The following is a 57547-nucleotide window of genomic DNA, read 5'->3' as shown; positions in this document are numbered from 1 at the left end:
CGTCTGTGGCTGCTCTTCGTGGGGAACGGGCGGTACGTCCCGGACGGTTTCGCCCCCGTCCTGCGGCCGCGGCTGGACGACGGGCTGCTGGACCTGCGGCTGATCGAGGGCGAGCACCGGCTCGCCCGCACCCGGGTCGTCGTCTCCGCGCTCGCCGGAGCCCTCGACCGCTCCCGGGTCTACAGCGCCGAACGCGTCACCCGTGTACGGATCGAGGGCCTCACCGGCACGGACACGCTCGCGTACGACGGTGAAGTGGGCCCGACGCCAGGCGAGTTGAGGCTCGGGAAGGAGCGCGGGGGACTGGTCGTGTACCGGCCCGCCGTACGGAGGGACGAGCCTGCCCACCACACGAACACGGGACCGACGGCAAAGGGTGAGGGTGACGGCAAAGGGTGAGGGGCCGCCGTCTCCCTGCAGACGGCGGCCCCTCGGTCAGGGGTGATCGTGCGGTCGAGGCGCGATCACATGTGGACGACCGGTGCGGCGTCCAGGTCCTGCTCCGGCTTCCCGCCCCGGTAGAGGAAGAAGGCGATCACGGCGCCGGCGGCGAAGAAGCCCGCCGACCACCAGAAGGCGGTGGTGTAGCTCTCGATCGTGGACTGCGCCCGCACCAGCTTGTCGGTCGGGTCCTTGCCGACCAGGTAGCTCGTCGCGGCGCTGGCGGCCAGCGTGTTCAGCAGGGCCGTACCGATCGAACCGCCCACCTGCTGCATGGTGTTGACCGTGGCGGAGGCGACTCCCGCGTCCTCGGCGGCGATCCCGCTGGTGGCCAGCTGCATGGCGGGCGGCATCACGATGCCGAGGCCCGCGCCCATCACGATCAGCTGGGGGAGCACCCCGGTCGAGAAGGACGAGCCCATGTCGATGCCGCTCAGCCAGGCCATGGCGAGCGCGGCGATGGCGAACCCCGCGGGAATGATGGTCTTCGGGCCGAACCGCGGCACCAGGATGGTGGTCGAGATCTGGGCCATGACCATCAGGGCGGCCATCATCGGCAGGAAGGCCAGGCCGGTCTTTGTCGGGCTGAAGCCCAGGTTCAGCTGGAGGTAGTAGGTGAGGAAGAGGAAGACACCGAACATGCCCGCGCCGGTGACCAGGACCGCGATGAACGACGCGGCGCGGTTGCGGTCGAGGAGGACGCGCATCGGCAGCAGCGGGTGCTTGGCCCGGGTCTGCCACCAGACGAACGCCGTCAGCAGCAGTGCGCCCGCGAGCAGGAAGCCCCAGGTGGCGGGCGAACCCCAGTCGTGCGTCTCGGCGTTGGAGAATCCGTAGACCACGGAGAAGAGGCCGGCGGAGACCAGCAGGGTGCCCGGCAGGTCGAGCTTGGAGTTCGCGGCGTCGCGGTGGTTGCCCAGCAGCATCCAGCCGCCGGCGAAGGCGACGATCGCGAAGACCAGGTTGACGTACAGCGTCCAGCGCCAGTCGAGGGCGTCGGTGAGCACACCGCCGAGCAGCAGCCCGACCGCGCCACCCGCTCCGGCGATCATGCCGTACACGCTGAAGGCCTTGGCGCGTTCCTTCGCCTCGGTGAACGTCGTGTTCAGCAGCGAGAGCGCGGCCGGTGCGAGCAGTGCGCCGAAGACACCCTGGAGGGCGCGGGCGGTGACCAGCATGCCGAAGCTGTTCGAGGCGCCGCCCAGCACGGAGGCGAGGGCGAAACCGCCGACTCCGACGAGGAAGGCGGGCTTGCGCCCGAAGAGGTCGGCGATGCGACCGCCGAGCAGGAGCAGGGAGGCGAACGCCAGCGAGTAGGCGGTGACGATCCACTGCCGGTTGCCGTCGGAGAAGCCGAGGTCCGCCTGGGCGGAGGGCAGGGCGATGTTCACGATGGTGGCGTCGAGGACCACCATCAGCTGCGCGATCCCGATGATCGCGAGGATCCACCACCGCTTCGACGATTCCGCCGAGGGGGCGTCCACGGCGCCCGCGCGGGCGCCTTCGGTCACGGTTTGAGGCATGAGGGAACCACTCCAGGGAAGTCGCTCGACGTTTCGTGTTGGTAAACGAAACTGTTTCGTACACGTCGAGGCTAGACCCCTTCTATCGAAACTGCAACGTTTCGATGAGTGACGCGGATCTCGTCGGCATACCGACGGCCGCCCTGTCCTGCCAGGGCGTTCCGTTCCGGGGTGTGAAGGCCGTCCGGTGGACGGCTAGCGCATCTGCCGGCGCACCAGTTCGTGCAGGCGCCCGCCCGTGTCGGCGAGGAGCTGTGCGGGCGGTCCCTGCTGGGCGACCCTGCCGTCCTCCATCACGATGACCCGGTCCGCGTCCATCACCGTGGACAGCCGGTGCGCGATCACCACGCGGCTGGCGTTGAGCGCCCTGGTGCTCTCGATGACCGTGCGCTGCGTCTCGTTGTCCAGGGCGCTGGTCGCCTCGTCGAAGAACAGGATGCGGGGGCGGCGGATCAGCGCCTGGGCGATCATCAGACGCTGGCGCTGGCCGCCGGAGACCGCGCCGCTGCCGGAGACGATGGTGTGCAGGCCCATCGGCATGCGCTTGATGTCCTCGGCGAGGCCCGCCATCTCGGCCGCCGCCATCGCCTCCTCGGCGGTGTACGGCTCGGTGCCGCAGATGCAGTCCAGGATCGAGCCGGTGAACGGCTGCGCGTGCTGGAGCACGACACCGCACTGACGGCGTACGGCGGACTGGTCCAGCGCCGCCAGGTCCTGGCCGTCGTACAGCACACTGCCCGACACGGGCTTGTCGAAGCCGATGAGGAGCCGCAGCAGGGTGGACTTGCCGCAGCCGCTGGGGCCGACGATCGCCACGAACTCGCCCGGCGCGACGGCGAAGGACACGTCGTCCAGGACGAGCGGCCCGTCGTCGCTGTACCGGAAGGACAGCCCGCGGGCCTCGATGGCACCCGACAGGACTCCAGGACGGGTGCTCGCCACCCGCACCTCGGGTGTCGCGTCGAACACGGGCTTGATCTCCTCGAACATCGGCAGCGCGGCGGCGGCCGAGACGAAGGCGCCGGTGATCGAGGTGACCGCGGTCAGCAGCATCGTCGTCGAGGTGTTGAAGGTGAGGAACTCCGCCGCCGAGAGTGAGCCGCGCGCCGGGCCCGCGAGCAGCATGAACATCAGCAGGGAGCAGAGCGGCAGGTACACCGCGCCCATCACCGTGGTGAGGTTCTTGATCCGGCCGACCTTCTGCTGGAGCTCACGGCTGCGCGCGAACTCACCGGCCCAGGCGGCGTAGGCGTAGTTCTCGGCCGCCGCGACCCGCAGTTTGGGCAGGCCGCGCAGGGTCTGGAAGGCCTGGTTGTTCAGTTTGTTGCTGAGCACCACCAGGCGGCGCTGCCAGCGGACCTGCCACAGGCCGAGCCCCAGGAAGGCGGCGGCGATGACGACGAGCATGCCGAGCGCGGCCAGTGCCATGGGGACGCTGTACCAGAGGAGCAGGCCCAGGTTCATCGCGCCGATCGTGCCCGCCTGGGCGAGGGTCGGACCGACGCCCGCGAGGAGACGGCGGATGGCGCTGATGCCCATGGCCGCGCTCGCCAGTTCACCGGTGGAGCGGGAGGTGAAGAACTTCGTGGGCAGGCGCAACAGCCGGTCCCACACGGCCGGTTGCAGCGTCGCCTCGATCCGGCCCTCCAGGCGCAGGATGGTGAGGTTCTGGAGCAGCGTGAAGGTCGCCGCCACGACGCTGGTAACCATGATGGCGAGGCAGACCTGCGCGATGAGGCCGTGCTGTGCCTTCGGCACGTACTCGCCGAGCACCTTGCCGGTGGCGATCGGCACGACCGCGCCGATCGCGACGGTCACCAGGCCGCTGATCGCGAGGTTGCGCATGTCGCCGCCGGTGCCCCGGAGGCAGAACCTCATCAGCCGCAGCGGGCTCAACCTCCGCTCGGGCAGCGGACGGTAGAACATCACCGCCTGTGGTTCGTACTCTCCCGCGTTGGCCTTCTCGATCGGCGTCTCACGACCGGACGACGGCTGTACGGCGACGTATCCGCCGCGCCGCCACAGCAGCGCGACCGGGCTGCCCGACACGGCACGGTGGCCCACCAGCGGGCCGATGTTGTCGTGCCACCAGCGCCCGTCCAGCCGTACGGCCCGGGTGCGGACGCGCGAGGCGACGGCGATCCGCTCGACCGGGTCGAGCCGGTCGCTCTCCGTGCCGCCCCGGACGGCTTCGGCCAGGGTGATGCCGGCCGCGCGGGCGACGAGTGCGCAGGCCGCGTGGGTGGCGTCCGCGTCGGCGGCCGTCGGGCGCTTCGCCGACTGCTTGCCGATCGAGGCCAGCAGTGTCCGGTCGGCCTGGGCGCGGACGGCCTCGCCCGCCTTGATGCCCGCCGCCGTGCGGTCCTCGTGGTTCGACTCCAGCCGCTCGATCCACCGGTCGAGGGTGGCGAGAAGCCGGTACTGCTGGTCGACCATGCCCTGCCAGACACCGGAGTCCATCAGCAGATCGGCCGCGGCCTCCGCGCCGTACAGGGAGCCGTACTGCACACTGCCGGGCGGCACCTGCATCCAGAACACGTCGTCGTCGGTGAGCGCGGCGGCGTTCTCGTGGGCCATCGGCGCCTGGAAGAGGATGGAGAGGCTGCGGCCCGCGCCGAGGGCGAGGGCGTACTCCAGCGGGCTCGAAGTCGGCGGCACGTACTGCGCGTTGCCGTACTCGTCGTAGGACCAGCTCTGGGTGTCGGCCCGCTGGTAGAGCTCGCGCAGCCCGATCCGGCGGACCACGCAGTCCCGCAACGGCCTCCCGACCAGGGTGTGTTGCGGTCCCGTGACCGGCCCGAGCAGCAGGGAGCCCGCTTCGAGTCGGCCGAGGTGGTGCCAGTGGCCCTGCTGGGCGGCGTCGACCGCGAACAGGTCCATGGCGCCGGCCGCGACGAGCCACAGGACCTGCGGACCCTCCAGGTCCAGGCGGTTGAGGGCGGAGCAGTCGACGGGCGTGCCCATCCCGCCGAGCGCGCCGAGGACGACATCGCCCTCGTCGATCGTCGTCATTCCACCGCTCCTGGTTCCCCGACCCTCGTCATCTCAACGCTCCCCGACCGGCGACGCTCGTCGTCTCGACGCTCGTTGTCTCGACACTCCCGGATGGGCCACGCCCGTCATCTCAACGCTCCCTGACCAGCTCGGCGTACGGGCCGCCGGCCGCCACCAGGGCCTCGTGCCGCCCGCGTTCCACGATCGTGCCGTGCTGGAGTACGACGATCTCGTCGCTGTCCCGCACGGTGCTGAGCCGGTGCGCGATCACCACACAGGCGCAGCCGCGCTTGCGGAGGTTGTCGATGACGGTCTGCTCCGTCTCCGCGTCCAGCGCGCTGGTCACCTCGTCGAGGACCAGGATGCTGGGCCTGCGCACCAACGCCCGTGCGATCTCCAGGCGTTGACGCTGACCGCCGGAGAAGTTCCGGCCGTCCTGCTCGACCCGGCTCTGGATGCCGCCGGGGCGCCGCGCCACCACGTCGTACAGTGCCGCGTCCTCTAGCGCCGCGACGACCGCCTCGTCCGGGATCGAGGGGTCCCACAGCGCCACGTTGTCGCGGACCGTCCCCTCGAAGAGGAAGACGTCCTGGTCGACGAAGGAGACGGAGGAGGCGAGGGCGCCGCGCGGGATGTCCTCCAGGCGCCGGCCGTCGATGCGGATGGTGCCCTCCCAGGGGGCGTACAGACCCGAGATCAGCCGGGACACCGTCGACTTGCCGCTGCCCGAGCCGCCGACCAGCGCGACCTGCTGGCCGGGGCCGACGGTCAGGGAGAAGCCGGTCAGCAGCGGTTTGTCGAGCGGGCTGTAGCCGAAGGTGATGTTCTCCAGCTCGACGTGACCGTGCAGGCGGCGGGTGGAGTCGCCGCTGTCCGCACGGGCGTACAGCGGGTCCGCCTGAAAGTTCTCGACGTCCTTGAGGCGGGCGACGTCGGCCGCGAAGTCCTGGATGCGGCCCGCGACACCGTTGAGACGGGTGATGGGCGCGGTGAAGCGGGTCACCAGGGCCTGGAAGGCGACGAGCAGACCGACCGAGATGCCTCCCTCGATGGCCCGCATACCGCCGATCCACAGGATCAGCGCGCTGTTGAGCGTCGCGAGCATCGGCGCGACCACGCCGAGCCAGGCGCTCGGTACGCCGAGGCGCTGCTCCTCCTCCAGCGTGGTCGCGTGCTGCCCGGCCCACTTGCGGAAGTAGCCGTCCTCGGCGCCGGTCGCCTTCATCGTCTCGATCAACTGGAGCCCGCTGTATGCCGTGTTGGTCAGCCGGGCGCTGTCCGCGCGGAGTTTCGCGGTGCGGGTCGAGCGCAGCCGGATCACCACCCGCATCGCGACCACGTTGAGCAGGGCGACGCCGATGCCCACGGCCGTGAGCTGCGGATCGTAGGTGTAGAGGAGCACCGCGTAGAGGACGACCACGACCGCGTCCACCCCGGCCGCCGCCAGGTCGCGTGACAGGGTCTCGGCCACCGCGTCGTTCGACTGGAGCCGCTGCACCAGGTCGGCCGGGCTGCGCTGGGAGAAGAAGGTGACGGGGAGCCGCAGCAGATGCCGCAGGAAGCGGGCGCTGGACAGCGTCGAGGAGATGATCCGGCCGCGCAGCAGGTTCGCCTGTTGCAGCCAGGTCAGTACGACGGTCAGCGCCACCGAGGCGCCCATCGCCGCGAACAGCACGCCGAGCAGCGAGGACTGACCGCCTATCAGGTAGCTGTCGATGTACGTCCGGCTGAGCGCGGGCACCGCAGCGCCGACCACGACGAGGAGCAGGCTGGCGAGTACGGCGGCGGGCATGGTGCCCGAGGTTCCGCGCAGCCGGGCCGGCATCGCGCCGAGCACGCCGGGTCTGCGGCCGCCCCGGTGGAAGTCGGGGCCCGGCTCCATGACCAGGACCACACCGGTGAAGCTGGTGTCGAAGTCCTCCATCGGCACGAAACGACGTCCCTTGCCGGGGTCGTTGATGTGCACGCCACGCCGTCCGAAGCGGCGCCCGACACCGTCGTACACGACGTAGTGGTTGAACTCCCAGAACAGGATCGCGGGCGCCGTCACCTCGGCGAGTGCGGCCGTGTCCATCTGCATGCCGTTGGCCGTCAGGCCGTAACTGCGCGCCGCCTTCAGCAGGTTGCTGGCGCGCGAGCCGTCCCGGGACACACCGCAGGCGATGCGCAGCTCTTCGAGGGGGATGTGCCGTCCGTAGTGGCCGAGCACCATGGCCAGGGAGGCGGCGCCGCACTCCACGGCCTCCATCTGGAGCACGGTGGGGGTGCGGACGGTTCTGCCCTTCCCCTTGGCGGCCGGGCGTCGGGGCGGTGCGGCGCGGCGTCTGCCGCGGGTGTCCTGTGCGGTGTTCACGGCAGGAGCCAATCGACGGGGCGCTGATCGGCCAGCCGGATCGAACCCGAGGCCGGGGTCATGGAGGTCAGCTCGAACGGCGGCCCGTCCGCCGAGGACCACTTGAGGCCGCTCTTCGTGCCGGACCGGGTGTCGAGCCTGACCAGGACGGCCACCGGCCTGCCGTTCTCGGTGAACTGCTCGCCGAGTTGGCTGTCGCCGAGGAAGGCGGTGATCTGCTGCCGGCTCTGCGCCGCGCGGTCGACCGACTTCACATGGCCGCGCAGTACCCCGTACCGCTGGGTCGGCACCGACTGGACGGTGAGGTCGACCGACGCGTTCTCGGGGATCGTCGCGGCGTTCTCGGCGGGGACGTACACCGTCGCGTACAGCGGGTCCCCGGCGTGCGCGACCTTCTCGACGGCGGCGACGTTCGCACCGGTCGAGATGATCGCGCCGATGGTGGCGGCGAGAGCGGTGACCCGTCCGGCGGCGACGGTGCGCACGACGGCTGTATCGCCCTCCGCGGTACGGACCTGGAGTACGGGCGCGTCGGCGGCGAGCCGCTGCCCCTCCTTCGCGAGAACCGCGGTGACCTGCCCGGCGACGGGGCTCTGGAGCACGTAACTGCCCTGCCCGTGGGTGAGGATGGCGGGCGCGTCGACTGTGGAGGCCACGGTGCCCGTCACGGCCCAGACCGAGGCCGCCGCCATGACGAGGACCGTCACTGACAGGGCGAGCCAGCCCTGGGGACGCGCGAAGCGCACCGGCAGGTCGAGTTCCTCCGGTGACTGGAGCTTGGCGAGGGCCTGTTGGCGGAACTGCACGGGACTTCCCTCACCTGTTCCAAGGATTCACGGCACCCGAGAGTCCCGGAACCATGGAGCGGTTCCGGGACTCGGCGGTTCTGAAGGGGATCAGAGACCGGCGACCAGACCGGTGACCGCACCGGTGTTCAGGCCGGTGACACCCTCGACGGTGCCGACGACCGAACCGACCAGCGGGGTGACGCCGGGGGCGACCGAGTCCACGAGGCCCGTGACGGTGCCGACGGCCTGAAGGGCCAGACCGCCGGAGACGGCGTCGAGGTCGGCGTCGGAGATCTCGGTGGTGGCAACCTGGGGGGTGGAGTTCATGATGGAACTTCCCTTCGTGTGCGTATTCGTAAGGGGGAGAGCGGCCCCCCTCTGGGGACAGATGGTCGGCCGCGACCGCGGGAGTCGGCGCACCCGTTTCCGGGAGGCCCTGGAGGGGACCAGTGACCCCCGCGGTGCAATGGATCAAAGCACGGTGCCGTGGCACGCATCCAATCAACCGAGGCCCCCACCAGGGCAATTGATCTCCAGATGCGTTCATCCGTGCACGAGCGCGCACCGTTCGGCGGCGACTTCTTCACAGCCTGCGCGTCATCGTCGCGTGCGTGCCCTGGGCACCCGGTTACCGAACTGGACACTCCCGCCCCAATGGCCCCTGGGAGCTCGGTGCGCTGTGGAGATCCGTCGTGAGCGGTGACCTCGTTGCGCATTCGATGTGCAGATTCGCTGAAGCGGGGATTCCGGCCGCTGTCGTCGACGCCGGGTGACCGGATGGTCGCGGAGCGTTCCAGGTGGCTCGTCCCGATGGCCTGGGGGCCGGCATGTGCAGACGGAAAGGTCCGATTGCCTCGCAATCCGCGCCTTTGGGCTGCCCAACTCGCGCCATCTGTAAAGGCGGTTGAACACCCCATGTGACGCGTGCGTATCAACAGGCATCCAGGCGCCCCCCAGTTCAGCCGCAAGACGGTGGCAACGGACCCCGTCCCCAGGAGGTCGGAAGTTGAGTCACAAACGCATACCCAAGCGCAAGGCCGCGATAGCGGCAGGCAGCGTGGCGGCGCTCGGAGCGGCGGCCCTCCTGCTGCCGAACGCCATGGCGTCCCAGTCGGACTCGGACGACACCGACGCGACCGCCAGGACGTTCAAGGCGGCCGACGTGTCGGACCTGGCCGCGCAGCTCGCCTCCCAGTTGGGTGACGCCTTCGCCGGGTCGTACTACGACGCGGCCAAGCAGCAGATCATCATCAACGTCGTCGGTAACAACAGCAATGTGATCAACGAGATCAGGGCGGCGGGCGCGGTCCCGAACCAGGTGCGCAACAGCACCGGCACGCTGGAGAACGCGGCGGCGACGCTCAAGTCCGACGCGACGATCCCCGGCACGGCGTGGTCCGTCGACCCGAAGACCAACGAGATCCGCGTCACCGCCGACTCGACCGTCACGGGCGCCAAGTGGGACACCCTGGAGTCGACGGTCGAGGGCCTCGGCTCCGGCGTGGCGACCATCACCAAGTCCGCGGGCACCTTCAAGACCTTCGTCGACGGCGGCGACGCCATCTTCGGCGGCGGCGCCCGCTGCTCCCTCGGCTTCAACGTCACCGCGGGCGACGGCGCCCCCGCCTTCCTGACCGCCGGCCACTGCGGTGTCGCCGTCGCCGAGTGGTCGGACGCGCAGGGCGGCGCCCCGGTCGCCACCGTCGACCAGGCCACCTTCCCCGGCGACGGCGACTTCGCCCTGGTGAAGTACGACGACCCGGCCACCGTGACCGCCAGCGTGGTCGACATCGGGGACGGCCAGACCGTCGAGATCGCCCAGGCCGCCGAGGCCGCCGTGGGCCAGCAGGTGTTCCGGATGGGCAGCACCACCGGCCTCTTCGACGGCAACGTCGTGGGCCTGGACGCGACCGTCAACTACCCCGAAGGCACCGTCACCGGCCTCATCCAGACCGACGTCTGCGCCGAGCCCGGCGACAGCGGCGGCTCCCTGTTCACCCAGGACGGCAACGCGATCGGCCTGACCTCCGGCGGCAGCGGCGACTGCACCGTCGGTGGCGAGACCTTCTTCCAGCCGGTCACCACCGCGCTGGAAGCGGTCGGCGCGACGCTCGGCGCGGGTGACGCGGCCGGCGACGAGGGCGCCGGCGTGGAGGACCCCGGCGCGGTCGACCCCGGAGCTGTGGACCCCAGCGCGGGCGCCAGTGACCCGGCGGCCGGCGAGGAGCAGGCCGGCGCGGGCGAGGAAGAGCTCGGCGGAGCCCACGACCAGGCCGGTGACGCGGGTGAGGACACCGGCACCGGCATGGACGACGGCTCGGGCCTCGTGACGATCACCCCCTGACCGGGTGACCCAGAACCACCGCCGGCCCGGGCCCTGCGGCCCGGGGCGGCGGTGGAAAGGTCCGGCCCTCCGGCGGGAGGGCCGGGCCGCCTCGCGCGTCCCCGGGCAAGGGGCACCCGAGCGACCCACCTCAGCCTGTGAACCGGGATCCCCGGACCCCACCGTCAGCCGCGCACCCGCAGCAACAGGAGTGCGACGTCGTCGGGACGCTCCTGGGTCGCCGTTCCGTCGGGCCGCACGAGGCTGTCGGCCAGTACGTCGAGGGGCTGGCCGCCCTTCTCGGCGAGTTGTCGCCCCAGCGCCGCCAGGGCGTCCTCGATGTCGACACCGGGGGACTCGATCAGGCCGTCGGTGTAGAGGGCGAGGGTGGAACCGGGGACGAGCGGCACCTCGGTCGTCGGGTACGTCGCCGACGCGTCGATCCCGAGCAGTGGCCCCCCGGCCAGGTCGAGCACGCGGACCTTCCCGTCGGGCCGCAGCAGCAGCGGCGGCGGATGCCCCGCGCGTGCCATGACGGCCACCTGGCGTGCGGGGTCGAGCCGCAGATACAGACAACTGGCGAACAGCTCACTGCCCAGGTCGATCAGCAGCCGGTTGGTGCTGCGCATGACCTCCTCGGGCGGCTGGCCGACGGTCGTGTACGCCCGTACAGCCGTACGGATCTGTCCCATCAGGCCCGCCGCCGTCACGTTGTGCCCCTGCACGTCACCGATCACCGCGGCGGCCCGGCCCTGCGAGAGCACCAGGTCGTAGAAGTCACCGCCGATGTCCATGCCCTGAGTGGCCGGGAGATAGCGCGCCGCCGCCTCGATCGAGGGCACCGACGGCAGGGAGTGCGGCAGCAGCGCGGCCTGCAGACCATGTGCCAGCCGGAGCTTGGCGTCGTAGAGGAGGGCCCGGCCCAGGGCCTGCGCGATCAGACCGCCCAGGCTCGTCAGGACCGCGCGCTCGTCCGCCGGGAAGGAGCGCTCCTGCGGGTACGCCAGGACGCAGACCCCCACCGGACGCCCGGAGGCGATGAGCGGCAGATACGCCCAGGCCGCCATGCCGTCCGGCGTCGCGTGCCGGGACGGATAGAGCCGCTCCAACTGCGCCCGGGACTCGAAGAAGGCGGGAACACCGCTCCCAAGTGCCTGGGCCGTCGGAGTCTCCGCGCTGAGCGGCAGCCCGTCGAAGCGCTCCACCGTGTGGGCGTCCGGATACCCCCGGTGTCCGAGCACGTGCAGGCGTCCGGCCCGGGTGCCCAGCACCGCCAGCGCCTTGCTGCCGACGGCGGGAGCGATCTCGTCGGCGACCAGCTGCACCACGTCCCGCACGCTCGCGGCCTCCGTCAGCGCGCCGGCCAGACTCAGCACATGGGAGATGGTCACCAGCCCGGGGCCGTGACCGCCGACGTGATCCGGTTTCGTCCGCCTCATCTCGGCCACCGCCCGCGCCCGGGAGATCCGCACGCTCAGCCCGTTCGTACTGGGATAGAGGCGGAACGACAGCCATTCGCCGGGCGGCCGCAGCGCCACGAAGGACGTCGTGTGCTGACTGATCAGCGCGGCGCGGTAGCGGTCCTCATAGACCGGGTCGTTGAGCCAGGGCACGGACGCCCACAGCTGGGTGCCCAGCAGGACGTCGGCCGGTACGCCGAGCAACTCCGAGGCCGCCGTGTTGGCGAAGCCCACCCGCCCGTGCAGATCCAGCGCGCACAGCCCGTACGGCAGCCGCGCCACCATCCGCGCCGCCTCCATCGTGCCGAGCACGCTGGGCCTCGTCAGCGTCGTCGCCGACGCCGGCAGATCCGCCTCGGCGTGTACGGGAAGGTGCGCCGCCGCGGCCCGCTCCAGGCGCAGCGCGAGCCGGTCGCAGGCCGCGGTCAGCCGGGCACGCTCCTGGTCGGCCAGTTCCGGCGGATGCGAGCCGGGAAAGGTCACGAATACGGCGCCGTACACGGTCCGCTCGGTCGCCACCGGGAGCGCGGCCAGGGCGAAGGGGTAGGGGAGCACCACGGCCACCCGGGGGTAGTGGCCGGCCATCTGCTCCTCGCCGCCCACCCACACCAGCTGTCGCTCCCGTGCCGCGTCGGCGACCGGGATCGGCGAGCTGAGCCCCACCCGCTCCCACGGCGCGGCGAAGGCCCTGGGCAGCCCCGCCATCACCGCCATCTCCAGGACCGGTTCGCCCGGAGCCAGCAGGTACACGGCACCGGAGTGGGCGTGGACCTCGTCCATCATCGCGGCCAGCGCCAGGGAGAGCATCGGCCGTCCGAGCGGCAGCGGCCCGGTGGCCGGCGCCTGTACCGGCCCCTGCGAGTCGGGCACCCCGACCACCTCCTCGTAGGGCCGCGTGATCAGGTTCCAGAGGTTCCCATGGGTCCGGAGGGCCCAGAGGACAAGGCTCTCTCCTGGCGGCTCCGCGCGCACGGCGAGCGGGGGACACCGGAGGCGCGGCGGATCGCGACGACGGGCTCCGGCACAGGTCTGACGTGGCCGGAACGGTCACAGGGGCTGCGCGAATGGCCCGAAAGCGCTGTAATGACGGACGTGGTCAGTGAGGGCGGTTCGGGACGCGGATCGAGAACTCCGCGCGCCGAACTTGCCCTGAAGTCGCTCACCGCCGGCCTGGAACCCCGCGAGCGGCTGCGTCGCGTCCTCGAACAGGCCCTCGTCTTCACCGGCGCGACCGTCGTCGCGGTGTACTCACCGACCCGCACCGGCGAGGACCTGCGCCTCGCCGAGTCGGTGGGGGTGCCGAGATCGCTCTACGGGCTGCGCGACGGCTACCCCGTCAGCGGCGGATCCCCGGCCGCGGACGTGCACCGTTCCGGCCTGCCGCTGTGGCTCGGCCCGCGGGAGGCCGGCCGCCGCTCCGACGCCGGGCGACTGCCCTCCCAGGACTTCTCGCTGGCCGTCCTGCCGCTGCGCGACGACGGCTGTCTGCTCGCCGTCAGCGAGCACCCGGCCGGCTTCGACACCGAGGACCGGCAGTGCCTGGCCCTGATCGTGGAGGCCGTCGTCTGTCCGCCGCCCGCCCCGGAGACGGACGCCGACGAGCTGCCCGCCAGCTCGTTCAGCCTCGCCATGGACACCGGACGTGTCGAGGTCGACCGGGAGATGCTGGAACTCTTCGGGCTGAGCCCCGCCGACTTCGACGGCAAGGTGGAGACGCTGCTGTCGCTGACCGTTCCCGAGGACCTGCCCGCGCTGATGTCCGTGGTGGAGTCGGAGCACATGTCGGTCGGCGACCGCGAACTGGAGTTCCGGATCCTCCAGCCCTCCGGCGAACAGAAGTGGCTGCGGCTGCGCGGACACCTGCTGCCCGGCGGAGAGGGCCGCCCGGGACGGCTCGTGGGCACGGTCTCCGACGCCTCCAAACTCCGCTCCGGAGGCAACGAGGTGGCCCGCGTCCAGCGGCTCGCCGCCGCGCTGGCCACCGCGGGCACCGTGCGCGACGTGGGCGAGGCGGTCGTCACGGCCCTGCGCCGGCCCCTCCAGGCCGACCGGATCGCCGTCGCGGAACTCGACGGGGACCGTCTGATCGTCACCGTCCTCGACCCGCCCGAGCCGGAGGCCTGGCCCGAGCTGTGGCGCACCGAATGGCGCTCGGAGTGGCCCGACGCGCCCGTACGCGCCATGCCGACGCTCGCGGCCGCCCTGAGCGAGGGACGAGTCGCGATCTGGCCCGCGGGGACGGACCTGGAACCCGCCCTCGCCGACGTCGGACCCGGCGGTCTCGCCGTGCTGCCGCTGCCCGCCGCGGGCCGCATCGCCGGGGCCTGCCTCATCGGCTGGGACACCCCGCACGACTTCGGCCCCGACGAGCGCGCCCTGCTCACCGTCTCCGCGGGCCTCACCGGGCAGGCCCTGGTGCGCGCCCACGCCTTCGACGCCGAGCACGAACTGATCAGCATGCTCCAGCGCAGCCTGCTCCCACGCCGCCTGCCCAAGCTGCCCGGCGCGGTCGCCGTCGCCCGCTACCTGCCCACCACGTCGGGCCTGGAGGTCGGCGGGGACTGGTACGACGTGATCCCGCTGCCCGACAACCACGTCGCCCTCGTCATCGGCGACGTACAGGGACACAACGCCTCGGCCGCGACCCTCATGGGCCAGATGCGCACCGCCCTGCGCGCGTACGCCGTCGAGGGACACCCCCCGGACGTCGTCGTCTCGCACGCCAACCGGCTCCTCGTCGACCTGGAGACCGACCTCTTCGCGACCTGCTGCTACGTCGACGTGGACATGGAGGAGGGTTCCGCGTGGTGCGTACGCGCGGGGCACCTCCCGCCGGTGCTGCGTCACCCGGACGGCCGTACGGAGATCGCCTGGTCCGAGGCGGGCCCGCCGCTCGGCGTCCTCGCCCAGGCCGACTTCCCCCTGAGCCCGCTGCGCCTGCCGCCCGGCACCATCGTCGCGCTGACCACGGACGGTCTCGTCGAGTCCGCCGAGGTGGACATCGAGGACGGCCTGAACCGGCTCGCCGGAGAGCTGGCCGGCGCCGACCCCGCCGACCTCGGGCTGGTGGCCGACCGGCTGCTCGCGGGCGCCGACCGCGACGACGACGTCGCTCTGCTGCTCATGCGCTACGACGGCATGGCCCTGCGCCCGCTCCGCGAGAGCTGGACCGTCTGGCGCGTCCCGGAGGCGGTCAGACACGCCCGCCGCTTCACCCGGCGCACCCTGCGCGGCTGGGGAGTGCGCGGCGAGGCGGACGCCGCGCTCCTCGTCGTCTCCGAACTCGTCACCAACGCGCTCGTCCACACCGACGGGCAGGTCAGGCTCTACCTCACCCTCATCAACAACCGCTTCAGGATCGCGGTCGCCGACAACTCACCGCGTACGCCGATCAAGCCCACCAGCATCGGCTGGGAGGCCACCGGCGGACGCGGCATCCTCCTCGTCGAGGCGATGTCGGCGGCCTGGGGGACGGTGCCGGTCAGCGGCGGCAAGCAGGTCTGGAGCGAGATCAACCTCGACTAGCGCCGTTCGCGAAGCCGGTCTCCGGAAGCAGGCCTCCGCCGACGGAGTGGCACCCTGAAGGCGTGCGCCTCCTGCTGATGTCCGACACCCACCTGCCCAAGCGCGCCAAGGAGCTCCCCGCCCAGCTCCTGGCCGAACTCCCGCGCGCCGACCTCGTGATCCACGCCGGTGACTGGGTGGACACCGCCACGCTCGACCTGCTGGAGAGCCTGTCGGGCGGACTGGTCGGGGTCCACGGCAACAACGACGGCCCCGACCTGCGCGCCCGCCTCCCTGAGGTCGCCCGCCTCGACCTGGACGGCCTGCGCCTGGGCGTCGTCCACGAGACCGGCGCGGCCCAGGGACGTGAACGCCGCTGCGCCGAGCGCTTCCCCGACCTCGACGTCCTGGTCTTCGGCCACAGCCACATCCCCTGGGACACGACCACGGACACCGGGCTGCGCCTCCTCAACCCCGGCTCGCCCACGGACCGCCGCCGCCAGCCGTACCGCACCTACATGACGGCGGCGGTGACCGACGGCCGGCTGACGGACGTACGGCTGCACCGGCTGCCCCCGCGCGGCTGACCCGGGACGCCGACGGCGCCGTACGCGCGGGACCGGCACTGCCGGCGCGGCGCCCGACGTCGTACCCGCGAAGGCGCCGACCCCGCGAGCGGCTCAGCGCGGCGGATTGAGGGGCCTGGGGTGGATCGCCCCGCCCGTCGCCGTGAGCGGCGCCCCGCTGCCACCCCACCGCAGCGCCACGATCTCCGCGGCGACGGAGACTGCCACCTCCTCGGGCGTACGGGCCCCGAGGTCGAGGCCGACCGGTGAGCGCAGCCGGGACAGCTCGCTCTCGCCGAACCCCTCCTCCATCAGCCGCTTCATCCGGTCGTCGTGGGTCCGGCGGCTGCCCATGGCGCCGATGTACGCGGCCGGGCGGCGCAGCGCCTCCGTCAGCAGCGGCACGTCGAACTTCGGGTCGTGGGTGAGGACGCAGATCACCGTGCGCGAGTCCGTCGTCGTACCGCTGAGGTAGCGGTGCGGCCAGTCGACGACGACCTCGACGCCGGCCGGGAACCGTTTCGGCGTGGCGAAGACCGGGCGGGCGTCGCACACGGTGACGCGGTAGCCGAGGAAGTCGCCGATACGGGCCACGGCGGCGGCGTAGTCGATCGCGCCGAACACCAGCATGCGGGGCGGCGGAGCGAAGGAGTGCAGGAAGACGGTGACCGTGTCCTCGCGGCGCTCACCGTCCGGGCCGTAGTGCCGCTGCCCGGTCGCCCCCTGCGCCAGCTCGCCCCGGGCGTCGGCCGTGACCGCCACGTCGAGGCCGGTCGATCCGAGCGAGCCGGCCACCTCGTCGGGCCAGACGGCGAGCGTGGCCCCACGCGCCGCCGGGCCGTCGATGACGGTCGCGACGGTCACGGGGCGGCCCGCGGACACGGACTCGGCCACCGCACCGAAGGTGGGATCGTCCTCGCGGGTCACCCGGCGTACCAGCAGCGTGATCTCCCCGCCGCAGGTCAGCCCCACGGCGAACGCGTCCTCGTCGCTGTACCCGAATGTCTCCAGGCGGGCCTCGCCCGTCTCCACGACCTGCTGGGCCAGCTCGAAGACCGCGCCCTCGACGCAGCCGCCGGACACACTGCCCACGACTTCGTCGCCGGGGCCCACGGCCATGGCCGCGCCGGGGTCGCGCGGCGTGCTGCGGCTGACACCGACGACCGTGGCGAGCCCGAAGGGGGACCCCGCGGCGTACCACCGGTCGAGCGCCGGGAGGATCTCACGCATCGCCCGCTCCTCTTGCTCGGATTTCCCCTGGACGAGCGGTGTCACTGTAGGACGGCCGACGGGCCGGGGCGAGTGCAACGGCAGGCATTTGTTGAGCGTTAATCCATTGCGGCCGTGGCCGGCGGGCTGCTGCACTGCTCGGGACGAGTTCACCGGGATCAAGGAGCGGCAATGCGCACTTCGTTCATGTCCACCCAGGAAGGAATCACTCCCACTTCGAAGGACATGACACCCGGTGCCCATGCTCAACCTGGGAATTCTGGCGCACGTAGACGCCGGTAAGACAAGCCTGACCGAGCGGCTGCTGCACGCCGCCGGAGTCATCGACGAGATCGGCAGCGTCGATGAGGGAAGCACCCGGACCGACACCCTCGCGCTGGAACGGCGACGGGGTATCACGATCAAGTCCGCCGTGGTCTCCTTCACGGTCGACGACGTCACCGTCAACCTGATCGACACCCCCGGACACCCGGACTTCATCGCCGAGGTGGAGCGGGTACTGAGCGTCCTCGACGGCGCCGTACTCGTCGTCTCGGCCGTGGAGGGCGTACAGGCGCAGACCCGTGTGCTGATGAGGACGCTTCAGCGGCTGCGGATCCCCACGATCGTCCTCGTGAACAAGATCGACCGCGGTGGAGCGCGGTACGAGCACGTCCTGGAGCAGATCTCCGCGCGGCTCACTCCCGCGATCGTCCCGATGGGCGAAGCCCGTGAACAGGGCACGCGGGACGCCCGGTTCACCCCCTTCACCGAGAACCGGCTCAGGACACCGCTGCTAGACCTGCTCGCCCGACACGACGACGACCTGCTGGCCGCGTACGTCGAGGGCGGGGTGGCCGACGAGCGGCTGCGCGCCGCTCTCGCCCGCCAGACCGGGCAGGCGCTGGTGCACCCGGTCTACCTCGGCTCGGCCATGACGGGCGCCGGAATCCCCGAACTGGTCGCCGGGATCGCGGAGTTGCTGCCCGTCGGTGCGGGCGACGCGGACGGCCCGGTGTCGGGCACCGTCTTCAAGGTCGAGCGCGGACCCGCGGGGGAGAAGATCGCGTACGTCCGGATGTTCTCCGGCACCCTGCGCACCCGCGACCGGCTGCCCCTTCGCGACGGTGAGGAGGGCAAGGTCACGGCGATCAGCGTCTTCGATCAAGGCTCGGCGGTCCGGGAGGCGTCCGTGTCCGCGGGGCGGATCGGCACGCTCCGGGGCCTGGAGGGCATCAGGATCGGCGACTCCGTCGGCGTACCGCGGAAGCCGTCGGCGCACGAACACCACTTCTCACCACCCACGTTGGAGACGGTGGTCACCCCCTGCCACCCGCGCGACAGGGGAGCCCTGCATCTCGCCCTGACCCGGCTCGCCGAGCAGGACCCGCTGATCGGTCTGCGCCAGGACGAGGTCCGGAAGGAGACGTCCGTGTCGCTCTACGGTGAGGTGCAGAAAGAGGTCATCCAGGCGACGCTGGCCGACGAGTTCGGCATCGACGTCGTCTTCCGCGGGACGACCCCCCTGTGCGTGGAACGGCCGGTCGGCACCGGTGCGGCGGCCGAGTTCAACGGGAAGGCCCCCAATCCCTTCCTCGCGACCGTCGGACTGCGGGTCGATCCGGCACCCGTCGGCTCCGGGGTGGACTTCCGTCTCGAGGTCGAACTCGGCGCCATGCCCTACGCGTTCTTCAAGGCGGTCGAGGACACCGTGCGGGAGACCCTGGGCCAGGGGATCCACGGATGGCAGGTCACCGACTGCACGGTCACCATGACGCGTTCCGGCTACTCACCGAAGCAGAGCCATGCCCATCAGGGCTTCGACAAGAGCATGTCCAGCACGGGTGCCGACTTCCGGGGGGTGACACCGCTCGTGCTGATGAGCGCGCTGCGGGAGGCTGGTACCCAGGTGTACGAGCCGGTGCACCGGTTCCGGCTGGAGGCCCCGGCGGACACCCTGGGCGCCGTGCTGCCGGTGCTCGCGAAGCAGCGGGCGGTCGTTCGGACCACGAGGACGGACGGTCCGACGAGTGTCCTGGAGGGCTGGGTCCCGGTCGCCAGGGTCCACGAACTGGAGCAGTGGCTACCGGGGTTGACGCATGGCGAGGGCGAACTGGAGTGCGCCTTCGACCACTACGCGCCGGTCGTCGGCGGCACGGTACCGGACCGGCCCCGGACCGATCTCAACCCGCTCGACCGCAAGGAGTACCTGCTCAACGTGGCGCGCCGGGTGTGAACCCGGGGCGCGGCGGCCGGTGAGAGGGGTGACACCCCGAGGCGCGGCGAAACAAGAAACTTACTCAGGAGTCAGGGGTGTTGACGGTCCGCCGCGCGCCCGCGACTGTAATGGACATGTCGAAGTTACGTGCGCGTCTGCTCGGCGTCCTCGTGCTCCTCACCGGCTTCGTCACGGCGGCGGGCGTCCAGCCCGCCGCCGCGGCCCCTCTCCCCGCCTCCCTCTGGTTCGACGCGTCGGCGGCCGCCGCCCTCACCGTCGAGGACGGCCGCTTCACCGACGGGCTCGGCCGCGAGGTCGTGCTGCGCGGCTACAACGTCTCCGGCGAGACGAAACTGGACGAGAACGGCGGACTGCCCTTCGCCTCGGTCGCCGACGCCAGGAAGTCCGCGACGGCGCTGCGTGCGCTCGGCGGCGGCAACTCCGTCCGCTTCCTGCTCTCCTGGGCCCGGGCCGAACCCGTACGCGGCCAGGTCGACACCGCCTACCTGGCGGCGGCCACCGCCCAGCTCGGCGCCTTTCTCGACGCCGGAATCCGCGTCTACCCCGACTTCCACCAGGACCTCTACTCCCGCCACCTCTTCAACACGGGCAGCTGGTACACCGGTGACGGCGCCCCCAAGTGGGCCGTGGACGCCGGTGACTACCCTCAGGAGTCCTGCGGGATCTGCCTCTTCTGGGGGCAGAACATCACCCAGAACGAGGCCGTCAAGCAGGCGTCCCACGACTTCTGGCACAACGCCCACGGACTCCAGGACGCCTTCCTCGCCACCGCGCAGGCGACCATGACCTACATCAGACAGCACCTCACCACCGAGCAGTTCGCGGGAGTCGCCGGCTTCGACCCGTACAACGAACCGCACGCCGGCAGCTACGACTCCGGTCAGACCAGCCGCACCTGGGAACGCGACGTGCTCTGGCCCTTCCACGTGCAATTCCGGGCCCGCATGGACGCGGCCGGCTGGCAGGCCAAGCCCGCCTTCGTCGAGCCGAACCTCTTCTGGAACGCCAACATCGACTTCCAGAAGCAGGAGGGCGGACTCCTGGACGTGGGCACGCTGGGCTCGCGCTATGTCTTCAACACCCACTTCTACGACCAGAAGGCGATCTCGGGCGTGTTCATGTGGGGCAAGGCGGCGGACGGCCAGTACGTCACCGACTTCGGGAAGGTCCGCGACCGCGCCTCGGCCACCGGGACGACGGCAGTCGTCAGCGAGTTCGGCCATCCCCTGACCGGCTCGGTCTCCGACAAGGCGCCGACCGTCCTGAAGGCGATGTACCAGGCCCTCGACTCCCGGCTGGCGGGCTCCACCTGGTGGTCGAACCCGGCCGCCTCCGGCCCGGTGCTCTCCGGCAGCCAGTGGCAGTGGGACATCTACAACGGCCGCCACCACGAGCTCATGAACGGCAACCCGGACAAGCTACGGACGACCGGCGACGCCTGGAACGACGAGGACCTCTCCGCCGTACGCCTCGACGACTCGGGCACCGCCGTACTGCGCCAGGACGCCCGCCTCCTGGACCGGGTCTACCCGGGCGCCACCGCGGGCACGGCGGTCGCCTTCACCTACGAGGACCGCTCCCGCGACGGCTCCACGACCCTGACCTGGAACCCGGTCCCGAGCACTCTGCCGAGCGTTTCCCAGCTCGTCGGGTCGGGCCAGTACAGCCTGCTGGTCTGGCGTTCCGACGGCACGAGCACCCCCACGGAACTCCATCTCCCGGCGTCCTTCCCCACCTCGTCCACCACCGTCGTCTCCGACCTCGGCACGACGGCCGCCCCGCCCTCGTACACCCGGACGACGCCGATCGCCGTCGCCCCCGAACCGGGCGGCACCGGAAGCCGCCGCCTCCTGCTCACCGCCGCCCCCGGCACGGCCGCCCCGCACTACGCACTGGTCACCAACGGCGCGACCGCCCCGTCCACCGCCCTCCTCGCCGCGGCCCGAACCGAACTGGCGTCCTGGGCAGCGGCGAAGTTCGCCTAGCCGACGGATCCGGCCGGTTCACCTTCCCTGACCGGGGTGAACCGGCCGGGAGGCCACATGGCCCGCCCGCCACCGACCGGGCACGGAACGCGTACACCCGCGCGATGCCGTGGCGGCGACCACCGGTCACGGACAGGCTCGGCCCGCGCGCACAGACCTCGCCAAGGTCCGGCACAGGAAACCCCCAGTGAGCTCCGGCAGGGTCGGGGCATGCCTGGCACATTCGACAGCCGCGGCGGCCCGATCCGCGTGCTGATCGTCGACGACGAGCCCGGCCTCGTCGAGACGTTGACCGTCGCCGTCACCGAAGCCGGCTGGCGGCCCTACCCGGCGGCGGACGGGGAGAGCGCGCTGCGGGCCGCGCGCGGCTGCGCCCCGCACGTCGTCGTCCTGGACGGGATGCTGCCCGGCCTCGACGGGGTGCAGGTGCTCAAGCGGCTGCGGTACGAGAATCCGCGGCTGCCCGTTCTCATGCTGACCGCGCGGGACGCACTGGAACACCGCATCGAGGGACTCTCGGCGGGCGCCGACGACTACGTCACCAAGCCCTTCTCGCTGGAGGAGGTCGTGCTGCGCCTGCGCGCCCTGCTGCGGCGCGCAGGCGTCGAGGACGCGAGGGCCGACGAGTCCGTCCTGACTCTCGGAGACCTCGTCCTGGCGGAGAAGACCCGTCAGGCGCACCGCGACGGAACCCCCATCGAGCTCACCGCCAAGGAGTTCGACCTGCTGTGGCTGCTGATGACCCACCCGCGCCAGGTGCTCAGCAAGACCCAGATCCTGGACCACGTCTGGAGCAGCTCCTTCGACGCGAGCGGAAACCTCGTGGAGGCCTACATCTCCAACCTCCGCAAGAAGATCGACAAGGGACGGACCCCGATGATCCGCACGCTGCGCCGGATGGGATACACCATCAGACCGGCGGAGGACTCCCGATGACGATCCGGTTGCGGAGCCGCTCTCTGCGCACCCGGCTGCTCATCTTCTTCAGCCTCACCCTCGTCGCCGTGAGCGCCGCGATGGTCCTCACCACCATCTACGCCCAACGCGCCTATCTGCTGGGAAACCTGGACCAGCGCGTCAGCGACGCCGCCGAGCGCAGTCAGGGCGGACTCCAGCGCCGCACGGGATCGGCCACGGACCTGGGCTTCCTCAACGAGCGCGGGCAGCCCGCGGGCACGATCGCCGCCCGGCTGGACACCGAGGGGAACATCGTCGCCGCCGAGGTCGTCGCCCGGAACGCCGTACCGCAGCCACTCACGGCAGCCCAGCTCGCCGCCCTCGACGGCATCGCGGCCGACAGTTCCCCGCACACTCGGACCGTCCCGGGCCTGGGCACCTATCGGATCACCTCCGTCAGAGGTGACGGAACCCCCGTCCTGGTGGGTCTGCCCATGGACGACGTACAGAACATGATCAGCGACCTGGTCGCGGTCGAGGCCGCGGTGGCGGCGCTCGGGCTCACCGTCGCCGGATGCGTCTGCGCCGTCGTCATCCGCCGCCAACTCCGGCCGCTGGCAAGGGTGGCGGCCACCGCCGTCGACGTCTCCCACGCCCCGCTGAGCCATGGCGAGGTCACGGGGCTGACGCGAGTGCCCCAGGGGGACACCGACCCCGGGACGGAAGCCGGACAGGTGGGCGCGGCGCTCAACCGCATGATCGACCACGTCGAGTCCTCGCTCGCCGAACGCCAGCGCACCGAGGAACGCATGCGCCGCTTCCTCTCCGACGCCAGCCACGAGTTGCGCACCCCACTCGCCTCCATCGTCAGCTACGCCGAACTGATGGACCGTGGCACCGACAGGATCGAACCTCGGCTCGCCTGGCGCAGGGTCTCCGCGGAGTCCGTCCGCATGACCGGTCTGGTGGAGGATCTGCTGCTGCTCGCCCGGCTCGACGAGAGGCGCCCGTTGAAGCGTGCCGAGGTGGACCTCACGGCCTTGGTCGCGGAAGCGGTGTGGGACGCGCGGGCCGCCGGGCCCGAACACCACTGGCGGCTCGCCCTGTTGCTCGACGCCTCGGCGGAGGTGACCGGCGACGCGGCCCGGCTGCACCAGGTCGTGGCCAACCTGCTGGCCAACGCCCGTGCCCACACACCGCCCGGCACCACGGTCACCACCACCGTCGAGGCGACGCAGCAGGCCTGCTTCATCAGAGTGGCCGACGACGGCCCCGGCATCGCACCCGAGCTGCTCCCCGCCGTCTTCGAGCGCTTCACCCGCGCCGACAACTCCCGCTCCCGTACCGAGGAGGACGGCGGAACCGGCCTGGGACTGGCCATCACCACCGCGATCACAGCGGCGCACGGCGGCCGTGTCGGCGTCGAGAGCCGCCCCGGCCGTACGGTCTTCACGGTCGAACTGCCTCCGGCGCACACCGCCGAACTCCCGTCGCCGTAGGGAAACTGACGCCCCGGACGACATCGGGGCGGAGTCACTCGCAGGGCCGGCGAGCTCCCGGCTGATTCCTGTACGCCCAGGTCGTTCCCGGCTTCCAGGGCGGCCGGGCCGGCGCTTTCCCCGTCCCGGGAGCCTCGGTTCAGTTTCGCATCAGGTTGCTCCGCCAGAGTCGTCCGTGCCAGGCCGTCCGACGTGGACGCGCCGACGACGAAGGGAGCCAGCGACGATGACCGAGCTCGAAACCGGCGATCAGACAGCCCGGGAGCCGCAGTCCGAGGCCGCCCACCGTGCTCACGCGAGCCGCCGTAACTTCATGCGGAAGGTCTTCTTCGCCGGCGGTGCGACGGCGGTGGCGACCATGGGCGGCGTCGGCGCCTGGTCCGCGCTCGCCGACGAGAGCACCGGCACCGCCGACGCGACCGCTTCGGCGGTGCCGAGCGGGGCGCCCAGCGGCGGTCCAGGCGGCGGCACCGGAGGTCCCGGAAACCAGACGATCACCGAGGACTTCTTCGGCCTGACGACCGACGGCAACCGGATCGACGACCTCTACACGATCCACTCCACCGGCGTCGCGACCGCGCCCGTGATCGCCGCCGCGAAGGCCTTCCTCGCCGGGCTGACCGACACCCAGAGGACCGCGACCCAGTTCACCGTCCACTCCACCGAGTGGCGGCTGTGGAGCAACGTCGACGCCTACGAGCGGCAGGGCGTCACACTCGCCGACATGACGGACACTCAGAAGGCGCTGGGTACTGCCCTGTTGAAGTCGGCGCTCAGCGCGGACGGTCTGGAGACCACCGAGAAGATCCGCAGGATCAACCAGGCGGCCGGGGAGGCGATCGACAACACCGCCTCGTTCAACGAGGACGCCTACTACTGGACCCTGATGGGCACGCCGTCCGCCACCGAGCCCTGGGGCTTTCAGTTCGACGGCCACCACCTGGTCGTCAACTACTTCGTCCTCGGTGACCAGGTCGTGATGAGCCCCTGTTTCTGGGGCTCCGAGCCGACCTCCATGGAGATCGACGGCGAGACCGTGACCGTCTGCCACGAGGAGGTCGTGGCGGGCCTCGCCTTCATCAACTCCCTCACCGCCGCCCAGCGGAGCGTCGCGATCGAGTCCACGACGAAGTCGAACGAGTCGATGAAGGCGGGTGCCTTCTCCGACAACTCGGTCCAGGCGTACACGGGCCTGCGCGGGAACAGGCTCACCGCCCTCCAGAAGAAGAAGCTGCTCGGCATCGTCGAGGCCTTCGTGAGCCGAGCGAAGGCCGACGTCGCGCAGGTGCGGATGGCGGAGGTGCGCAAGCACCTCGACGACACCTATGTGACCTGGGCGGGCGGCATCGCCGACGACTCCGCCTTCTACGTCCGCGTGCACAGCCCGGTGGTGTGGGTCGAGGTCGACTGTCAGGCGCCCGGCCCGCTCGCGGGCGCGTACGGCGCGACGCAGGGCAGTGGCGCGACGCAGAAGCACGTCCACTCCATCATCCGTACGCCCAACGGGAACGACTACGGAAGGGAGCTCCTCCGGCAGCACTACCTGACGTCACCGCACCATCAGTGACGCCGGAACTCCAGGCTGTCGCTGGTCTGCACGATGAGCTGCTGTGCGGTGCCCTAGCGTCACCAGGCGGGCCACAGAACGAACTTACCAGTGAGTAGTAGGGCGGTGATCTCCTCTTTGGTGCCCGTAACACGACAAAATCGTCGGAGTGTGAACGGTCACCGACGACAGAGGAGCGACGTGTGGCGGGCAGGCTCAAACAGTCGACCGGCCGGTACAGGGGCAGGACGGCCGAGGAGCGGCAGGCCGAGCGGCGACGCCGGTTCCTGGACGCCGCGCTCCGGCTGTTCGGCGAGAGCCCGGGTTTCCGGTCCACGACCGTCGCCGCGCTGAGTGAGGCGGCGGGCCTGTCCACCCGCCAGTTCTACGAGGAGTTCCGCACCCTTGAGGACGTCCTGGCCGTCCTGCACCTCCAGGTCAACGACTGGGCCGAGGAGGCCGCTCTCGCCGCCCTCGCCGCCGCCCGGGACCTGCCGCTCCCGGAGCGGGCCGCCGCGATCTTCCACGCCTACTGCGCGAACGTGGCGAGCGATCCGCGGCGGATACGCATCACGTTCGTCGAGGTCATCGGCGTGAGCCCGCGGCTGGAGGAACAACGGCTCGCCCGCCGCGCCCGCTGGGTGTGCCTCCTCTGTGCCGAGGCGGAGGCGGCGGCGGCCCGCGGGGAGGCGGCGAAGCGCGACTACCACATCGCCGCCGTCGGGTTCATCGGCAGCGTGAACGGACTGCTCCACGACTGGAACGCCGGCTGGGTGGAGGCGACTCTCGACGAGGTGGTCGAGGAACTCGTCCGGCAGCTGCTGGGGATCATGCGGCCGGAGGGCTGGCGGGCGGCGGAGGACGACGCGTAGTCCACGACCAGGATCCCGCCCTCGCCCGCCTGAGGGCGTGGGCCACCCTTAAGCGTCACTGACACGGTCGCCCGGTCGCCCGGTCGCCTGGCTCCGCGGCACATACCCGTTCGTCGGCGCGCCCCCGGTGCCGTTCCACCTCGGCGTCGGTCACGCCGTACGACCGGAGCAGCCGGCGAGGGCCTCGGCGCTTCCCGGGGTTCAGCGAGGCCTGACGCGCCGGACTCGGGGAGCGCGGACACGTGTTCCCCGCAGGGCCGAGCGCAGTACGGAGGCGGACATCCGCATTCCCGCCGCGGACAGCGGACGCGGCAGCCGGGACCGGTGCGCCCGGGATCGGCCCCTCGCCGCACTGGCCGAGAAGGTCCAGGTCAGATGTGAGCTGATCCGGATCTCCGGCCGGTGCCCGCCTACTCGTCCCATGCCTGGAGGAGCGTGTGTTCGATGATCTTGCCGTTCCGCAGCGACATCATCGAGTTGGCCAGCACCTTCGCGCCGTCCGGGTATTGGCAGGACTCGGTGAAGGCGACATGGTCGCCTTCGACGACGCACTGTTCCAGCTTGTGGGTCATGTCGCGGCTGTAGACGTCGTCGAGCATGTCGGCGATCTCGGCGCGGCCGTGTCTGACCATCGGATGACTGGGCTGGGTGTTGTGGTCGACGACGCGCATCTCCGCGTCGTCGGCGTAGAGCGACAGCAGATCCGCCGCGCTCTGTCCTTCGATGCCCCTGCGTAGCGCTTCGGTGTCGAACGCGGGGCCTGCCGCGGTGCCCATGATGACCTCCTTGGAAGGCCGCGGCCCTGCGAGGAGCGGGCCGCGAAGGGCCTCTTCTACGAGCCTCCTCCGCCGGGGGACTTCCGGCAAACGCGGCCCGGACCTGTGAGCCTCCCGGGTGAGCGGCGGGCGGAGACCGTGACCGCCCGGGGTCCGCGACCGTTGCTGAAAGCATGATCTCAACACGTCGTATCGCCGCCGCCGTTGGTCTCGCCGTCGGCGTCGCGGGCCTTGCCGCGCCGATGGCGAGCGCCGCCGCCCCGGCGCCGAAGCCGCTGAACCCCATGGCCGAGCTCGACAATCTCGCCGTGAGCGAGATTCCCACGGAGTACCAGGCCGTGGTCCCGAAGGTCTCCACCCAGCTGGCCGGGCTCAACCGGCTGAACTCGGGCCTCGACGAGATGCACCAGCTGACCGACCTGCTCGCCCCCGTCACCGGGCTGCTCGACGCGTAGTCCGGCGCCCGACAGGTTCGTCCGCCCCCGGCACCTCGGTGCCGGGGGCGGACGTGTCTGCCCTTGACTTTCGCAGGGCCTGGCCGGAACATCCTGGTTGAACGGTGAATTAAGTTTCACCACGCGAACAAACCTTGCAGTCGTCCGCCCCCTACTGATGTCCTGAAGGACTGCGTACCGTCGTCGCTACGTACCGAAGGAAGCCGTGCCATGGCCATCACCCGTGAACTGTTCATCGGCGGCAAGGACGTGCCCGCCGCCTCGGGCCGCACCGCCGAGGACATCAACCCCTACACCGGCGAGGTGTACGCCACCGTCGCCGCGGCCGGCCCCGAGGACGTCGCCCGCGCCGTGGACGCCGCCGACGCGGCCTTCGCCGACTGGGCCGCGCTCGCTCCCTTCGCCCGCCGGGTGATCTTCCTCAGGGCCGCCGACCTCCTCGACGCCAGGGCGGAACAGGTCGCCGAGCTGATGGCGCACGAGGCGGGCGGCACCCGCCCGTGGGCGTACTTCAACGTGGGTCTCGCCGCGAACATCCTGCGCGAGGCCGCCGCCGCGATCACCTCACCGCGCGGTGAGGTGCTCAGCGCCCAGGAGGCGGGCGCCCTGGGCCTCGCGATCCGCGAACCACTGGGTGTCGTCGCCGCCTTCGCCCCCTGGAACGCGCCCGTCATCCTCGGCGTACGAGCCGTCGCGGCCCCCCTCGCCGCCGGAAACACCGTCGTGGTGAAGCCGAGCGAGGACGCGCCGATCGCCTGTGCGCTGCTGGTCGCCGACGTGCTGCGCGAGGCCGGTCTGCCGGACGGTGTCCTGAACGTGGTCACCAACGCCCGTGAGGACGCCGCCGAGATCGCCGAGGCCCTCATCGCCGACCCGCGCGTGCGGGCAGTCAACTTCACCGGGTCCACGAACGTCGGCCGGATCATCGGCACGCACGCCGCCAGGCATCTCAAGCCCGCCGTCCTGGAGTTGGGCGGCAAGAACGCGGTCCTGGTGCTCGACGACGCCGACGTGGACTACGCGGTCGACGCCGTCACCTTCGGCGTGTTCATGAACTCCGGTCAGATCTGCATGTCTGGCGACCGGATCCTCGTACACGAGTCCCTCGGCGAGGAGTTCACGCGGAAGTTCGCGGCGAAGGTCGCCACGCTCCAGGCCGGGGACCCGGCGCACCCGCACACCGTGGTCGGTCCGCTGGTCGCCGCCTCCGCCGCCCGGCGCGTCGCCGCGCTCGTCGAGGACGCGGTGGCCAAGGGCGCCTCGGTCGTCACCGGAGGCGGGCAACCCGAGGGCGCGGTGCACCCGGCGACCGTCCTCACCGGTGTCCCGAAGGACGCGGAGATCTACTACGCGGAGGCCTTCGGCCCGGTCTGCGTGATCGAGACCTTCGCCGACGACAGCACGGCCGTAGCCATCGCCAACGACACCGACAACGGCCTGACCTGCGGGGTCATCACCGAGAACGCCACGCACGGGCTGGCCGTCGCCCGCCGGATCCGCACCGGCATCGTGCACATCAACGACCAGTCCGTCGCCGACGAGCCGCAGGCGCCGTTCGGCGGCGTCAAGGCCTCCGGCTACGGACGGTTCGGTGGCCGCTGGGGACTGGAGGCGTTCTCCAACACGCGCTGGGTGACCATCGCCACCCAGCAGGCGCACTTTCCGTTCTGACGACCCGGCGTGCGGGAACCCCCCGGCGGATACGCCGGGGGGCGGGCGGGCAGGTCAGCCGGCGGTTGCGAGGAACTGCGTGGCCGCCAGTTCCGCGTACAGCGGGTCCCCGGCCACGAGTTCGCGGTGGGTGCCCACCGCGCGGACACGGCCCGCGTCGATGACGACGATCCGGTCGGCCATCGTGACCGTGGACAGCCGGTGCGCGACCACGAACACCGTCGTCGTACGGGCGACGTCGGCGACCGTGTCGCGCAGCGCGGCCTCGTTCACCGCGTCGAGCTGCGAGGTCGCCTCGTCCAGGAGCAGCAGCCGGGGGTGGCGCAGCAGGGCGCGAGCGATGGCGACGCGCTGACGCTCGCCGCCGGACAGCTTGGTGCCGCGATGCCCGACCAGTGTGTCCAGACCGTGCGGCAGTCGGGCGACGAGTCCGTCGAGGCGGGTCGTCTTCAGCACGCGGGTGACCTCGGCCTCGTCGGCGTCCGGATTGCCCAGCAGCAGGTTGTCGAGGAGCGAACCCGACAGGACGGGCGCGTCCTGCTCGACGTAACCGATCGAGGAGCGGAGCTGGGAGAGATCCCAGTCCTCCAGGCGGCGGCCGTCGAACGTGATGACGCCCGACTCGGCGTCGTAGAACCGCTCGATGAGAGAGAAGACGGTCGTCTTGCCGGCGCCGGAGGGCCCGACGAACGCCGTCATGCCACGGGCCGGGACGGCGAACGTCACCCCGTGGTGGACGTACGGCAGATCGTCGGCGTACCGGAAGCGCACGTCGTCGAAGGTGACCGCGGCGGGCTCCGCGCTGGAGGCCGGCAGCGGGGTGGGCGCCGTGGCGGGCTCGGCGGGGAGTTCCAGGGCCTCCTGGATACGGGCGAGGGCGGCGGCACCGGTCTGGTACTGCGTGATCGCGCCGACGACCTGCTGGATGGGCGACATCAGATAGAAGACGTAGAGAAGGAACGCGACGAGGGTACCGACGTCGATGGCGCCGGTCGCGACGCGCGCGCCGCCCACCGCGAGGACCGTGATGAACGCGATCTGCATCGCGAGACCGGCCGTGTTGCCCGCGGCGGCCGACCACTTGGCGGCGTGCACGCTCTGCCGCCACGACTCCTCCGCGGCCGCGTGGATGGCCTGCTCCTCGCGGTGCTCGGCGCCGGACGCCTTGATGGTGCGCAGCGCGCCGAGGATCCGTTCGAGCGAGGCGCCCATCACGCCGACGGCGTCCTGCGCCCGCTTGCTGGCCCGGTTGATGCGCGGCACGATCACGCCGAGGACGGTGCCCGCGCACAGGATCACCAGCAGGGTGACGCCCAGCAGCGCGGGATCGACCAGGCCCATCATCACCACCGTCGCGACGAGGGTGAGGCCGCCGGTGCCGAAGCCCACCAGCGAATCGGTCGTGACCTCGCGCAGCAGCGTCGTGTCGGACGTGATCCGGGACATCAGGTCACCCGGCTCGCTGCGGTCCACCGCCGGTATGCGCAGCCGCAGCAGATACGACGACAGGGCGCGCCGCGCGCCGAGCACCACCGACTCGGCGGTGCGCCGCAGCACGTACGAACCCGACGCGCCCACCGCCGCGTTGGTCACCACCAGCGCCGCCATGCCGAACAGCGCCGCCGCTATGGGCCGGTCGTGCGACAGATCGTCGATGAGCCCCCGCGCCACCAGCGGAAGCACCAGCCCGGTGGCCCCGGTCGTCAGGGCCAGCAGCCCGCCTGCCAACAGCGCCCAACGATGCGGTCGTACGTACCCGAACAACAGGCGCCACGCGGGTGCCTCGGGCTTGGCTGCGGTGATGCTCACGGCGCTCCTTGTGAGGGGTCTGTGCGGTGAGTTCAGGCTACGTCGGTGAGGGGGGTGGACGTCACGCGCGGCGTCCTTCCGACTACAGCGAATCAGGCCACGGACCACTCGCGGCCGGGAGGAGCCGCAGACGAGGACACGACCACCGGGGGCGGGCCGGCGCGGCCGGCGCACCGCCGTCCCTCGTCACAGCGCACCACCTGGCCTTCCACCGGCCGTTCACGCCGTAGGGTCGGTTGTCGGAACGTCGACTTACGGAAGGCTGATCAACATGGCGCAGGAAGTACGGGGCGTGATCGCACCGGGCAAGAACGAGCCGGTGCGCGTCGAGACCATCGTCGTGCCGGATCCGGGGCCTGGAGAGGCCGTCGTGAAGATCCAGGCCTGCGGGGTCTGTCACACCGACCTGCACTACAAACAGGGCGGCATCAGCGACGACTTCCCCTTCCTGCTCGGTCACGAGGCGGCGGGCGTGGTCGAGTCCGTCGGCGCCGGCGTCACGGACGTCGAGCCCGGCGACTTCGTCGTCCTCAACTGGCGCGCGGTGTGCGGGAACTGCCGGGCCTGTCTGCGCGGCCGGCCCTGGTACTGCTTCGACACGCACAACGCCAAGCAGAAGATGACCCTGACCGACGGCACCGAGCTGTCCCCGGCGCTCGGCATCGGCGCCTTCGCCGAGAAGACCCTGGTGGCCGCCGGACAGTGCACCAAGGTCGACCCGAAGGTCTCCCCGGCGGTCGCCGGACTCCTCGGCTGCGGTGTCATGGCGGGCATCGGCGCCGCGATCAACACCGGGAACGTCGGCCGGGGCGACTCCGTCGCCGTCATCGGCTGCGGTGGGGTGGGCAACGCGGCGATCGCCGGGTCCCGTCTCGCAGGCGCGGCGAGGATCATCGCCGTCGACATCGACGACCGGAAGCTGACGACCGCGTCGAAGCTCGGCGCCACGCACACCGTCAACTCCGCGCAGACCGACGCCGTCGAGGCGATCCGTGAGCTGACCGGCGGCTTCGGCGCCGACGTCGTCATCGAGGCGGTGGGCCGCCCCGAGACGTACAAGCAGGCCTTCTACGCCCGTGACCTCGCGGGCACGGTCGTCCTCGTCGGCGTACCGACACCGGAGATGAAGCTGGAGCTGCCGCTGCTCGACGTCTTCGGACGCGGCGGAGCCCTCAAGTCGTCCTGGTACGGCGACTGCCTGCCCTCCCGCGACTTCCCGATGCTGATCGACCTGCACCTCCAGGGCCGACTGGACCTGGACGCGTTCGTCACCGAGACGATCGCCCTGGACGCCGTGGAACCCGCCTTCGAGCGGATGCACCACGGCGACGTGCTGCGTTCCGTGGTGGTGCTGTGATGAGCACGCGCATCGAACACCTCGTCACCTCCGGCACGTTCTCGCTGGACGGCGGCACGTGGGACGTCGACAACAACGTGTGGATCGTCGGGAACGACCACGAGGCGATCGTCATCGACGCCGCCCATGACGCCGACGCCATCGCCGAGGCGGTCGGCGACCGTCGGCTGCTGGCCATCGTGTGCACCCACGCCCACGACGACCACATCGACGCCGCTCCCGCCCTCGCCGAGCGCACCGGAGCCACCATCTGGCTGCACCCCGACGACCTGCCGCTGTGGAAGCTCACCCACCCGGACCGTCTCCCCGACGCCTGGCTCCACGACGGCCAGGTGATCGAGGCCGCGGGCACCGACCTGACCGTCCTGCACACGCCGGGGCACGCCCCCGGCGCGGTCTGCCTCTACGACCCGGGCCTGGGCGCCGTGTTCACCGGTGACACGCTCTTCCAGGGCGGGCCGGGCGCCACGGGGCGCTCCTACTCCCACTTCCCGACGATCGTCGACTCGATCCGGGACCGGCTGCTCACGCTTCCGGCCGACACCGTCGTGCGTACCGGGCACGGCGACTCGACCACCATCGGCGCCGAGGCACCCCACCTGGAGGAGTGGATCACCCGGGGTCACTGACCCCGGCAGGGCGCCGACGGCGGTCGACCCGGATGCGCCGAAGACCGGACGCGCCGAACACCGGACGCGCCGAAGAAATGACGACAGAAGATGTCCGGCTTCCGAGGGACCCTCGTGGGGAAGCACGCGTGAAGGCATCGCGTGAGCTCCACGAACACGGAGGTCGGACATGTCGCAGCCGCAACGGAACACGCTGGAAGGCAAGGTCGCACTCGTCGCCGGGGCGACCAGGGGCGCAGGCCGCGGGATCGCCGTGGAACTCGGCGCGGCGGGCGCCACCGTCTACGTGACCGGCCGCAGCACCCGCGCCAAGCGATCGGAGTACGACCGCCCCGAGACCGTCGAGGACACCGCGGACCTGGTCACGGCGGCGGGAGGCCGCGGTGTCGCCGTCCCCACCGACCACCTCGTCCCCTCCGAGGTCGAAGCCCTCGTCGCCCGCATCGCCCGCGAACAGGGCCGCCTCGACGTCCTCGTCAACGACATCTGGGGCGGCGAAACCCTCTTCGAGTGGGACTCCCCGGTCTGGGAGCACGACCTCGACAAGGGCCTGCGACTGCTGCGCCTCGCCGTCGAGACACACGCGATCACCAGCCACCACGCGCTCCCGCTGCTCCTGCGCAACCCCGGCGGACTGGTCGTCGAGATGACCGACGGCACCGCCGAGTACAACCGGGACACCTACCGCGTCTCGTTCTTCTACGACCTCGCCAAGTCCTCCGTCCTGCGCATGGCGTTCGCGCTGGGCCACGAACTGGGCCCGCGAGGAGCCACCGCCGTCGCACTCACCCCCGGCTGGTTGCGCTCGGAGATGATGCTCGACAACTTCGGTGTGACCGAGGAGAACTGGCGCGACGCCCTGGAGCGCGTCCCCCACTTCGGCATCTCCGAGACACCCTTCTACGTGGGCCGCGCCGTCGCCGCGCTGGCCGCCGACCCGGACGTCGCCCGCTGGAACGGCGACTCGCTCTCCAGCGGGCGACTGGCCCAGGTCTACGGCTTCACCGACCGCGACGGCAGCCGTCCGGACGCCTGGCGCTACATGGTCGAGGTCCAGGACGTGGGCGGGGCGGCGGACGCGACGGGGTACCGCTGAACTCAGGTGAGGGTGTGCGGCTGCCAACGGGCCGGGTGGCCCGGCGGCAGCGCCAGGTCGCTCCGGACCGCCGCGTAGTAGGCCTCGCGACAGGCGCGCTGCCGTTCGAGCAACGCCTGCCACACCGGGGTCGAGTGGGTCCCCTCCTGCGGGAAGTGCTCCATCTCCATGGCCACGACGACCCAGGCGCGGGCCGCCTCCACGACGTCCGGGGCGCCGAGCAGCAGCAGCGCCTCCCAGGCGGGGTCCCGGGCGTCCAGCGCCTCGGCCATCTGGGGCGCCGCCTCCTCGGGGGTCAGCGGGTGCGGATGCGGATCGGCTCCCAGGTGGGACGCGATGCGGTACGTGAGGGTGACGGTCTTCTTCAGACAGCGCGCGTAGTCGGTGTAGACCGTGAGCCGCCGTTCCTCCCAGCGGGCCTCCCGCTCCCGGCCGAAACGGGCACGGTCGCCCCGCACGATCGCCAGGTACGAACCCAGGGCACCGACCACCACGCCGATCAGCGCCGGGAGTTGTTGTATTAACTCGGACATGGACGCACGGTATCTGTCGCCGGGACGATCACGGCACTACCGTCCGTCCCATGACTGCGACACGGCGTTTCGAGGGCTATGGGGTTCTGATCACGGGCGCGGCCCGCGGCATCGGCGCGGCCACCGCCCGCAGGCTGGCCGGGGAAGGTGCCGCCGTGCTCGTCACGGACGTGGACCTCGCCGAGGCGGAGAAGACGGCGGCGGCCATCCGCGAACTCGGCGACCGGGCCGAGGCGTTCACCTGCGACGTGGGGGAGCGGACCTCGGTCGAGGCGGCCGTCGCGCACGCCGTGGCCGCCTTCGGCTCGCTGGACGTACTGGTCAACAACGCGTACGGCTGCACCCCTGACGCCCCGCTCTTCGAGGACGAGTCCGACGAGACCTGGGCCCGAGACCTCGATCTCACCCTGACCGGCGCCTACCGCTGCGCCCGCGCGGCCCTCCCGCACCTGGTGGCCTCGGGCCGCGGAGCCATCGTCAGCGTGGGCTCGGTCAACGGCCTCCAGGACTTCGGCAATCACGCCTACAGCGCGGCCAAGGCGGGGCTGGTGTCACTCACCCGAACCCTGGCCGGGCACGCCGCCCCGCGCGGTGTCCGCGTCAACCTGGTGGCGCCGGGCACGGTCCGCACCACGGCATGGGAGGGCCGCGACACGGATCTCGAACTGGCCGCCGCGCTCTACCCGTTGGGGCGCGTCGGTGAGCCGGAGGACATCGCGGCCGCCGTCGCCTTCCTCGCCTCCCGCGACGCGGCCTGGATCACCGGGACGACCCTGTGCGTGGACGGGGGGCTGCTGGCGGTCAACACCGGTTTTCGGCAGGCGGTACGGCAGCGGGGCGAGGCCTGAGCGCCACGCCCGCGCCTCCTCAGGTGCCGCTGTGGCGCCGCAGCACGTCGAACACCCGGTCCGTGTCGGCCTCGGACGTACGCCAGTTGCTGAACGCCGCTCGCAGGGCGTGTGTCCCGCCGTAGGACGTCGGTGTCACGAAGGCCTCGCCCGAGGCGGCCACCGCGCGGGCGAACTCACGCACCCGCTGCTGGCTCGGATCCCCGGCGAGGGTGAAGCACACGACGTTGAGCCGGACCGGCGCGAGGAGCCTCAACCGCCCCTCCGTCGCGACGCGTTCGCCCAGGCGCCCGGCGAGCGCGACGTTCCGCTCGACGATCTCGCGGTGCCCGTCCCGTCCGTACGCCGTGAGCGCGAACCAGGCCGGCAGGGCGCGCAGCCGACGGGAGTTCTCCGGTGTGAGGTGGAGGAAGTCGGGGTCGCCGGTGGGCATGCCGAGGTACGGCGAGGCGTTGTGGAAGACCCGGACCTGGAGGTCACGGCGCCTGGTGAACTGGACGGCCGCGTCGTAGGGGACGTTCAGCCACTTGTGCAGGTCGACACAGACGGAGTCGGCCGCGTCGAGGCCGTCGACGAGATGCGCGTACGCGGGGGAGAGCGCGGCGAAGCCGCCGAACGCGGCGTCCACGTGCAGCCAGAAGTCGTACCGCTCCTTGAGCGCGGCGACGGCCCGCAGATCGTCGAAGTCGACGGTGTTCACCGTGCCGGCGTTCGCCACCACGATCGCCGGGCGGCCCTCCAGCGACTCCAGGGCCTCGGCGAGCCGCTCGACGTCGACGGCCTCACGGTTCCCGGACAGCACCGGCACCTGGCGCAGCCCGTCCCGCCCGACGCCGAGCACGGACAGCGCCTTGGTGACACTGGAGTGCGGGCTGCCGGACAGCACGTCGACGCGGCCGAGCGCACCGAGCCCCTCCCGCGACACGGACACGCCGAGGCGCTCGCCGAGCCACTCCCGCGCGATGGCGAGACCGACCGTGTTGGAGACGGTCGCCCCGCTCACGAAGGCACCGCTGTGCTCCTCGCCCAGCCCGAACAGCTCACGCAGCCAGCCCACGGTCTCGTGCTCCAGCGCGGCGGCGGAGGAGTCGCCGCCGCCGGACACGTTCTGGTCGTACGTACTGGTCAGCCAGTCCCCGGTGAGCGCGGCCGGTGTCGAGCCGCCGGTGACGAAGCCGAGATAGCGCGGGCCCGCGGAACCCGAGAAGCCGGGGGCCCAGCGCTCGGCGAAGCGGGTCAGCGCGCCCTCGGCGCCGGTTCCGGCGGCGGGCAGGGGCTCGCGGCCGGGCGCCTTTCCGAGGTGGGCCACCGGCCGGTCGGCCAGCCCGCTCACCTCCCGCGCGGCGAAGTCACGGGCGGACTGGAGGAGTTCGGGGAGCCGACCGAGATCATCGGCGAGTGTGCGGTGCATGTCCGCAGCGTAGGGCGGACGCCGTGCGGGTATCCCGGGCCACCTGGGGGAAACTGGACTGGACCCGCCACCGGGAAATGTCACCGTTTCGTCGCAGCCTGACCGGCGCTACAACGCGTACCCTCCGACGCGGGTCTAGGAGTCGGACCTCGCGAGAGACGCGAGTGGAATGCAAGGGAAAGGTCCGTCATGGGGGATTTGAGCAGGCGTGGAGCTGTCGCGCTCGGCATCACCGGACTGGTCGTGCCGCTGACACTCGCGCTGGGGGCGGCTCCCGCGCAGGCCGCGAGCTGTACGACACAGGCCGGGCCGTACCAGAAGAAGGTGGAGAAGTTCCTCGGCCGTCCGGTCGACGGACGGCAGTCCACGGCCGACTGCAAGGCGATCCAGGCCTTCCAGAACAAGCACGGCATCACCCCGAACATCGGGTACGCGGGCCCCGTCACCTGGGGCGTGATGGACCTGATGAACAAGCAGAAGGCCGTCGGCAACAACCCGAACAAGGACCGCAAGTGCCCGGTCAACAAGGGCCGCATCGCCTGCGTCAACCTCAGCCTCCAGATCAGCTGGATCCAGGACGGCAGCAGGCTCGTCTACGGTCCGGTGCCGGTCCGCACGGGCCGCAACGGCTACGAGACCCGCACCGGCCTGAAGAAGGTCTACTGGCGTGACATCGACCACGTGTCGAGCATCTACGACGTGCCGATGCCCTACAGCCAGTTCTTCGACGGCGGCCAGGCCTTCCACTCGGTCGGCCTGAGCATGTGGAACCCGCCCGGCTCGCACGGCTGCGTCAACATGACCAAGACCACCGCCAAGAAGTACTGGTCGCTCCTCAGGAACGGCGACGACGTCTTCGTCTACGGCCGCAAGCCGGGCACCTGACGGCACCCGGCCGGGCTCGGACACGGACACGGCTAGGGCTACGGCCACAGGCCCTGGGTCACGCGGGAGCGTCGCCGAAGTCCGGAATATCCAGCCTGGCCCCACCCTGCCGCGCCGACTCGTGCGCGACGATGCCCGGCAGGGTGTAGCGGGCGGCGGTCCACGCGTCCACCGAGGGCAGGGTCCGGGTGTTCACCGCGGTCACGAAGTCGTCCACCAGGAAGTGGTGGCTGCCTTCGTGACCGTTGTGCAGGTGGTCGAACTCCCGGGGCAGCCGCGCCCGGTCGTGCACGGGCGCCGATCCCGAGGTGAAGGCGGCCCGCAGCGCGGGAGCGACGTGCTGGAGCGAGGGATCGTCGGGAGCCAGTGTCGGCTTGGGCTCCAGGAGCTCACTGATGTCCAGTACGCCCTTCTTGTCCTGCCACAGTGCCACCGTGGCGAGCTGCTCCATGCTCGCCTCCGTGCCGAAGAACCGGAAACGTGACTCCCTGATGTGCGAGGGGTAGCCGACCCGCCGGAACTCGTTCGTACGGAACGAGCCGCCGCCCGCGACCTCGAACAGGGCGGTCGCGTTGGAGAAGTCGTTCCCGAACTGGCTGATCTCCTGGTCGAACACGCCGTCGCCGCGTTCGTCGCGTACCCCCAGCGCGGACACGCTCACGGCGTGCGTCCGCCACGCTCCGAGCACCCCGCCCACCGAGTGCGTCGGGTAGAGGAGCGGGGGATAGCTGGCGGTCGCCTTCCAGTTCTCGCCGCCGCTGTACCGGTAGGCGTCGTAGAACCCGAGATCCATGTCATGGACGTAGTCGCCCTCGGCGTAGAAGATCCGGCCGAAGGCGCCGTCGGCGATCCGGTCGCGGGCGTGGACGGTGGCCGGGTTGTACTGGCTGGTCTCGCCCATCATGTACGTCAGTCCGGTCGCCCGTACCGCGTCGATGATCGCCGCGATCTCCTCCTTGGTGATCGCCATGGGCACCGCCGAGTACACGTGCTTGCCGGCGTTCAGCCCCTGGAGCACCAGCGGCCCGTGGGTCCAGCGCTGGGTGAAGACGGCGACGGCGTCCACCGCCGCCGACTCCAGCATCGCCTCGTACGAGGGGAAGGTGCCGGACAGCCGTTCGTCGGCCGCCAGTCGCTCCGCCCGTTCGGGCAGCAGGTCGGTCACGTACACGTCGCCCACGCCGGGATGGGCGTGGAACAGCTTGGCGAACTGGCCCGAGAACTGCCCGGCTCCGACGATGCCGAGGGAGAACGTCATGCGGGTGACACCCTTCACTGGTCGCTTGCTCGACGGCTTCACTGGCCGAGAACGAGATTGATCAGGACTCATCCCGGGCTACTTACTTTTGGCTCGGAAGAATCCTGGCGTCAAGACATCCGCACAGTTCTTTGCCGGACCAAGAGTGGCGGTTTATCGTGTCGCCATTACTTCCAGGGCGAAAGATATTCGTGGGGAGCCCGACGTCCATGACCGCACCTGCCGACGGTTGGCTGCCGCTGAGCGCGGGCGAACGCGCCGTGGCGATCGAGGTGCTCGTCCACGGTCCGCTGTCCCGCAGCGAGATCGCGCGCCGACTGGACCTCTCGGCGGGCAGCCTCACCCGGCTGACCAAGCCGCTGATCGAGTCGGGCCTGCTGGTCGAGTCGGCGGATTCCGCGCCCGGCAGAACGCGGCAGGGGCGTCCCTCCCAGCCGCTGGACATCGTCGCCGAGTCCCGCTTCTTCGCCGGGTTCAAGATCACCGCGGACCGGGTGTATGGCGTCGTCACCACGCTCAGGAGCGACATCGTCGCCCGGCGCGACCTTCCCCTCGCCACGCACGACCCCGATCTGGTCGCCGACCTCCTGGGGGAGATGACGGACGGGTTCGCCCGCGACTTTCCCGGCCTCGCGGGCATCGGCATCGGTGTCGGCGGCAGCGTGGAGAAGCGGGCCGTCGTCGGCGAGTCGGCCTTCCTCGGCTGGAGCGACGTCCCGTTGGCCGCACTCGTCCAGGAACGCACGTCCCTGCCGGTCGTCGTCGAGAACGACGCCGCCGCCCTGGTCGAGGCGGAGAGCTGGTTCGGCGCGGGGCGCGGCCTCGACCGCTTCGTCGTCCTCACCATCGGCGCCGGGATCGGCTACGGCCTCGTCCTCGGCGGCAAGCGCGTCGCCGGCGCCGAGGACGGCCTTGGCGCCGGCCGCCACTGGCTGGTGAACCCGCAGGGCCCGCTCACGCCCGACGGAGACCGCGGCAGCGCCGTCTCGCTGCTCACCATCCGCAGCATCCGCTACCAGCTCCGTGCCGCCACCGGCCGCGACCTGACGTACGAGGAGATCCTCGCCTCGGCCGCCGCCGGTGAACCCATGGCCGCACGGGTCGTCGGAGAGGCGGCCCGCGCCCTCGGCACCCTGGTGGCGCAGATCGCCAACTTCGCCATGCCGCAGAAGATCCTTCTCGCCGGGGAGGGTGTCGGGCTCGTCGACGTGGCGGGCCCGCTGGTCGAGGAGACGGTGCTCGCGGGCCGTCACCCGCGGGCCGATCCGGTGGACCTGGAGACGAAGGTGTCCGACTTCCACGACTGGGCGCGCGGAGCCGCGGTGTTGGCGATCCAGGTACTGGTCCTGGGGTTGACCGAGGCGTGAGTGATGAGCTTCACGGTCCGTAATGTCGCCCGACGTACCTTTACTCACATCGCCTTCACGCCAAGGTCCGTATGCTTCACACCATGTCCACCACTCCTGAAACCGCCTCCGAGCGGTCCGCCGCCGAGGTCAACGAGGAGATCCGAGCCCTCTGGTTCCGGACCGGTGGGACGCTGAGCATGGACGAACGGCGTGAGTACCAGCGGCTCGTGCTGGAGTGGGCCGAGGCCGCCCCGCACACGCCCATCCAGGCCGCCTGACCAGCCGGACCCCGGCTTCTTCTCCCGGCGCCCGCCCGCTGTGTGACCCGGGTCTCATCCCCAACTCTGCGAGTACTGCTGCCGATAGCGGCTGCGGTCCTGCTCCGAGCGGATGTACCGGGTCGCCACCAGCGCGATGAGGCTTCCCGCGATGACCAGCAGCCCGGGGCCGATGTTCCTGGGATCCGTGAGGCGTGTGATGAGTGTCTCGGCGGCGTCGGCGCCGACCGACTCCAGGGAACCCGGCGCGGCGGAGCCCGGCGCGACGGCCGCTCCCTGCGAGGCCGCGGCGGACGGCGCCGTGGATGCTCCCGCCGTGGGACCGCCGGACGCCTGCGGCTGTCCCACCATGGTCACCCCGAGCTCCGACAGCGCCGTGGTGACCGGCTGGAAGAACGTCGTACCGCCCGTGGAGCAGTCGCCGTTGCCGCCCGACGTCACGCCGAGCGCGATGCCCTCGGAGAACAACGGGCCGCCGCTGTCGCCCGGTTCGGCGCACACGGTGGTCTCCACGAGCCCCGAGACAGTGCCCTCCGGGTAGTTCACCGTCGCGTTGAGCGCCGTGACCTGGCCGTCGCGGAGCCCGCTGGTGCTGCCGCTGCGGAAGACCCGCTGGCCCACGGTCGGATCGGCGATGCCGGTGATCCGCACACCCTGGCCGCCGCCGATGGCGACGATGTTCTCCTTGGGAGGTGTCTGTCCGGCGGCGTACTGGATCAGGGAGTAGTCGTCGCCGGGGAACGACGTGGTGATCGTGCGGCCCACCTGCTGGGTGCCCTGGCTGTCGGCGAACCAGAGGGAACCGGCCGGCCCGCAGTGCCCGGCGGTGAGGATGAACTCCCCTTGCGGGCTAGTCACGTTGAAGCCCGCCGAACAGCGTCCGCCGGTCGAGAGCATGGCGTCCGCGCCGTTCAGCCGGGTGGTGAACTCACCCTTGGTCCGCTCCATGCGCACGGAGTCGCCGATACCCTCGGCCAGGGTCGTCATCCGCGACCAGTCGGAGGCGGAGACCGTGCTGTCCGCCCGCACCACGACCTCGTTGTCGGCGTAGTTCACGGCCCACGCGGTGCCCGGCACCCGGGGCGCCGAACTCAGCGTCTGAGTGGCCGACTTGAGGTCCTGCATGCTGTGGTCCACGACCTTGGGGCGGGCGCCCGCCTTCTTCACCTCGGCCGCCGCTCCGGTGTCGGTCACCGCGACCACGGGCCGCCCGTCGGCGGCGATCCAGCTGCCGGCCGTACGGGACGCGCCCAGCGTGGAGACAAGCCGGGACCCACTGTCCGCGGCGGCCTGGGCCGAACTCGCTGTGGCACGCGGGGAGTCGGACGGTTCGCTCGCCATGGCGCGCGACACCATCAGGCCTCCGCAGAGCAGTCCTCCGACGGCGGCTATCCGCGCCCCCCGTTGGACGATCCGTCGTCGTGCGTGCCTCATCCATGGGCTCCCGAAGCCGAACACCACCGGCGTCAACCACCGCCGGGGGCTCCGGTCGAGAGCCCTCCCTTCATACGTGCGCCCGCGTCCGCGCGTTCACGGTGGGGCGCCGCCGTGATGATCCCCCGTCAGACGCGGGTGCGCGCGGCCACCTCCTCCGGCGTCAGATAGACGTCGGTGTGCTCGAAGTCCCGCAGCGTCCCCTCGCGGTCCGCGAGGAACCCGGTGCGCACGAAGTCGTCGCCCGCGACCGCGTTGAGCAGCCAGTTGGCGCCGGTGCGGAAGCGGGCCGCCCCGGTGCGCAGCGCGAACAGGTGGTAGCCGCGGGCCACGACCTGCGCGGGCACCCCCTTGAGCCCGATGCCGAGCGGCTTGGACACGGCGTCGTGGCCGCCGAGGTCGACGACGAGACCGAGGTCCTTGTGCCGGTACGGCGTGGAGGGCAGCCCGCGCAGCAGCGCCGCCAGGGTCTTCGCCGCGTGCCTGCCCTGCCGGGCGGCGTGCTGGGCGGTCGGCACGCAGTACGAGCCGTCGCCCTTGGCCAGGTCGGGCACCGCGGCCGCGTCGCCCAGCGCGAACACCCCGTCCAGGCCCGGCACCCGGAAGTCCGCCTCGGTGAGGAGCCGGCCGCGTACCGTCTCGGCGCCCAGCGAGTTCACGAGCGGGCTCGCCGCGACACCGGCCGTCCACACCAGGGTCCGCGAGGCCAGCACCCGGCCGTCGGTGAGAGTGATCTTGTCCTCGCCGACGGAGGCGACGGAGGTCCCCAGGGAGATCTGTACGCCACGTTCGCTCAGCATGCGCAGCGCACTCGCGCCCAGCTTGTCGCCGAGCTCCGGCAGCAGCTTGGGCGCGACGTCCACCAGGTGCCACTTGATCAGCGAGGGGTCCAGGCGCGGGTGGTACTGCTTGGCCGCGGCGGTGGTGAGCCGCTGGAGACAGGCTGCCGTCTCGGTCCCCGCGTAGCCGCCGCCGACCACCACGAACTGGAGCCGCGCCGCCCGCTCGTCCTCGTCCGACGTGGCCGCCGCCAGGTCGAGCTGGGCGATCACGTGGTCGCGCAGATAGACCGCCTGGGCCAGCGTCTTCATGCCCCGCGCCTCATCGACCAGGCCGGGGATGTCGAAAGTGCGGGTCACGCTGCCCGGGGTGAGCACCAGATAGTCGTACGACAGGTCGACGACCTCGCCGGTGATCTTGTGCACGACGCACACCTTGGCCGCCGGATCCACGCCGATCACCCCGCCCGGCACCAGCTCGGTGCGGCGCAGGATCCGGCGCAGTGAGGGCGCCACCGACTGCGGGGTGACGACACCCGCGGCGACCTGTGGAAGCAGCGGCAGATAGAGCTGATAGTCGTTCGGACTGACCAGGGTGATCCGGGCGTCGGCCGGGGCGAGCGCGCGTTCCAGCCCCCGCGCGGTCTCGACTCCGGCGAATCCGGCTCCGACGATCACGATCTTCGGTGCGTCCATCCGTGCGGCCTCTCTCGCTGTGGCGGCGCGGCCCGCCGACCGCGAGCCCAGGCTCACACGGGACGCGCGCGCCTGCCACCCCACGACGAAGGCCGTGGATCGCGGCCGGCGACTTGACCACGAGCGTTGTTGACAACGGACAGGCGCAGGCGGGTCTCTCCGGTTCACCGCTGTGGGCGCGACCCATGTCCGATGCCGGCGCCCGTGGTTGCAGGCGGTGGCCGTCCCGCGGTCGTGGCCCTCAGGCGGTCGTGCTCCGCGTCCGGGGTTCTGGCTGGGTGCGCTGGGTGGCTGCGATCGCGCAAGCGACGCGTACGAGGGCGGCGACGGCCGGTGAGCGGGCGTCCTGGGGCCACGCGATGGCCAGCGTGCAGTCCGGCAGGTCGCTGACCGGTCGATAGGCAATCCCCGGGCGCGGGTTGCGTCGGGCGACCGAGACAGGTGCGAAGAACACGATGGTGCCCGTTTCGACGAGGCTGAAGATCTCCGACAGGTTGGAGGCCGACCGTGTCGCCCCTGGCCTGCGCGGCGCTGCCCGGCCCTGGTCGGCAGGTGCGCCGCTGGGGAGGTGCCGGCCGGCCAGGTCGGCCAGGCACAGCTGGGTCCTGGCGGCCAGCGGATCGGTCGCGGCCATGGCGACCAGGACCGGCTCGGTGATCAGCGGCTCGCTGTCCAGCCCGCGGTCGTCCATGGGGCGGAGCACCAGTGCCGCGTCGGCCAGGCCATCGCGCAGTGCCTCGGGCTGATCGCCGAACCCTCCGAGGACCAGTTCGGTGGGCAGGGCGTCGGGTTCGGTGCTGTAGGCGTCCAGGATCCGCGGAAGCAGGCCACCGTCGATGTCGGCCTTGAGCGCGATGCGCAGCCGGGGCGAGGTGCTGCCCGCGTGCCGAGCACGGTGAGCGGCGGCGGTGATCGCCTCCAGGGCGGTTCTGGCGTCGCGCAGCAGGACCTCTCCGGCGCCGGTGAGCTTCACCTGCCGGGTGGTCCGCTCGAACAGCGTCACACCGAGCTGCCGCTCCAGGTCCCGGATCGCGCGGGACAGCGGGGGCTGCGCCATGCTCAGCCGATCGGCCGCGCGCCCGAAGTGCAGTTCCTCCGCGACCGCGACGAAGTAGCGGAGCTGCCGCACCTCCAGGTCATTCATATCCCCAGGGTATCAATCGGGACCAGGTTGGTCCTTCACCTGCGGCGTTGCTCCGGGTTCACTCGGAAGCGATCACCCGGCGTCCCGGGTGTTCGCCGTCGACCGCCACGTATGGAGACCCTCATGATCGTCATTACCACGCCGACCGGTGACATCGGCCGACAGGTACTGGACCGCGTCCTGGAAAGCGGTGAGCCGGTGCGGGTGATCGTCCGCGACCCCTCCCGCCTCCCGGAGCACCCCCAGGTCGAGGTGGTGGAGGGCTCCCACGCCGACGCGGACACGATCGCGAAGGCACTGGAGGGCGCGGACCGGCTGTTCTGGCTCGTACCCCCGGCCGGTTTCCAGGACGCAGGCCCCGCCAGGCGTTATTACCTGGACTTCACCCGGGCCGTAGCCCGGGAGGCCGCGAGCCGGGACGTACGGATGGTGCACGTCACCTCCCTGGGCCACGGCTACCAGGACGAGGCCGGACTCCTGTCGGCCGCGCTCGACATGGACGAGCTGATCGAGAGCACCGGCGTGCGGTACCGGGCCCTGGCGCTGCCGTTCTTCATGGAGAACCTGATCCGTCAGACCCAGTCGATCGCGGAACAGGGAGTGTTCTCCATGGCGAACGCCGCGGACCAGCCGCTGCTGACCGTCGCCACCCGGGACGTGGCTGCCACGGCGGCAGCGCTCCTGTTGGACACCGCCTGGAGCGGCCAGGCCCGCGTTCCCCTGGTCAGCCCCGACAGCCTGACCCCCGACGCCATGGCCGAGATCATCTCCGAGATCCTGGGCCGCCCGGTGCGCTACGAGCAGGCCCCGCTCGCGGACTTCCAGGCCCGCCTGGTGCAGCACGGCGCGAGCCCGGCACTGGCCCAGGACATGGCCGACATGGTCGACGCGCAGAACCACGGAATCTACGACGCCGAACCCCGCGACCCGGCCTCCGCCGCCGCCACCGGTTTCCGCCAGTGGTGCCAGGACATCCTGAAGCCTGCCGTCCAGTCCTGATCGGCGCGCCGGTCAGTGCCCGGCACTGCTGCCCGATCCAGCACCGAAGGAAGCGCCCCCGCACGTCGGCGTCGGGCGATGCCGCCCGTAAAAATGATCAACAGGGATAGCGCGCCGAGAACGGGATGTTCGGGGGATCGTGTCCGTTCGCGGCCCGGCTCCCCAGTTCCGAACGCCCTCGACGCCGACCGCACTAGATGGTCGACCGCCCGTCCGTCGCGCCAACAACCCTGAGGGTCGGTACAACTAGACTTCGCCCATGGACGACACCAAGCTCGACACGCTCGGTTCGGGCAAGTACCTGCTCGTCACCAGCTACCGGAAGAACGGCACCGGTGTCGCGACGCCCGTGTGGGTGGTGCGGGACGGCGAGGCGCTCGGCGTCTGGACGGTCGTGGACAGCTGGAAGGTGAAGCGGATCCGCAACCGGGCGGACGTCATGGTGGGCCCCTGCGACGTGCGCGGCAACGCGACCGGCGAGCCGGTCCCGGCCACCGCCGAGATTCTCGACGCGGCGGAGACCGCCCGCTATCGCAAACTGCTTGCCCGCAAGTACGGCATCACCGGCCGCCTCGTCCTCCTCGGCAGCCGCCTGCGGCGCGGAGCGAACGGGACGATCGGGATCCGCGTCACCCCGACCGCCTGACGCGACACGAGGGCCCGGCACGCGCCGGGCCCTCGCACCGGTCCTACGCGTAGAACGGGCCCGGAGTGGTCCAGGTCGTCCTGCCGAAGACGTTCGGGTCGTCGATGGAGACGGTCACGTCGGTGACCTTGAGGCCGTACTGGGCCGGGGTCATGCCGTCGGGGCAAGTCACCTGCACCGGGGCGTAGTTCACGTAGAACCGCGGACCCTCGTCGTCGGCGTGGTTCCGGTCCCAGTCCAGGATGTAGTTGCTCTCCGTGAAGAAGTAGTTGTCCAGGAGCGGCTGTCGCTCGGTGCGGACGACGAAGCTCGTGCCGTGGTCGAAGGTGCCGTCCGCCCGCAGGCAGCCGAAGGTCCGCGCGGTGTCGGCGTACGCCGCGAACCGGCCTCCCACGCTGCTGAGTCCGGCCAGATAGCCGGGCTGCACGCGCACGTTGTGCAGGATCACGTCGAGCTTGAAGCCGCCGCAGCCCGGCGTCGCGTTGTAGTCGTGGTAGACCGTCAGACACTTACGGTCCCCGAAGTAGGCGGTGGGGTCCGGGTTGTAGGGCCGCGGCACCACGGCTCCGTAGAACTTCACGGTCGCCGAGATGCCGCCCTCGGTGGGTGCCGGTATGTCGACGGTCGTGGTGGCGCGGGCGGAGCCCGGCCCGGACAGGACGAGAACGGCTCCCGCCAGCAGTGCCAGGACCAGTCTTCCCGGCGCCGCGGACACGCGCTTGCTCCCCATACGCAATTCCCCCCTCGTGTACGTGGTGCACAGTCACCTGAACAGTGGCCTGAGCACGCTATCGACGCCCGGCCCCCTCATCCGGCGAACACCCCAATGCCCACAAACGGAACGACCGCGCTCGCGGTCGGCCGGATGTGTTCTGCGCGAAGCGTTGACTAGAAAGCGCTTGCCCTCTACGTTCCCGTTCAGTGACATGACCCGCGTATGACATCTCGTATACGAGACATCAGATCCCGGTCGCATCACCTGGGGATGTAAACCGCAGGCTTCCGGTGGGCTCCGTACGGATGTTGCCGCACGCCAGCCATCGTTCAGATCGAAGCACGTCGTTCACCTACATGTCCGCCTACCTGGCCGTGTGCATGACCGCCCACATGGCCGCGTGCGTGACCCATGGTCGCTACCTCGCTACCTCGCTACCGAAAGGACGCAGCCGCATGCGTACAGGCCCCCCACGACCAACTATCCGCAGACTGGCCCTGGCGTCGACCGCGGTGGTGGCCGTCGTCGGCGCTCTCGTCCTGCCGCAGCCCGCCGGGGCCGCCGAGACGTCGCCCGTCGGCTTCGGCGCCGGGACGACGGGCGGCGGAAGCGCCTCCGCTGTCACCGTCTCCACTCTCGACGCCTTCCGGACGGCGGTGACCGGTGACACGGCCAAGGTGGTCCGGGTCAACGGCCTGATCACGCTGAGCGGTCAGGTCGATGTCGGCTCCAACACCACGGTCCTGGGCGTCGGTTCGTCGTCCGGGTTCACCGGCGGGGGGCTGCGGCTCAAGGAGGAGACCAACGTCGTCATCCGCAACCTGAACATCAGCAAGCCGCTGGCGCCGTCCGACGGGATCACCGTCCAGGAGTCGACGCGGGTCTGGATCGACCACAACTCCTTCTCGGCGGACCGAACCCACGACAAGGACTACTACGACGGTCTGCTGGACATCACCCACGCCTCGGACAACGTCACGGTGTCCTGGAACACCTTCAAGGACCACTTCAAGGGTTCGCTCGTCGGCCACAGCGACAGCAACGCGAGTGAGGACACCGGCCACCTGAAGGTCACGTACCACCACAACCACTTCAGCAACGTCTACTCACGCATCCCGAGCCTCCGCTTCGGCACCGGCCACTTCTACGACAACTACGTCGTGGGCGCGGACACCGCCGTGCACTCACGCATGGGCGCGCAACTGCTCGTCGAGAACAACGTCTTCCGCACCACGAAGATCGCGGTGACGACCAACCGCAGCAGCGACGTGGACGGCTACGCCAACCTGCGCGGCAACGACCTCGGCGGAGCCGCCACCGAGGTCTCGCGCGTGGGTACCTTCACCACCCCGCCCTACGGCTACACCGCGGAGCCCGCCTCGACCGTCGTCGCCTCGGTGACGTCCGGTGCGGGCGCCGGGAAACTCTGACCCCCCACCGGAAGAAGGAATCGGGACATGACCTCACCAGTACAGGCGAAGACTCGGGCGCCGGGCACGCGCCGGGAGTCCAGGCGCAAGGTGGCCGGCGGTCTCGCCGCACTCGGCCTCTCGGTTGGCATGATCATGGCAAATGGCGTGTTCTCCCCGGCGAGCGCCGCGACCTGGCCGTCGGCGACCGGCAGTCAGGCGGTCTCCTCCACCATCTCGCTCTCCGGCACCAAGGACTACGGAATGGTGCGGCTCTACGGCACCGGCGACCTCGGCAGCGGTGGCCAGGACGAGGACCAGGGCCCGATCCTCCAACTGGCCGCCGGCACCGTCCTCAAGAACGTCATCATCGGCGCCCCCGCCGCCGACGGGATCCACTGCGCGGGCAGTTGCACGCTCCAGAACGTCTGGTGGGAGGACGTCGGTGAGGACGCGGCGACCTTCCGCGGCTCCTCGTCGTCCAACGTCTACACCGTCTCGGGCGGCGGGGCGAAGGAGGCCAGCGACAAGGTGTTCCAGTTCAACGGCGCCGGAACGCTGAATGTCTCCAACTTCGCGGTGAAGAACTTCGGCACCTTCATCCGGTCGTGCGGTAACTGCTCGACGCAGTACAAGCGGACGATCAACCTCAACAACATCGAGGTGGCCTGGAAGGGCAGCCGGATCGTCGGCATCAACACCAACTACGGCGACAGCGCGACCCTGCGCGGCATCAAGATCGTCGGGGATACCAGCAAGAAGATCATTCCCTGCCAGAAGTACATCGGCAACAACACCGGAGCGGAGCCGAGCAGCAACGGCACCGGCCCCGACAGCACGTACTGCCGCTACGCCACGTCCGACGTCACCTACAGCTGACGCGCGATCCTGCCCGGCGTCCGGGCGAACCGGCCACGCACGGCGGTTCGTTCGGGCGCCGGGCCGTTCCGGGCCTGAGGGGGCGCCCGTCAACTCCAGCCGTGGTAAGGGCCGTCGATGATCTGGAACACCGGCTGTCGGCGTACCGCGTCCTGGGCCGTGGCGAGTTGGACGCGGTCGCCTCGATGGATGCCGGCGGGTGGGCCCATGACCCTGCCCTGGACGGTGAATCCCTCGGACATCTCGATGAGGGAGACGTTGCGCGCCGCCGGGGTGTTGCGGTGGACCACGGTGGAATGCCGCACGACGCCCGCCCCCGTGCTGGCCTCCGTTCGCAGGTCGCTGCCCGCGCACACCGGGCACAGCAGGCGGTGGAACATCGCGGTGCCGCACCAGTGGCAGCGCTGGAAAAGGAGGGCGTTGGCGGCCGGAGCCTCGATGGGCGCCGAGTCGACGCCTGTGGCGGTGAGGTACACGAAGTCGTCTCCCTGCGCTCGGCCGGAACCGGAGGTGCGCGGGCCCGCCCCGGCACGAGTCACAGCGTATGGCACTGAGTGCCACCAGTAAAGGTACTCGGTACCCTCGAAATGCGGTCAGTTCTGTCCGAGCGTGGACTCGATCTCCCGCACCACGCGCCACATCGGTGCCCCGCGCCGCGAGATGACGACCACCACGTCCTCCTGCTCCTCGGCGGCCCCGGTGTCCGCCGGATCGCCGAACGTGGTGCGCACGTACGCGAGCGCGTGGTCCACCGCCGCGGTCGCGTCGCCCCGTCCGTCCGCGCGCAGCCAGGTCCGCAGGCCGTTGTTGTGCGCCGCGGCCACCGCGGCCGCCGCCACGTCGGCCCGCAGGGTGCCGTCGGGCCGGCCCGCGAAACGCCGTTGGAGGTAGTCGGCCATGGCTCGCTCGTAGCGCCATACGACCGACAGCTCGTACGCGCGCAGCCCGGGAACCTTCTTGGTCAGGCGGTAACGCTGGACGGAGAACGCGGGGTTCTCGGCGTACATGCGCAGTACGAGCCGAACGGCGTCGCACACCCGCTCCAGGGGGTCGTCCTCGTCGGTCCCCTCGCTCAGGTAGGCCGTCATGTCGGCCAGGCACCGCTCGTGGTCGGGGAAGACCACGTCCTCCTTGGAGGGGAAGTAGCGGAAGAACGACCGCCGCCCAACGCCGGCGAGGGCCACGATGTCGTCGACCGTCGTCTGTTCGTAGCCGCGCTCGATGAACAACTGGAACGCCGCCGCGACCAGGGCGTCCCGCATCGGCGGCTTCGCGGTCGATGGCTCCGTGGTCGTGGGCTCCGCGGTCGTGGGCTCCGCGGCCGTGATCTCCGTGGTCGTGGGCTCCGTGGTCGTGGGCTCCGCGGCCGTGATCTCCGCGGTCGTCGGCTCTGCGGTCTCGTGGGGCGGGCGTCCGTCGTTCATGGTCGGGAAAATAGCATCGAAGTGGGGAGGGGGGTACTCAGTGCTTATGTCCGAGGGTACTGAGTGCCTCGCGGGGGAGTGGCGATCTCCCGTTCGCCGTTCTCCTCGCCGCCGGGCAGTCCCAGGTGACGGGCGGTGGCATCGTGGTCGCACGCGGGAGCGGGGCGGACTCGGTAGTTCCTCATGTGTCCTGGATGTGACGAGCTGTGAAGTCGTCGTGTATTCACCGAGGTTGACAGCCCCTACGCGCTGATCGACTATGTGGTCGAGCTGTGGCCCATTTGACCAGTGCGCCCAGTGTTTCTTCGACCACTCACCCCCGGTGCGGCCCCCGGCTGCTTCGCGCTGCCGTGCTGCCGTCGACCGGGTTCCGCAACATCATGATGGGATACGCATGTCCATAGCGAGACGTGTCACCCTCCGCTGCCTGCTGGGGACGGGCGCGGTGGCGCTCGCCCTCTCGGCGTCGACGACCGGTGCCTGGGCCCACGGCACTCCCGGCGGCGACGGCTGGGAGAAGTCCGGTGGCGACTACGCACCCGGCAAGGGCGCCGGCACGAAGACCGAGACCGACCGGTGCCAGTTCTCCCTGGACGGGACGGACTTCTACGACTCGGTCCGTGTCGACGACCAGACGCTGAAGCCCACCGACGACGGCAAGGTCCACATCAAGGTCCGCACCGCCGGTGACGCCACCACCTGCACCGCCTCGCTCGCCGCGTACCGCGCCCACGGCGCCACCTTCAACACCTCCGGTGAGCAGGTCTTCCACGACTTCGACACGGTCACGGTCAAGCCGGGAGCCACCGACTCCCTGGACATCTCCGTGCCCGACGCCGGCTGCTTCGCGCAGATCGACCTCTACCGCGGCGCGGTCAGGTTCGACGGCCTTCTCGACGCGAAGGACGGCTTCGAGCACGGGGAGCTGCCGAAGGGCCCGGACCGCCCGGTCATCAAGGACAAGCTGATCGCGGCCTGGAACGGCGGTACGAAGGACTGCACCGAGCAGCCGCCGACCACCCCGGAGACGCCTCCCGCCTCGACGCCCCCGGCCTCGACCCCGCCCGTGTCGACGCCCCCGGCCTCGACACCGGCCACCCCGACCGAGCCGGAGCCCGCCGAGTCGACCACGCCGGCCGGCCCGTCGGAGTCCGAGTCGACAACGCCCGCCCCGGCGACGCCCGACGGCGGTGCCTCCACGGCTCCCAGTGGCGACCTCGCGGAGACCGGCGGTGGCAACACCCTGCCGATCGCTGCCGGAGCCGGAGCCCTCCTGGCCGCCGGTGCCGTGATCACCGTCGTCACCCGCCGCCGCCGCGCCACGGGCACCCACTCCTGACGCCGGGTGCCGTCGGACTTCGACGGCACTGAAAGGCCCCGGTGCTCCACGCGTGTGCGAGTGCCGGGGCCGCGCTCGTGCTTCCAGGCCGACCCTCCACCAACTGCGTAAGTTCCAGGCGGTGTTGACCTCCCTGGACCGACTCCGAGCAGGCCGGCGACGGTGTCCGCGAGGGGTGTCCTAAACTCCGGCCATGACGATCCCGACCGCCGACCTCGCCAAGGACCTGGCGCCCCAGCGTGTGCTGCGGGCGTCGATCAACCTCGGCAATCCGGTGCTGGCCCAGGGCACACTGACCGCGCCGACCGGCGTGACCGTGGACATCGCGCGCGAGGTCGGCGCCCGGCTGGAGCTCCCGGTGGAGCTCGTCTGCTTCGACGCGGCACGCAAGTCGTTCGAGGCGATGACGACGGGCCGCGCCGACCTGTGCTTCCTGGCGATCGAGCCCGTACGGGCGGCCGAGGTCGCCTTCACCGAGCCGTACGTCGTGATCGACGGCGTGTACGCCGTGCCACGCGAATCGGACCTCACCACGGTCGCCGACGTCGACCGTGCGGGCGTACGGGTCGGCGTGCAGCGCGGATCCGCGTACGACCTCTACCTGTCCCGCACGCTCGGGCACGCCGGCCTGGTCCGGGGCGAGGAAGGGTTCGACGAGCTGCTTGCCCAGGGGGTCGAGGCCCTGGCAGGGATCCGGCAGCCACTGACCGAGTACGTCGCGGCGCGTCCCGGACTCCGGTTGGTCGAGGGCCGGTTCATGCAGATCCGGCAGGCGGTGGGCACGACGCCGAGCCGTCGGCCCGAGACCGTCCGGTTCCTCCGCGACCTCGTCGAGGAACTGAAGGCCGACGGGTTCATCGCCGAGGCCCTGCGCCGCGCGGACCAGTCGGAAGCCCTGCTCGCTCCGCCCCGCTAGAGGTGGGCTCCTCAGCCGCCGACACCGTTGCGCGGAAGTGCCATGCCCCGGTGTTCATTGCACCCCGGGGGAGGGGCGTCGGCCGCTGCGGGCTGTGACGACTGGTGGGCGTGGAGGGCGGCGCTCACCAGGGTCAGCAGGAGATCGACGTCCGAGTCGACTTCGAGACGCATCGTCACCCAGCGCGAACCGGACACCATGTGGACCGCGGACTCGTCCCTCAGGTAGTCCTCGAACCGCCGGATGGCAGGGCCCGTCAGATGCAGGTCGACGTCGTGTTCCGTATGGAAGTGGACGATCTCGCCCTGCTCCGAGCGCAGTGCCCGCCCCGTGCCGCAGCTCGGCGAGGCCTCGGCCAGGTCCGGCCAACTCGCCAGTCGCGTCAACGCCCGCAGCGCCATCGTCATGACTACATCATGACCCGCTCACCGGCAGTCCACCAGGATTTGGGAAATGCGTAACTGGCGGATATCGCGTGAATGTCCTTGTTCGGCCTCGGAATTCGCGCGAAGCGGGTGCCGCGCGAGAGGTGGATCGCCTCGTGTGACCCGTGAGAGGACCCCTGGTCCCTGGTGATTCCGGACGCCCGTGTCGCGAGTGCGTCGTCCGCGGCGTAACTCGCTGGGCCGACGGCACATCTTGGTAATGGGATCCATTTTCAGATAGCGTGAGCCGTGTCAGCCCGACGCTCACGAGGAGATCCGCATGGCCGTTCCCAAACGGAAGATGTCCCGCAGCAACACCCGCCACCGCCGCGCACAGTGGAAGGCCGCGCCTGTGCCGCTCGTCCCTGTCACCGTCGACGGGTCCTCGTACCTCGTACCGCAGCGACTCGCCAAGGCGTACGAGCGCGGGCTGTTGCGGCCGGAGGGCTGACGTGCGTGCTGCCTTCGTCGGGAAGGGTGGCAGCGGGAAGACCACGCTGTCGGCGCTCTTCGCCCGCCACCTCGCGCACGCCGGTGCGCCCCTCGTCGCCGTCGACGGCGACATCAACCAGCACCTCGCCCAGGCCCTCGGCCTGGCTGACGGCCAGTCCCTCACCGTGGCGCCCCTCAGCACACGGCTGGGCGAGATCAAGGACTTCCTGCGCGGCGACAACCCGCGGATCACGTCCGGTGAGGCCATGATCAAGACCACCCCGCCGGGACGGGGATCGCGCCTGCTGAAGCTCCTCGGTTCGGACGCCGTGCACTCCCACCACATCCAGGAGGTGGACGGCGTACCGCTGATGGCCACGGGCGAGTTCGACGAGAGCGATCTCGGGGTGGCCTGCTACCACTCCAAACTCGGAGCCGTCGAGCTCTACCTCAACCATCTCGTCGACGGCCCCGGTGAGTACGTCGTCGTCGACATGACCGCGGGCGCGGACGCCTTCGCCTCCGGCCTCTTCACCCGGTTCGACCTGACCTTCCTGGTCGCCGAGCCGACCCGCAAGGGTGTCTCGGTGTACCGCCAATACCGTGACCACGCCGAGGAGTTCGACATCCCGATCGCCGTGATCGGGAACAAGGTCACCGGCGAGGACGACGTGCTGTTCCTCAAGGAGCACGTCGGCGACGACCTGCTGACGTACTTCCAGCACTCCTCCTGGGTGCGGGCCCGCGAACAGGGCCGGGAACAGGGCGACTTGGAACCGCACAACCGGCACGCCCTGAACCAGCTGCGAACCGCGCTGGACGCCCGTACGAAGGACTGGGCGGTGTTCCAGGAACAGGCCGTCGCCTTCCACCTCCGCAACGCCGCCGCCTGGGCCGACCGGGCGACCGGCGGTGACCTCTCCGCACAGATCGACCCCGGCTTCCGGCACGGCCCGGACGCCCTCGCGTAACACCGCGTCCGAACGGGCGAAATCCGCCGGGCCACGGCCCGCGACGCGGCGGCACACGGGCCGTGGAGCGGCCCCGTACGCCCCCCTCGCGACACCGCACACCATCGAAAAACAGCTAGCGACAGGACTGCTCTCTCATGTCACTCGACGTCTCCCCGAAGCTGCTCGCCGAAGCCGAACGCGGTCAGGTCAGCGAAGGGGACTTCGTGGAAACCGTCCGTACGTCACTGCCGTACGCCTATGACCTCATCGCCGGACTTGTCGGCGAACTGGGCGACGGGCAGCGGGAGTTCGCCGACAACCACACGCCGCCGCCCTCGGAGAGGGAACGCGGGCAGTTGCTGCGGGCGCTGGCCAGCGACGCGATCCGTGGAAGCCTGGAGAGGCACTTCGGCGTCACCCTCGCGTTCATGAACTGCCACCGCGTCGCCGTCTTCCGCCCAGCGGCCCAGGGCGGCGAGACGCACGCCCGGTTCACCTCGCTGCGCTCGCAGATTCTCAATCAGTCGCCCGAGTTCCGCGACTGCTGAACCGGCAGCCGTGTCCGGGGGCCGTTCGGTGGAACGGCCCCCGTCCGCGTATGTCAGACCGTCGGTTCCGTGAGGGACTGCTCCGCCCAGATGATCTTTCCCTCGGCGGTGTAGCGGGTGCCCCAGCGCTGGGTGAACTGGGAGATCAGGAACAGTCCGCGGCCCCCCTCGTCCGTCGTCTTGGGGTGTCGCAGGTGCGGGGCCGTCGCGCCGCCGTCGAAGACCTCGCAGATCAGCGCCTGGTCGCTGATGAGGCGGAGCCGGATCGGGCCGGAGGCGTGCCGGATAGCGTTGGTGACGAGTTCGCTCACGACCAGCTCGGTGGTGAAGGCCAGTTCGTCGAGACCCCAGGTGTGCAGCTGCTGAGAGCTCGACTTGCGGGCCTCGGCGACGACGGCCGGGTCGATGGGCAGGTCCCAGGTCGCGACCTGCCCGGCCCCGAGCCGACGGGTGCGGGCCATCAGCAGCGCCACGTCGTCGTACGGACGTGTCGGCACGAGGTCGTCCACGATCCGTCGGCACAGTCCGTCCAGTTCCTGCCCGTGTGCCTCCAGCGCGAGGCGCAGTCGTTCCCGGCCCGCCTCCGGGTCCCGTCCGGTACGGGGTGTGGCGATGAGGCCGTCGGTGTGCAGCGCGAGCACACTGCCTTCCGCGAGATCGAGGCCGACGGACTCGAAGGGCAGGCCGCCCACGCCAAGAGGGGGACCGGCCGGGAGGTCCGCGAACGTGACGGTGCCGTCGGGGGCGACGATCGCGGGTGCGGGATGGCCCGCGCTCGCCATGGCGCAGTGCCCATTCACCGGGTCGTACACGACGTACAGACAGCTGGCGCCGACCGCCTGCATGCCGCTCGTGCGGTCGTCGGCGCCGGTGCCCTCCTCCCGGGCGGAACGGCTGACCACGTCATCGAGGTGGGCCAGCACCTCCTCCGGCGGCAGGTCCAGATCGGCGAGGGTCTGCACGGCCGACCGCAGCCGTCCCATGGCCGCGGCGCCGTCGATGCCGTGACCGGCCACCTCGCCCACCACCAGGGCCACCCGCGCCCCGGACAGCGGGATCACGTCGTACCAGTCGCCGGCGAGACCGGTCAGCTCGTCCGCGGGCCGGTAGCAGGCGGCGACCTCCACCGCTTCCTGGTCGGGGAAGCGGTGGGGGAGGAGGTTGCGCTGGAGGATCAGTGCCGCGTCGCGCTCGCGGGTGTAGCGGCGGGCGTTGTCCACGCACAGGGCGGCCCGGCCCACGAACTCCTCGGCCAGGCCCAGGTCGTCCCCGTCGAAGGGGTCCTGGCGGCTGCGCCGGAAGAACGTGGTGATGCCCAGGGTCACGCCGCGGGCCTGGATGGGCACGACCATCACGCTGTGCAGCCCGAGGTCGAGGAAGGAGACGGCCCGGCCCCCTGGAGCCCCGGTGGTCCACTCCCTGGCGAGCGGGTCCAGCCGCTCATCGAGCCAGGACTCGCCGTCGGTCAGACACCTGATCGGGGGAGAGCCCGCCCCGTAGGCCACGACATCGCCGATCCCGACAGCGGTTTCCGGGATGCCGCCCTGCACCGACCGCTGCCCGGCGCGCCGCAGCCGCACCGTCTCCGCGTCACTGCGCGGACCGGGTGCGGGTTCGCCTCCCTTGAGCACCGACTCCAGCAGGTCCACCGTCACGAAGTCGGCCAGCCCCGGCACGGCGACATCGGCCAGTTCCTGCGCCGTCTGCATGACGTCCAGGCTGCGGCCGATGTGTTCGCCCGCCCGGTCGAGGAGGGCGAGCCGGCGGCGGGCGCGGTAGCTCTCGCCGATGTCGACGACCGTGTAGTACACGCCGATCGGGTGACCCTGGTCGTCCTCCAGACGGACGAACGACATGGAGTGGGACGTCTCGCGGTGCGGCGCGGAGCGCAGCCGGCCCACGTGCTCGTACCCGGCCACCGGTTCGCCGGTCTCCAGCACCCGGTGCATCTGCGCCTCGATCAGCTCGGCGTCGAGACCCGGCTGCACATCGGCGAGCCTGCGCCCCAGGCGCCGGGTTGGCGGGCCGCCGCCGAACTGCTCCAGCGCGGTGTTGGACCACACGTACCGCAGGTCCGTGTCCAGAATCGCTATGCCCACCGGCGAACGCGAGGTGATCCGCTCCAGCACCGACCGGCTCATGTCCCAGCCCCGGCCGTCCGCCAGCTCGGCCAGGAGCACCACCCAGCGCGCCGGGCCGCCGCCCGCCCGCAGGGGAACGACCCGCACCATCAGCCTCAGCGGGTGCCCGTCGCG

The 57547-nt window shown here is 71.0% G+C and carries 48 protein-coding genes (2 of these 48 cut by a window edge); 28 read left to right on the top strand and 20 right to left on the bottom strand.

Annotated elements, in window-relative coordinates:
- A protein-coding gene (locus tag ACIP79_RS27040) for a bifunctional phosphatase PAP2/diacylglycerol kinase family protein (RefSeq protein WP_401227279.1) crosses the window boundary here: on the top strand, positions 1-399 show its final stretch. The gene continues 1143 nt to the left of window position 1, outside the view; the window shows 399 of its 1542 coding nt (coding positions 1144-1542); the start codon falls outside the window, past its left edge; it ends in the stop codon at positions 397-399.
- Positions 400-464: 65 nt separating this feature from the next.
- On the opposite strand, the gene ACIP79_RS27035 is transcribed toward ACIP79_RS27040, so the two are convergent.
- The 5 genes from ACIP79_RS27035 to ACIP79_RS27015 form a co-directional block, all read right to left on the bottom strand.
- Positions 465-1964: an MFS transporter gene (locus tag ACIP79_RS27035; RefSeq protein ID WP_401227278.1), complete on the bottom strand. Its 1500-nt coding sequence runs from the start codon at positions 1962-1964 to the stop codon at positions 465-467.
- Positions 1965-2159: 195 nt separating this feature from the next.
- Complete coding sequence (locus ACIP79_RS27030) at positions 2160-4976, bottom strand: NHLP bacteriocin export ABC transporter permease/ATPase subunit (protein WP_401227277.1); 2817 nt, start codon at positions 4974-4976, stop codon at positions 2160-2162.
- A gap of 112 nt (positions 4977-5088) precedes the next feature.
- Positions 5089-7311, bottom strand: coding sequence for an NHLP family bacteriocin export ABC transporter peptidase/permease/ATPase subunit (locus ACIP79_RS27025; protein ID WP_401227276.1), 2223 nt, complete (start codon positions 7309-7311; stop codon positions 5089-5091).
- The gene (locus ACIP79_RS27020) at positions 7308-8117 is read right to left on the bottom strand and encodes an HlyD family efflux transporter periplasmic adaptor subunit (protein ID WP_401227274.1); all 810 of its coding nucleotides are present in this window, start codon (positions 8115-8117) and stop codon (positions 7308-7310) included. The genes ACIP79_RS27025 and ACIP79_RS27020 overlap by 4 nt, the downstream gene beginning before the upstream one ends.
- 90 nt (positions 8118-8207) lie before the next feature.
- Positions 8208-8426 carry a type A2 lantipeptide gene (locus ACIP79_RS27015; RefSeq protein WP_387181232.1) on the bottom strand — a complete coding sequence of 73 codons (219 nt, stop codon included), beginning with the start codon at positions 8424-8426 and terminating at the stop codon, positions 8208-8210.
- 679 nt (positions 8427-9105) lie between these two features.
- Here ACIP79_RS27015 and ACIP79_RS27010 point away from each other — a divergent pair.
- Entirely contained in the window at positions 9106-10443 is a 1338-nt protein-coding gene (locus tag ACIP79_RS27010; protein WP_401227272.1) for a S1 family peptidase, read from the top strand.
- A gap of 164 nt (positions 10444-10607) precedes the next feature.
- Here the strand turns inward: ACIP79_RS27010 and ACIP79_RS27005 are convergent, their stop codons facing one another.
- The gene (locus ACIP79_RS27005; protein ID WP_401227362.1) at positions 10608-12761 is read right to left on the bottom strand and encodes a SpoIIE family protein phosphatase; all 2154 of its coding nucleotides are present in this window, start codon (positions 12759-12761) and stop codon (positions 10608-10610) included.
- A 204-nt stretch (positions 12762-12965) separates the two neighbouring features.
- Here ACIP79_RS27005 and ACIP79_RS27000 point away from each other — a divergent pair, with 204 nt between their 5' ends.
- Positions 12966-15407 carry a SpoIIE family protein phosphatase gene (locus ACIP79_RS27000; RefSeq protein WP_401227270.1) on the top strand — a complete coding sequence of 814 codons (2442 nt, stop codon included), beginning with the start codon at positions 12966-12968 and terminating at the stop codon, positions 15405-15407.
- A gap of 62 nt (positions 15408-15469) precedes the next feature.
- Positions 15470-15973 carry a metallophosphoesterase family protein gene (locus tag ACIP79_RS26995; protein WP_401227268.1) on the top strand — a complete coding sequence of 168 codons (504 nt, stop codon included), beginning with the start codon at positions 15470-15472 and terminating at the stop codon, positions 15971-15973.
- A 93-nt stretch (positions 15974-16066) separates the two neighbouring features.
- Here the strand turns inward: ACIP79_RS26995 and ACIP79_RS26990 are convergent, their stop codons facing one another.
- Positions 16067-17182, bottom strand: a complete 1116-nt coding sequence (locus ACIP79_RS26990) for an XdhC family protein (protein WP_401227266.1) — start codon at positions 17180-17182, stop codon at positions 16067-16069.
- Between the two features lie 235 nt (positions 17183-17417).
- Here ACIP79_RS26990 and ACIP79_RS26985 point away from each other — a divergent pair, with 235 nt between their 5' ends.
- From ACIP79_RS26985 to ACIP79_RS26960, 6 genes are all read left to right on the top strand, one after another.
- Entirely contained in the window at positions 17418-19397 is a 1980-nt protein-coding gene (locus ACIP79_RS26985; RefSeq protein WP_401227265.1) for a GTP-binding protein, read from the top strand.
- A 116-nt stretch (positions 19398-19513) separates the two neighbouring features.
- Complete coding sequence (locus ACIP79_RS26980; RefSeq protein ID WP_401227263.1) at positions 19514-21385, top strand: endoglycosylceramidase; 1872 nt, start codon at positions 19514-19516, stop codon at positions 21383-21385.
- 210 nt (positions 21386-21595) lie between these two features.
- Positions 21596-22321, top strand: a complete 726-nt coding sequence (locus tag ACIP79_RS26975; protein ID WP_401227262.1) for a response regulator transcription factor — start codon at positions 21596-21598, stop codon at positions 22319-22321.
- The gene (locus ACIP79_RS26970; RefSeq protein WP_401227261.1) at positions 22318-23781 is read left to right on the top strand and encodes an ATP-binding protein; all 1464 of its coding nucleotides are present in this window, start codon (positions 22318-22320) and stop codon (positions 23779-23781) included. The genes ACIP79_RS26975 and ACIP79_RS26970 overlap by 4 nt, the downstream gene beginning before the upstream one ends.
- 226 nt (positions 23782-24007) lie before the next feature.
- Complete coding sequence (locus ACIP79_RS26965; RefSeq protein WP_401227260.1) at positions 24008-25348, top strand: DUF3500 domain-containing protein; 1341 nt, start codon at positions 24008-24010, stop codon at positions 25346-25348.
- Between the two features lie 182 nt (positions 25349-25530).
- Complete coding sequence (locus ACIP79_RS26960; protein WP_401227258.1) at positions 25531-26199, top strand: TetR/AcrR family transcriptional regulator; 669 nt, start codon at positions 25531-25533, stop codon at positions 26197-26199.
- A gap of 410 nt (positions 26200-26609) precedes the next feature.
- Here the strand turns inward: ACIP79_RS26960 and ACIP79_RS26955 are convergent, their stop codons facing one another.
- Complete coding sequence (locus ACIP79_RS26955) at positions 26610-26975, bottom strand: nuclear transport factor 2 family protein (RefSeq protein WP_401227257.1); 366 nt, start codon at positions 26973-26975, stop codon at positions 26610-26612.
- A gap of 173 nt (positions 26976-27148) precedes the next feature.
- On the opposite strand from ACIP79_RS26955, the gene ACIP79_RS26950 reads away from it, so the two are divergent.
- Together ACIP79_RS26950 and ACIP79_RS26945 are read left to right on the top strand one after the other, a co-directional pair.
- A complete protein-coding gene (locus ACIP79_RS26950; protein ID WP_401227255.1) occupies positions 27149-27430 on the top strand; it encodes a hypothetical protein in 282 nt (93 codons plus the stop codon).
- 210 nt (positions 27431-27640) lie between these two features.
- Complete coding sequence (locus ACIP79_RS26945; protein ID WP_401227253.1) at positions 27641-29101, top strand: aldehyde dehydrogenase family protein; 1461 nt, start codon at positions 27641-27643, stop codon at positions 29099-29101.
- Positions 29102-29155: 54 nt separating this feature from the next.
- On the opposite strand, the gene ACIP79_RS26940 is transcribed toward ACIP79_RS26945, so the two are convergent.
- The gene (locus ACIP79_RS26940; protein WP_383689598.1) at positions 29156-30910 is read right to left on the bottom strand and encodes an ABC transporter ATP-binding protein; all 1755 of its coding nucleotides are present in this window, start codon (positions 30908-30910) and stop codon (positions 29156-29158) included.
- Between the two features lie 271 nt (positions 30911-31181).
- Here ACIP79_RS26940 and ACIP79_RS26935 point away from each other — a divergent pair, with 271 nt between their 5' ends.
- From ACIP79_RS26935 to ACIP79_RS26925, 3 genes are all read left to right on the top strand, one after another.
- Positions 31182-32267, top strand: a complete 1086-nt coding sequence (locus tag ACIP79_RS26935) for an S-(hydroxymethyl)mycothiol dehydrogenase (RefSeq protein WP_401227251.1) — start codon at positions 31182-31184, stop codon at positions 32265-32267.
- Entirely contained in the window at positions 32267-32896 is a 630-nt protein-coding gene (locus ACIP79_RS26930; RefSeq protein ID WP_401227249.1) for an MBL fold metallo-hydrolase, read from the top strand. The genes ACIP79_RS26935 and ACIP79_RS26930 overlap by 1 nt, the downstream gene beginning before the upstream one ends.
- Positions 32897-33065: 169 nt before the next feature.
- A complete protein-coding gene (locus ACIP79_RS26925) occupies positions 33066-33992 on the top strand; it encodes an SDR family oxidoreductase (RefSeq protein WP_401227247.1) in 927 nt (308 codons plus the stop codon).
- A gap of 2 nt (positions 33993-33994) precedes the next feature.
- Here ACIP79_RS26925 and ACIP79_RS26920 read toward each other — a convergent pair whose 3' ends face one another.
- A complete protein-coding gene (locus ACIP79_RS26920; RefSeq protein WP_401227246.1) occupies positions 33995-34525 on the bottom strand; it encodes a hypothetical protein in 531 nt (176 codons plus the stop codon).
- A gap of 50 nt (positions 34526-34575) precedes the next feature.
- Between ACIP79_RS26920 and ACIP79_RS26915 the strand changes: the two genes are divergently transcribed.
- The gene (locus tag ACIP79_RS26915) at positions 34576-35373 is read left to right on the top strand and encodes an SDR family NAD(P)-dependent oxidoreductase (RefSeq protein ID WP_401227244.1); all 798 of its coding nucleotides are present in this window, start codon (positions 34576-34578) and stop codon (positions 35371-35373) included.
- Between the two features lie 19 nt (positions 35374-35392).
- On the opposite strand, the gene ACIP79_RS26910 is transcribed toward ACIP79_RS26915, so the two are convergent.
- Positions 35393-36784, bottom strand: a complete 1392-nt coding sequence (locus tag ACIP79_RS26910; protein ID WP_401227243.1) for a pyridoxal phosphate-dependent decarboxylase family protein — start codon at positions 36782-36784, stop codon at positions 35393-35395.
- Positions 36785-36973: 189 nt separating this feature from the next.
- Between ACIP79_RS26910 and ACIP79_RS26905 the strand changes: the two genes are divergently transcribed.
- A complete protein-coding gene (locus ACIP79_RS26905) occupies positions 36974-37669 on the top strand; it encodes a L,D-transpeptidase family protein (RefSeq protein WP_401227242.1) in 696 nt (231 codons plus the stop codon).
- 58 nt (positions 37670-37727) lie between these two features.
- Here ACIP79_RS26905 and ACIP79_RS26900 read toward each other — a convergent pair whose 3' ends face one another.
- Positions 37728-38927, bottom strand: coding sequence for a Gfo/Idh/MocA family protein (locus tag ACIP79_RS26900; RefSeq protein WP_401227240.1), 1200 nt, complete (start codon positions 38925-38927; stop codon positions 37728-37730).
- Positions 38928-39136: 209 nt separating this feature from the next.
- Between ACIP79_RS26900 and ACIP79_RS26895 the strand changes: the two genes are divergently transcribed.
- Positions 39137-40294, top strand: coding sequence for an ROK family protein (locus tag ACIP79_RS26895; RefSeq protein ID WP_401227238.1), 1158 nt, complete (start codon positions 39137-39139; stop codon positions 40292-40294).
- Between the two features lie 71 nt (positions 40295-40365).
- Positions 40366-40554 (top strand): hypothetical protein, encoded by a 189-nt coding sequence (locus tag ACIP79_RS26890; protein ID WP_383688475.1) that lies wholly within the window; start codon positions 40366-40368, stop codon positions 40552-40554.
- A gap of 54 nt (positions 40555-40608) precedes the next feature.
- Here the strand turns inward: ACIP79_RS26890 and ACIP79_RS26885 are convergent, their stop codons facing one another.
- The 3 genes from ACIP79_RS26885 to ACIP79_RS26875 form a co-directional block, all read right to left on the bottom strand.
- Positions 40609-41988 (bottom strand): S1 family peptidase, encoded by a 1380-nt coding sequence (locus tag ACIP79_RS26885; protein WP_401227236.1) that lies wholly within the window; start codon positions 41986-41988, stop codon positions 40609-40611.
- 128 nt (positions 41989-42116) lie between these two features.
- A complete protein-coding gene (locus ACIP79_RS26880; RefSeq protein ID WP_401227235.1) occupies positions 42117-43463 on the bottom strand; it encodes an NAD(P)/FAD-dependent oxidoreductase in 1347 nt (448 codons plus the stop codon).
- A 241-nt stretch (positions 43464-43704) separates the two neighbouring features.
- The gene (locus ACIP79_RS26875; RefSeq protein WP_401227234.1) at positions 43705-44607 is read right to left on the bottom strand and encodes a LysR family transcriptional regulator; all 903 of its coding nucleotides are present in this window, start codon (positions 44605-44607) and stop codon (positions 43705-43707) included.
- Positions 44608-44730: 123 nt separating this feature from the next.
- On the opposite strand from ACIP79_RS26875, the gene ACIP79_RS26870 reads away from it, so the two are divergent.
- Positions 44731-45606 (top strand): NAD(P)H-binding protein, encoded by an 876-nt coding sequence (locus ACIP79_RS26870; RefSeq protein ID WP_401227233.1) that lies wholly within the window; start codon positions 44731-44733, stop codon positions 45604-45606.
- A 259-nt stretch (positions 45607-45865) separates the two neighbouring features.
- A complete protein-coding gene (locus tag ACIP79_RS26865) occupies positions 45866-46252 on the top strand; it encodes a PPOX class F420-dependent oxidoreductase (protein WP_401227232.1) in 387 nt (128 codons plus the stop codon).
- Positions 46253-46295: 43 nt separating this feature from the next.
- Here the strand turns inward: ACIP79_RS26865 and ACIP79_RS26860 are convergent, their stop codons facing one another.
- Positions 46296-46982 carry a hypothetical protein gene (locus ACIP79_RS26860; protein ID WP_401227231.1) on the bottom strand — a complete coding sequence of 229 codons (687 nt, stop codon included), beginning with the start codon at positions 46980-46982 and terminating at the stop codon, positions 46296-46298.
- A 440-nt stretch (positions 46983-47422) separates the two neighbouring features.
- On the opposite strand from ACIP79_RS26860, the gene ACIP79_RS26855 reads away from it, so the two are divergent.
- Both ACIP79_RS26855 and ACIP79_RS26850 read left to right on the top strand, forming a co-directional pair.
- The gene (locus ACIP79_RS26855; protein ID WP_401227229.1) at positions 47423-48397 is read left to right on the top strand and encodes a polysaccharide lyase family 1 protein; all 975 of its coding nucleotides are present in this window, start codon (positions 47423-47425) and stop codon (positions 48395-48397) included.
- A 27-nt stretch (positions 48398-48424) separates the two neighbouring features.
- Positions 48425-49255 carry a pectate lyase gene (locus ACIP79_RS26850; RefSeq protein WP_401227228.1) on the top strand — a complete coding sequence of 277 codons (831 nt, stop codon included), beginning with the start codon at positions 48425-48427 and terminating at the stop codon, positions 49253-49255.
- Positions 49256-49344: 89 nt separating this feature from the next.
- Here ACIP79_RS26850 and ACIP79_RS26845 read toward each other — a convergent pair whose 3' ends face one another.
- Entirely contained in the window at positions 49345-49731 is a 387-nt protein-coding gene (locus ACIP79_RS26845) for a Zn-ribbon domain-containing OB-fold protein (protein WP_401227226.1), read from the bottom strand.
- Positions 49732-49848: 117 nt separating this feature from the next.
- On the bottom strand, positions 49849-50517 hold the full coding sequence (locus ACIP79_RS26840) for a TetR family transcriptional regulator (RefSeq protein WP_401227361.1): 669 nt from the start codon (positions 50515-50517) through the stop codon (positions 49849-49851).
- A gap of 556 nt (positions 50518-51073) precedes the next feature.
- On the opposite strand from ACIP79_RS26840, the gene ACIP79_RS26835 reads away from it, so the two are divergent.
- Positions 51074-52018 carry a hypothetical protein gene (locus tag ACIP79_RS26835; protein ID WP_401227225.1) on the top strand — a complete coding sequence of 315 codons (945 nt, stop codon included), beginning with the start codon at positions 51074-51076 and terminating at the stop codon, positions 52016-52018.
- 193 nt (positions 52019-52211) lie between these two features.
- Complete coding sequence (locus tag ACIP79_RS26830) at positions 52212-52934, top strand: transporter substrate-binding domain-containing protein (RefSeq protein WP_401227224.1); 723 nt, start codon at positions 52212-52214, stop codon at positions 52932-52934.
- Between the two features lie 11 nt (positions 52935-52945).
- Here ACIP79_RS26830 and ACIP79_RS26825 read toward each other — a convergent pair whose 3' ends face one another.
- Positions 52946-53341 carry a luciferase family protein gene (locus tag ACIP79_RS26825; protein WP_401227222.1) on the bottom strand — a complete coding sequence of 132 codons (396 nt, stop codon included), beginning with the start codon at positions 53339-53341 and terminating at the stop codon, positions 52946-52948.
- A gap of 298 nt (positions 53342-53639) precedes the next feature.
- On the opposite strand from ACIP79_RS26825, the gene rpmF reads away from it, so the two are divergent.
- The 3 genes from rpmF to ACIP79_RS26810 all read left to right on the top strand — a co-directional run bounded on the left by rpmF (position 53640) and on the right by ACIP79_RS26810 (position 55292).
- Entirely contained in the window at positions 53640-53810 is a 171-nt protein-coding gene (gene rpmF / locus ACIP79_RS26820; protein WP_383686807.1) for a 50S ribosomal protein L32, read from the top strand.
- 1 nt (position 53811) lies between these two features.
- Complete coding sequence (locus tag ACIP79_RS26815) at positions 53812-54762, top strand: ATP-binding protein (protein WP_401227220.1); 951 nt, start codon at positions 53812-53814, stop codon at positions 54760-54762.
- A gap of 137 nt (positions 54763-54899) precedes the next feature.
- Entirely contained in the window at positions 54900-55292 is a 393-nt protein-coding gene (locus ACIP79_RS26810; protein ID WP_401227218.1) for an SCO5389 family protein, read from the top strand.
- A gap of 53 nt (positions 55293-55345) precedes the next feature.
- Here the strand turns inward: ACIP79_RS26810 and ACIP79_RS26805 are convergent, their stop codons facing one another.
- Positions 55346-57547 carry the 3' portion of a SpoIIE family protein phosphatase gene (locus tag ACIP79_RS26805; protein ID WP_401227360.1) on the bottom strand. Its footprint extends 213 nt past the window's final position, so only the last 2202 of its 2415 coding nucleotides appear in the window; its start codon lies beyond the right edge, outside the window; its stop codon occupies positions 55346-55348.

This window comes from Streptomyces sp. NPDC088747, from assembly GCF_044751025.1.
Lineage (GTDB): Bacteria > Actinomycetota > Actinomycetes > Streptomycetales > Streptomycetaceae > Streptomyces.
This window is presented reverse-complemented; position numbering and strand designations above follow the sequence as displayed.

Excerpts from the sequence above, each read along its gene's own strand:
- ACIP79_RS27035 (WP_401227278.1), bottom strand. The coding sequence starts at position 1,964 with ATGCCTCAAACCGTGACCGAAGGCGCCCGCGCGGGCGCCGTGGACGCC.
- ACIP79_RS27030 (WP_401227277.1), bottom strand. The coding sequence starts at position 4,976 with ATGACGACGATCGACGAGGGCGATGTCGTCCTCGGCGCGCTCGGCGGG.
- ACIP79_RS27015 (WP_387181232.1), bottom strand. The coding sequence starts at position 8,426 with ATGAACTCCACCCCCCAGGTTGCCACCACCGAGATCTCCGACGCCGAC.
- ACIP79_RS27000 (WP_401227270.1), top strand. The coding sequence starts at position 12,966 with ATGACGGACGTGGTCAGTGAGGGCGGTTCGGGACGCGGATCGAGAACT.
- ACIP79_RS26990 (WP_401227266.1), bottom strand. The coding sequence starts at position 17,182 with ATGCGTGAGATCCTCCCGGCGCTCGACCGGTGGTACGCCGCGGGGTCC.
- ACIP79_RS26980 (WP_401227263.1), top strand. The coding sequence starts at position 19,514 with ATGTCGAAGTTACGTGCGCGTCTGCTCGGCGTCCTCGTGCTCCTCACC.
- ACIP79_RS26975 (WP_401227262.1), top strand. The coding sequence starts at position 21,596 with ATGCCTGGCACATTCGACAGCCGCGGCGGCCCGATCCGCGTGCTGATC.
- ACIP79_RS26970 (WP_401227261.1), top strand. The coding sequence starts at position 22,318 with ATGACGATCCGGTTGCGGAGCCGCTCTCTGCGCACCCGGCTGCTCATC.
- ACIP79_RS26965 (WP_401227260.1), top strand. The coding sequence starts at position 24,008 with ATGACCGAGCTCGAAACCGGCGATCAGACAGCCCGGGAGCCGCAGTCC.
- ACIP79_RS26955 (WP_401227257.1), bottom strand. The coding sequence starts at position 26,975 with ATGGGCACCGCGGCAGGCCCCGCGTTCGACACCGAAGCGCTACGCAGG.
- ACIP79_RS26950 (WP_401227255.1), top strand. The coding sequence starts at position 27,149 with ATGATCTCAACACGTCGTATCGCCGCCGCCGTTGGTCTCGCCGTCGGC.
- ACIP79_RS26945 (WP_401227253.1), top strand. The coding sequence starts at position 27,641 with ATGGCCATCACCCGTGAACTGTTCATCGGCGGCAAGGACGTGCCCGCC.
- ACIP79_RS26935 (WP_401227251.1), top strand. The coding sequence starts at position 31,182 with ATGGCGCAGGAAGTACGGGGCGTGATCGCACCGGGCAAGAACGAGCCG.
- ACIP79_RS26930 (WP_401227249.1), top strand. The coding sequence starts at position 32,267 with ATGAGCACGCGCATCGAACACCTCGTCACCTCCGGCACGTTCTCGCTG.
- ACIP79_RS26925 (WP_401227247.1), top strand. The coding sequence starts at position 33,066 with ATGTCGCAGCCGCAACGGAACACGCTGGAAGGCAAGGTCGCACTCGTC.
- ACIP79_RS26920 (WP_401227246.1), bottom strand. The coding sequence starts at position 34,525 with ATGTCCGAGTTAATACAACAACTCCCGGCGCTGATCGGCGTGGTGGTC.
- ACIP79_RS26915 (WP_401227244.1), top strand. The coding sequence starts at position 34,576 with ATGACTGCGACACGGCGTTTCGAGGGCTATGGGGTTCTGATCACGGGC.
- ACIP79_RS26910 (WP_401227243.1), bottom strand. The coding sequence starts at position 36,784 with ATGCACCGCACACTCGCCGATGATCTCGGTCGGCTCCCCGAACTCCTC.
- ACIP79_RS26905 (WP_401227242.1), top strand. The coding sequence starts at position 36,974 with ATGGGGGATTTGAGCAGGCGTGGAGCTGTCGCGCTCGGCATCACCGGA.
- ACIP79_RS26900 (WP_401227240.1), bottom strand. The coding sequence starts at position 38,927 with ATGACGTTCTCCCTCGGCATCGTCGGAGCCGGGCAGTTCTCGGGCCAG.
- ACIP79_RS26895 (WP_401227238.1), top strand. The coding sequence starts at position 39,137 with ATGACCGCACCTGCCGACGGTTGGCTGCCGCTGAGCGCGGGCGAACGC.
- ACIP79_RS26890 (WP_383688475.1), top strand. The coding sequence starts at position 40,366 with ATGCTTCACACCATGTCCACCACTCCTGAAACCGCCTCCGAGCGGTCC.
- ACIP79_RS26885 (WP_401227236.1), bottom strand. The coding sequence starts at position 41,988 with ATGAGGCACGCACGACGACGGATCGTCCAACGGGGGGCGCGGATAGCC.
- ACIP79_RS26880 (WP_401227235.1), bottom strand. The coding sequence starts at position 43,463 with ATGGACGCACCGAAGATCGTGATCGTCGGAGCCGGATTCGCCGGAGTC.
- ACIP79_RS26875 (WP_401227234.1), bottom strand. The coding sequence starts at position 44,607 with ATGAATGACCTGGAGGTGCGGCAGCTCCGCTACTTCGTCGCGGTCGCG.
- ACIP79_RS26870 (WP_401227233.1), top strand. The coding sequence starts at position 44,731 with ATGATCGTCATTACCACGCCGACCGGTGACATCGGCCGACAGGTACTG.
- ACIP79_RS26865 (WP_401227232.1), top strand. The coding sequence starts at position 45,866 with ATGGACGACACCAAGCTCGACACGCTCGGTTCGGGCAAGTACCTGCTC.
- ACIP79_RS26860 (WP_401227231.1), bottom strand. The coding sequence starts at position 46,982 with ATGGGGAGCAAGCGCGTGTCCGCGGCGCCGGGAAGACTGGTCCTGGCA.
- ACIP79_RS26855 (WP_401227229.1), top strand. The coding sequence starts at position 47,423 with ATGCGTACAGGCCCCCCACGACCAACTATCCGCAGACTGGCCCTGGCG.
- ACIP79_RS26850 (WP_401227228.1), top strand. The coding sequence starts at position 48,425 with ATGACCTCACCAGTACAGGCGAAGACTCGGGCGCCGGGCACGCGCCGG.
- ACIP79_RS26840 (WP_401227361.1), bottom strand. The coding sequence starts at position 50,517 with ATGCGGGACGCCCTGGTCGCGGCGGCGTTCCAGTTGTTCATCGAGCGC.
- ACIP79_RS26835 (WP_401227225.1), top strand. The coding sequence starts at position 51,074 with ATGTCCATAGCGAGACGTGTCACCCTCCGCTGCCTGCTGGGGACGGGC.
- ACIP79_RS26830 (WP_401227224.1), top strand. The coding sequence starts at position 52,212 with ATGACGATCCCGACCGCCGACCTCGCCAAGGACCTGGCGCCCCAGCGT.
- ACIP79_RS26825 (WP_401227222.1), bottom strand. The coding sequence starts at position 53,341 with ATGACGATGGCGCTGCGGGCGTTGACGCGACTGGCGAGTTGGCCGGAC.
- rpmF (WP_383686807.1), top strand. The coding sequence starts at position 53,640 with ATGGCCGTTCCCAAACGGAAGATGTCCCGCAGCAACACCCGCCACCGC.
- ACIP79_RS26810 (WP_401227218.1), top strand. The coding sequence starts at position 54,900 with ATGTCACTCGACGTCTCCCCGAAGCTGCTCGCCGAAGCCGAACGCGGT.